The organism is Billgrantia bachuensis (genome assembly GCF_011742165.1).
Classification (GTDB): domain Bacteria; phylum Pseudomonadota; class Gammaproteobacteria; order Pseudomonadales; family Halomonadaceae; genus Halomonas; species Halomonas bachuensis.
In genome coordinates this window covers 1-55,393 of sequence record NZ_JAAQTO010000056.1, presented here as the reverse complement: position 1 = coordinate 55,393, position 55,393 = coordinate 1, and the positions used below count along the sequence as shown (strand labels likewise).

The window sequence follows — 55,393 nt, the reverse complement described above, 5'->3', positions numbered from 1 at the left end:
TGCCTGCAAGAGGTGCTGCATACCAGGTACAGGCCAGTAGCTCAATTGGCAGAGCAGCGGTCTCCAAAACCGCAGGTTGGGGGTTCGATTCCCTCCTGGCCTGCCAACCTTCCCCAGGTTGGCATTCTTCATACGAACACACTCGATTGCCGCACCCTGAGGAGTCTCGTTTTCATGAAACACAACGCCGAGGTGCAGGAGTCGCGCCACGACGGGCTCAAGTGGGCGGTTGTCGTCTTGCTGCTGGTGCTGGCAGTGGTGGGCAATACCTACTATGCCGACCAGGCCCTTCTCTATCGTGTGCTTGGCGTCGTAGTGCTCTGTGCAGCAGCTGGAGCCCTGGCGCTGACAACCGGCAAGGGGCGGGATCTCGCCGAGCTGGCCAAGAGCGCCAAGAAAGAGATTCAGCGTGTGGTATGGCCGACCCGACCCGAGACCGTTCAGACGACCGCCATCGTGCTGGTTGCCGTATTGGTCGTAGGGCTGATGCTGTGGCTGATCGACACCCTACTTAGCTGGGCGATGTCCGGCGTCATCGGTTAGGAGTTTTCATGTCCAAGCGTTGGTACGTCGTGCACGCCTATTCCGGCTTCGAGAAGCATGTCATGCGTTCTCTCAAGGAGCGTGTGAAGATGTACGGCATGGAGGATAGCTTCGGCGAGATCCTGGTGCCGACCGAAGAGGTCGTCGAGGTGCGTGACGGCAAGCGTCGCAAGAGCGAGCGCAAGTTCTATCCCGGCTACGTGTTGGTCGAGATGGAGATGGACGACGCTACCTGGCATCTGGTCAACGAGACGCCGCGAGTCATGGGTTTCATCGGCGGCACCAAGGAGAAACCGGCGCCGATTACTCAGAAGGAGGCCGATGCCATCCTGCGTCGAGTGCAGGACGGCAGCGACAAGCCGCGGCCCAAGACCATGTTCGAGCCGGGCCAGTCGGTGCGCGTCGTCGATGGTCCCTTCGCCGACTTCAATGGCGTGGTCGAAGAGGTCAACTACGACAAGAGTCGCCTGCAGGTCAGTGTGTTGATCTTCGGCAGGGCGACGCCGGTCGAGCTGGAATTCTCTCAGGTCGAGAAAGAGTGACGTTTCTCGATCGATGATTTGCTGTGCGGCCACTTCTGGTGGCCGTTTAACCCGGGGAGCCGCAAGGCGCTATTACCCAACTGGAGTGCATCATGGCCAAGAAAGTACAGGCTTACATCAAGCTGCAGGTTGCAGCCGGTAAGGCCAATCCGAGTCCCCCCGTGGGCCCCGCGCTGGGTCAGCACGGCGTCAATATCATGGAGTTCTGCAAGGCGTTCAACGCTGCGACCCAGGACATCGAGCCGGGTCTGCCGACTCCCGTGGTGATCACCGTCTATTCAGACCGTAGCTTCACCTTCATCACCAAGACGCCGCCCGCGGCCGTCCTGCTGAAGAAGGCCGCTGGCATCAAGTCCGGCTCCGGTGAGCCGAACAAGAAGAAGGTCGGTACCGTGACTCGCGAGCAGCTCGAGGAGATCGCCAAGACCAAGGAGCCGGATCTGACGGCTGCCGATCTCGACGCCGCGGTGCGTACCATTGCCGGTAGCGCCCGTAGCATGGGCCTCAACGTGGAGGGTCTCTGACATGGCCAAGCTGTCTAAACGTGCCCAGATGATTCGCGAGAAGGTCGACGCCTCCAAGGCTTACAGCCTGGAAGAAGCCGTGGCCCTGCTCGCCGAGCTCTCCACCGTCAAGTTCAAGGAGTCGCTGGACGTCGCCATCAACCTGGGCGTCGATCCGCGTAAATCCGATCAGGTGGTGCGTGGTGCCACAGTGATGCCCAACGGAACCGGCAAGGACGTGCGCGTCGCCGTGTTCACCCAGGGTGCCAACGCCGACGCAGCCAAGGAAGCCGGTGCCGACATCGTCGGCATGGACGACCTGGCCGAGCAGGTCAAGAAAGGCCAGCTCGACTTCGACGTGGTCATCGCCTCGCCGGATGCCATGCGCGTCGTCGGCCAGTTGGGCCAGATCCTCGGCCCGCGCGGCCTGATGCCGAATCCCAAGGTCGGCACCGTGACCCCGGACGTGGCCACGGCGGTCAAGAACGCCAAAGCCGGTCAGGTGCGTTTCCGTACCGACAAGAACGGCATCATCCATACCACTCTGGGCAAGGTCGATTTCGATGCCGACGCCATCCGGGGCAACCTGGAAGCGCTGGTCGCCGACCTCAAGCGTCTCAAGCCGAGCACGTCCAAGGGTATCTACTTCAAGAAGGTCACCCTGTCCACTACCATGGGCCCGGGCGTGACCCTCGATCACTCTGCCTTCGCCTAAGGCGGGCGCGGAGCGAAGCGTAGCAAGAACTTTGCGGTCCCCGAGGGTCCTGTCTGCAGGGCGCGAGGGGCGCCGTCAAAGACCGCAGGTGCCGCCCTCTTTCGAGTGGGCGGCTTAATCTCCCCTAGGGGTGCCTGCGCAGATGGTGTGGCCGCCAGAACGCTGGTGAGCACCATCACCCAGGACTTCCGTCGTCCTTTGTGTCGGCGGAAGAGATGGTAACCTCCGGAGCCTGCTGTAAGCGGCTCCGGCACGAAGGAGTGATCACTGTGCCACTAGCACTCGAAGGCAAGAAGGCGATCGTTGCCGAGGTCAGTGAAGCTGCCAAGAGCGCACTCTCCGTCGTAGTTGCCGATTCTCGTGGCGTCACGGTCGAAAAGATGACCGGTCTGCGTAAGCAGGCGCGCGAGAATGGCGTCCAGCTGCGTGTTGTCCGCAACACCCTGGCACGCCGCGCCCTCTCCGGCACTCAGTGGGAGTGTCTGAACGAGAGCTTCGTTGGTCCGACTCTGCTGGCGTTTTCCACCGATCATCCGGGCGCTGCTGCCCGCCTGTTCAAGGATTTTGCCAAGCAGGACCAGAATTTCGAAGTCAAGGCGCTGGCCTACGAAGGCGAGCTGATTCCGGCAAGCGACATCGACCGTCTGGCAACCCTGCCGACTTATGACGAAGCCATCGCCAAGCTGATGTCCGTCATGAAGGAGGCATCCGCCGGCAAGCTGGTTCGTACCCTGGCCGCCCTGCGCGACCAGAAGCAGGAAGAGGCCGCCTGATAGGCGAACTCATTGCTGCAGCCTGAATCGAACACTGAACAGAGCGCTCGGTGCGCCGAGGCTCCCGCAAAGTTAGGAATACCGAAATGGCACTGACCAAAGAAGATATCATCAACGCCGTCGCCGACATGTCCGTCATGGAAGTCGTCGAGCTGATCGAAGCGATGGAAGAGAAGTTCGGCGTTTCTGCCGCTGCTGCCGTCGTAGCTGGCCCGGCGGGTGGCGGTGACGCCGCTGCTGCCGAAGAGCAGACCGAGTTCGACCTGGTGCTGACCAGCGCCGGCGAAAAGAAGGTCAACGTGATCAAGGCCGTTCGCGAGCTCACCGGCCTGGGCCTGAAGGAAGCCAAGGGTGCCGTCGACGGCGCTCCGGCTACCATCAAGGAAGCCATGCCCAAGGAAGAGGCCGAAGCGGCCAAGAAGAAGCTGGAAGAAGCCGGCGCAACCGTGGAACTCAAGTAAGCTCTTGGTTTCCATGGCTTCACGCGCTGCGTAAGCTTCCATGGCTGGTGGCGGGCCTTCCCGCTGCCGGCCTTTTTCTGTTGCACTAGCGCCGTGCTGACGCAGCGTCGCTAGCAGAATCCCGACGGCGAGCTACCCCTTGTGGAGCTTGCCGTCAGCGCCTGACGGGGAAGCCCGTCGGGCGGCGCCGACCACGCATCGGTCACCCATGGTGAACAAGCTGGGGAATACAGATGGCTTACTCATACACTGAGAAAAAACGCATCCGCAAGGATTTCGGCAAACTGCCCCAAGTGATGGATGTGCCCTACCTGCTGGCGATCCAGCTTGATTCCTACTACGACTTCCTCCAGCAGGACCGCTCGGCCGATGAGCGTCTCGAGGTAGGGCTGCATGCGGCCTTCAAGTCCGTATTCCCGATCGAGAGCTTCTCCGGCAACGCTGCGCTCGAGTATGTCAGCTACCGTTTCGGCACCCCGGCGTTCGACGTCAAGGAGTGCCAGCTGCGTGGCGTCACTTACTCCGCTCCCCTGCGGGTCAAGGTTCGCTTGATCATCTATGATCGCGACTCTTCGAACAAGGCCATCAAGGACATCAAGGAGCAGGAAGTCTATATGGGGGAGATCCCCCTGATGACCGAGAACGGCACCTTCGTGGTCAATGGCACCGAGCGGGTCATTGTCTCTCAGCTGCATCGTTCGCCGGGCGTGTTCTTCGATCACGACAAGGGCAAGAGCCACTCGTCCGGCAAGCTGCTCTATTCCGCTCGCGTGATTCCCTACCGCGGTTCCTGGCTCGACTTCGAGTTCGATCCCAAGGATAACGTCTTCGTGCGCATCGACCGTCGCCGCAAGCTGCCGGCCACGGTGCTGCTGCGCGCGCTGGGCATGAGCGCCGAGGAGATCCTCGGTGAGTTCTTCGATACCAGCACCTTCCACATCGAGAAGAGCGGCTTCTCTGTGGAGCTGGTGCCGTCACGCCTGCGCGGCGAGACCGCCACCTTCGATATCAAGGATGCCGATGGCAACCTGATCGTCGAGGAAGGTCGTCGCATCACCCAGAAGCATATTCGCCAACTGGAGAAGGCCGGCCTCGAACGTCTCGAGGTGCCGATGGATTACCTGTTCGGCAAGACCCTGGCCAAGGATCAGGTCGATCCGAACACCGGTGAGCTGATCTGCCCGTGCAACAGCGTGATCACGCCCGAGTTGCTGGAGAAGATCGGTCAGGCTGGAATCACGCAGCTCGAGACCCTGTACACCAACGACCTCGACTGCGGCCCGTTCGTCTCCGAGACCCTGCGTCTGGATACCACCGGTTCGCAACTCGAGGCGCTGGTCGAGATCTATCGAATGATGCGCCCCGGTGAGCCGCCCACCAAGGAAGCCGCCGAGACGCTGTTCCATAACCTGTTCTTCACCGAGGACCGCTACGACCTTTCCGGCGTCGGTCGCATGAAGTTCAATCGCCGCCTGCGTCGTGAAGGCGACACGGGCTCCGGCGTGCTCGACAATCGCGACATCCTCGATGTGCTCAAGGAGCTGATTTACATCCGTAACGGCTTCGGCGAAGTCGACGATATCGATCACCTGGGCAACCGTCGTATTCGCTGCGTCGGCGAGATGGCCGAGAACCAGTTCCGTGTGGGCCTGGTGCGCGTCGAGCGCGCAGTCAAGGAACGTCTCTCCATGGCCGAGAGCGAAGGCCTGATGCCGCAGGACCTGATCAACGCCAAGCCTGTGGCCGCGGCGGTCAAGGAGTTCTTCGGTTCGAGCCAGCTGTCGCAATTCATGGACCAGAACAACCCGCTCTCCGAGGTTACCCACAAGCGCCGCGTCTCCGCGCTCGGCCCGGGTGGCCTGACGCGCGAGCGGGCTGGCTTCGAGGTGCGCGACGTTCACGCCACGCACTACGGCCGCCTGTGCCCGATCGAGACCCCGGAAGGCCCGAACATCGGCCTGATCAACTCGCTGGCCACCTATAGTCACACCAACAGCTACGGCTTCCTCGAGACACCGTACCGCAAGGTGGTGGATCGTCAGGTGACCGACGAGGTCGTGCACCTCTCCGCCATTGAGGAGGGCGACTACATCATCGCTCAGGCCTCGGCCACCGTGGACGAGTCCAACAAGCTGGTCGACGACCTGGTGCAGGTGCGCCACAAGGGCGAGACCACCTTCATGCGTCCCGAGCAGGTCACGCTGATGGACGTCTCCCCGCGCCAGGTGGTCTCCGTGGCAGCGGCGTTGATCCCATTCCTCGAGCACGATGACGCCAACCGCGCCCTGATGGGCTCGAACATGCAGCGCCAGGCGGTGCCCACCCTGCGTGCCGAGAAGCCGCTGGTCGGCACCGGTATGGAGCGCTTCGTTGCGCGCGACTCCGGCGTGTGTGCCGTAGCGCGTCGTGGCGGCGTGATCGACTCGGTCGATGCCAAGCGCATCGTGGTGCGGATCAACGAGGACGAGATCATCGGCGGTGAGGCCGGCGTCGATATCTACAACCTGACCAAGTACGTTCGCTCCAACCAGAACACCTGCATGAATCAGCGCCCCATCGTGCGCCCGGGGGATGTGGTAGCACGTGGCGATATTCTTGCCGACGGCCCGTCCGTCGACATGGGCGACCTGGCCCTGGGCCAGAACATGCGCATCGCCTTCATGCCTTGGAACGGCTACAACTTCGAGGACTCGATCCTGCTCTCGGAGCGCGTGGTGCAGGAGGATCGCTTCACCACCATCCACATCCAGGAGCTGACCTGCGTCTCGCGCGACACCAAACTGGGGCCGGAGGAGATCACCTCCGACATTCCCAACGTCGGTGAGTCGGCGCTCTCCAAGCTCGACGAGGCCGGTGTGGTCTACATCGGTGCCGAAGTGGGCCCGGGTGACATCCTGGTAGGCAAGGTGACGCCGAAGGGCGAGACCCAGCTGACCCCCGAAGAGAAGCTGCTGCGTGCGATCTTCGGCGAGAAGGCCTCCGACGTGAAGGACACCTCGCTGCGTGCGCCGACCGGGATGAAGGGTACGGTCATCGACGTCCAGGTGTTCACCCGCGACGGCGTGGAGAAGGACTCAAGGGCGCTGGCCATCGAGCAGATGCAGCTCGACGAGGTGCGCAAGGATCTCCAGGAGACCTACCGCATCGCCGAGGATGCCACTTTCGAGCGCCTCAAGCGCACGCTTGGCGGCCAACCGGTCAATGGCGGTCCCAAGCTGAAGAAGGGCGACATGCTCTCCGACAGCTACCTCGAGGAATTGCCGCGCCAGCAGTGGTTCAAGCTGCGTCTGCAGGACGAGTCGCTCAACGAGCTGCTTGCCCAGGCCGACGAGCAGCTCGAGAACCGTCGCAAGGAGATGGAGGAGCGCTTCGAGGACAAGAAGCGCAAGCTGACCCAGGGCGACGACCTGGCGCCGGGCGTGCTCAAGATCGTCAAGGTCTACATGGCGGTCAAGCGTCGCATCCAGCCGGGTGACAAGATGGCCGGCCGCCACGGTAACAAGGGCGTCATCTCGGCGATCATGCCGGTAGAGGATATGCCCTTCGACGACAATGGCGTATCGGTCGATATCGTCTTGAACCCCTTGGGGGTGCCGTCACGCATGAACGTGGGTCAGATTCTCGAGACCCACCTGGGGCTCGCCGCTCAGGGCCTCGGCGTCAAGATCGACGCCCTGCTGCGCGACGCACGTGCCCAGCAGGTGGGCGAGATTCGCGAGTTCCTCGGCAAGATCTACAACACCGAGGGTACCCGCCAGGAGGATCTCGACTCGCTGAGCGACGACGAAGTCATCGCCCTGGCCAAGAACCTGCGCGGCGGCGTGCCGATGGCATCGCCGGTGTTCGATGGCGCCGCCGAGGGTGAGATCAAGCACCTGCTGCGCCTGGCCGACCTGCCGGACTCCGGTCAGATGGCGCTGTATGACGGGCGTACCGGGGACGCCTTCGACCGTCCGGTGACGGTGGGCTACATGTACATGCTCAAGCTCAACCACCTGGTGGACGACAAGATGCACGCCCGATCCACTGGCTCCTACTCGCTCGTTACCCAGCAGCCGCTGGGCGGCAAGGCGCAGTTCGGTGGCCAGCGCTTCGGCGAGATGGAGGTGTGGGCGCTGGAAGCCTACGGCGCGGCCTACACGCTCCAGGAGATGCTCACGGTGAAATCCGACGACGTGGAAGGTCGCACCAAGATGTACAAGAGCATCGTCGACGGCGACCACACCATGCATGCCGGCATGCCGGAATCCTTCAACGTACTGGTGAAGGAAATCCGTTCGCTGGGCATCGATATCGAGTTAGAGAGCTAGGAGCCGACTCCATGAAAGATTTGGTGAAAGTCCTCAAATCGCAGTCACAGTCCGAAGAGTTCGACGCGATCAAGATCTCGCTCGCCTCGCCGGACATGATTCGCTCCTGGTCCTACGGCGAAGTCAAGAAGCCCGAGACCATCAACTACCGCACCTTCAAGCCGGAGCGGGACGGCTTGTTCTGTGCCAAGATCTTCGGTCCGGTCAAGGACTACGAGTGCCTGTGCGGCAAGTACAAGCGCATGAAGCACCGCGGCATCATCTGCGAGAAGTGCGGCGTCGAGGTGACCAAGGCGGCAGTGCGTCGCGAGCGCATGGGCCACATCGAGCTGGCCAGCCCGGTGGCGCACATCTGGTTCCTCAAGTCGCTGCCGTCGCGCATCGGCATGTTCCTCGACATGACCCTGCGCGACATCGAGCGGGTGCTCTACTTCGAGAGCTTCGTGGTCATCGACCCGGGCATGACCACGCTCGAGCGCGGCCAACTGCTCAACGACGAGCAGTACTTCGAGGCCCTCGAGGAGTTCGGTGACGACTTCGATGCTCGCATGGGCGCCGAGGCGATCCAGGCGCTGCTCAAGGATATCGACCTCTCCGAGGAGGTCGATCGCCTGCGCGAGGAGATCCCGCAGACAAACTCCGAGACCAAGATCAAGAAGCTCTCCAAGCGGCTCAAGCTGCTGGAGGCCTTCCTCAACTCCGGCAACGATCCGGCGTGGATGGTCATGGAAGTGCTGCCGGTGCTGCCGCCGGACCTGCGTCCGCTGGTACCGCTGGACGGTGGCCGTTTCGCCACCTCCGACCTCAACGACCTGTACCGTCGGGTGATCAACCGCAACAACCGCCTGAAGCGTCTGCTCGACCTCAATGCGCCGGACATCATCGTGCGCAACGAGAAGCGCATGCTGCAGGAGGCGGTCGATGCGCTGCTCGACAACGGCCGTCGCGGTCGCGCCATCACCGGCTCCAACAAGCGCCCGCTGAAGTCGCTGGCCGACATGATCAAGGGCAAGCAGGGACGTTTCCGTCAGAACCTGCTGGGCAAGCGCGTCGACTACTCCGGTCGTTCGGTCATTACCGTCGGTCCGACCCTGCGCCTGCACCAGTGCGGCCTGCCCAAGAAGATGGCGCTCGAGCTGTTCAAGCCGTTCATCTATTCCAAGCTGCAGTCGCTGGGCCACGCGTCCACGATCAAGGCCGCCAAGAAGATGGTCGAGCGTGAGCTGCCCGAGGTGTGGGATATTCTCGCCGACGTCATCCGCGAGCATCCGGTACTGCTCAACCGCGCGCCGACTCTGCACCGTTTGGGCATCCAGGCGTTCGAGCCGCTGCTGATCGAGGGCAAGGCGATCCAGCTGCACCCGCTTGTGTGTGCCGCGTACAATGCCGACTTCGACGGTGACCAGATGGCGGTTCACGTGCCGCTGACTCTGGAAGCCCAGCTCGAGGCGCGCGCGCTGATGATGGCCACCAACAACGTGCTGTCGCCGGCCAACGGTGATCCGATCATCGTGCCGTCCCAGGACGTGGTGCTGGGTCTTTATTACATGACCCGCGAAAAGGTAAATGCCAAGGGCGAAGGCATGGTGTTCTCCGGCCTCAATGAGGTCGAGCGCGCCTTCGGCACCCAGAGTGTGTCGCTGCATGCGCGTGTCAAGGTGCGCCTCACCGAGACGCTGGTCGATGAGGAAACCGGCGAGAAGACTACCGCCCGTACTCTCTACGACACCACTGCGGGTCGTGCCATGCTGTTCCGCATCCTGCCCGACGGTGTGCCCTTCGAGCTGGTCGACCAGCCGATGAAGAAGAAGGCGATCTCGAAGCTGCTCAATGAGGTGTATCGCCGTGCCGGCCTCAAGCCGACGGTGATCTTTGCCGATCAGCTGATGTATACCGGCTTCCGCATGGCGACCTGGTCGGGTGCCTCCATCGGTGTCAACGACTTCGTCATCCCGGAGGCCAAGACGGAAATCGTCGAGGCCGCCGAGGCCGAGGTCAAGGAGATCGAGGATCAGTTCTCCTCCGGTCTCGTTACCGCCGGCGAGAAGTACAACAAGGTCATCGACATCTGGTCCAAGGCCAACGACAAGGTGGCCAAGGCGATGATGACGGGTATCTCCAAGGAGACCGTGGTCGACCGCAACGGCAACGAGGTCGAGCAGGACTCGTTCAATAGCGTGTTCATCATGGCCGACTCCGGTGCTCGCGGTAGCGCCGCGCAGATCCGCCAGCTGGCGGGCATGCGCGGTCTGATGGCCAAGCCGGACGGCTCGATCATCGAGACGCCGATCGTGGCCAACTTCCGCGAGGGCCTGAACGTACTGCAGTACTTCATCTCGACCCACGGTGCGCGTAAGGGTCTGGCGGATACCGCGCTGAAGACCGCCAACTCCGGTTACCTGACCCGCCGCCTGGTCGACGTGGCCCAGGATATGGTCATCACCGAGCCCGACTGCGGGACCGAGCAGGGCCTGACCCTGCACCCGGTGATCGAGGGTGGCGACATCATCGTTTCGCTGGCCCAGCGCGTGCTGGGTCGCGTGGTAGCCCAGGACGTCATCGACCCCAGCAACGACGAGGTGCTGATCGAGAAGGGCACCCTGCTCGACGAAGCCTGGTGCGAGCGACTCGACACCATGGGCGTCGACGAAATCGTGGTGCGCAGCGCCATCGCCTGTGAGTCGACCCACGGCGTCTGCTCCTCGTGCTACGGGCGCGACCTGGCCCGAGGCCATCAGGTCAACATCGGCGAGGCGGTGGGTGTCATTGCCGCCCAGTCGATCGGTGAGCCGGGTACCCAGCTGACCATGCGGACCTTCCACATCGGCGGCGCGGCCTCGCGCGCCTCGGCAGTGGACAGCGTCCAGGTCAAGCATGGCGGCAAGGTGCGCCTGCACAACATGAAGTTCGTCGAGCGCGCCGACGGCAAGCTGGTAGTGGTTTCCCGCTCCAGTGCGCTGGCGGTGGCAGACGATCATGGCCGCGAGCGCGAGTACTACAAGCTGCCCTACGGTGCCGAGCTGTCCGTCAAGGACGGTGAGGCGGTCGAGGCCGGCCAGGCCGTGGCCAAGTGGGATCCGCACACCCACCCGATCATTGCCGAGCTGGAAGGCAAGGTGCAGTACGTCGACATGGTCGATGGGGTCACCATCCACCGCAGCGTGGACGAGATGACCGGCCTCTCCTCGATCGAGGTGATCGAGTCGGCAGCGCGCCCGCAAGCCGGTCGCGACAGCCGCCCGATGATTCTGCTCACCGACGAGAGCGGCGAGCCGATCAGCGTGACTGGCTCCAATACCCCGGTTCAGTATCTGCTGCCGGGCAAGGCAATCGTCTCGGTCGACAATGGTGCCCGGATCGGTATCGGCGAAATCGTCGCGCGTATTCCGGTCGAAGCGTCCGGCAACAAAGACATCACCGGCGGTCTGCCGCGAGTGGCCGACCTGTTCGAAGCACGCAAGCCCAAGGAGCCGGCAATCCTCGCCGAGGTCAGCGGTACAATCAGCTTCGGTAAGGAGACCAAGGGCAAGCGCCGCCTGACGATCACGCCCGACGATGGTGGCGACCCGTTCGAGGCGCTGATTCCGAAATGGCGTCAGATCGCCGTGTTCGAAGGCGAGACGGTGGAGAAGGGCGAGGTAATCTCCGACGGCCCGAGCAACCCGCACGACATCCTGCGGCTGCTGGGTGTAGCGGAGCTGGCCAAGTACATTACCGCCGAGATCCAGGAGGTCTACCGCCTGCAGGGCGTGGGCATCAACGACAAGCACATCGAAGTGATCGTGCGTCAGATGCTGCGCAAGGTGGAGATCACCGACTCCGGAGACTCCGAGTTCATTCCGGGTGACCAGGTCGAGCTGGCCAAGGTGCTCGAGGAGAATGCCCGCCTGGAGCAGGCCGAGAAATTCCCGGCCAGGTACCAGCGCGTGCTGCTGGGTATCACCAAGGCCAGCCTGGCCACCGAGTCGTTCATCTCCGCTGCCTCCTTCCAGGAGACCACGCGAGTGCTGACCGAAGCGGCGGTTACCGGCAAGCGCGATTACCTGCGCGGCCTGAAGGAGAACGTGGTGGTCGGTCGCCTGATCCCGGCGGGGACGGGGCTGGCCCACCACCAGGAGCGTCGCCGCAAGCGGGATGATACCGAGCGTCTGCTCCATCCGTCGGCCTTCGATGTCGAGCAGGAGCTGGGTGCCCAGCTTACCGCGCTCGATTCGGATGACGACGAGCTGTAAACGGAATGGGCGTCAAGCGCGCGGATACCCCCAAGCGCTTGACGCTTCACCCCGTTAGACCTTAGAATTCGCAGCCTTTAATAGTGGGGTGGGTGCGCCCGCGCCACTGAAAAGGCAAGGCAACCATTGGAGTCAGCTACACAACATGGCAACGATCAATCAGCTCGTGCGCAAGCCGCGCAAGCGCCCCGCCGCCAAGAGCGACGTGCCGGCGCTGCAGGCCTGCCCACAGAAGCGCGGTGTGTGTACCCGCGTCTACACCACCACCCCGAAGAAGCCGAACTCGGCCCTGCGTAAGGTCTGCCGCGTGCGCCTGACCAACGGGTTCGAAGTGTCGTCCTACATCGGCGGTGAAGGCCACAACCTTCAGGAACACTCTGTCGTGCTGATCCGCGGCGGCCGTGTCAAGGATTTGCCGGGTGTGCGTTATCACACCGTACGCGGCGCCCTCGACACCTCCGGCGTGCAGAATCGTAAGCAGGGCCGTTCCAAGTACGGCACCAAGCGTCCGAAGTCCTGATCGACATCGATACGTACTGGAAAACCATTTCGGTCTGATAAGAGTAAGGCCGGGCGCCGCAGGTAGCGGGAGTTCCGGGTTTGCCTGAAAGACCCTTCGCTAGAGGGCTTGTCATGCCTAGAAGAAGAGTAGTAGCCAAGCGCGAGATCCTGCCGGATCCCAAGTTCGGAAGTGAGCGTCTGGCCAAGTTCATGAACCACCTGATGGTCAGCGGCAAGAAGTCCACAGCTGAGCGTATCGTTTATGGTGCGCTGGACACGGTTGCCGAGCGTAGCAAGGAAGAGCCGCTGGATATCTTCGATCGCGCGCTGGAAGCCATTCAGCCGATGGTCGAGGTCAAGTCCCGCCGCGTCGGCGGTGCGACCTATCAGGTGCCGGTAGAGGTTCGCCCCTCGCGCCGCCAGGCGCTGGCCATGCGCTGGCTAGTGGATGCGGCACGCAAGCGCGGTGAGAAGACCATGGTGCAGCGTCTCGCAGGCGAGATGCTCGATGCCGCCGAAGGCAAGGGTTCTGCGGTCAAGAAGCGTGAAGACGTGCATCGCATGGCTGAGGCCAACAAGGCATTCTCGCACTACCGCTTCTAAGTGCAGTGCTTCTAAACGCATCGCCAACCAACGGGGAGTTCCACCGTGGCTCGCAAGACTCCACTCAAACGCTATCGTAATATCGGTATCGTCGCCCACGTCGATGCCGGCAAGACCACCACGACCGAGCGTGTCCTGTTCTACACCGGTCTCTCCCACAAGGTGGGCGAGGTCCATGACGGCGCGGCAACCATGGACTGGATGGAGCAGGAGCAGGAGCGTGGCATCACCATCACCTCCGCGGCGACTACCTGCTTCTGGCAGGGCATGAACAAGCAGTTCGATGAGCACCGCATCAACATCATCGATACCCCCGGGCACGTCGACTTCACCATCGAGGTGGAGCGCTCGCTGCGCGTGCTCGATGGTGCCGTGGTGGTGCTGTGCGGCTCGTCCGGCGTGCAGCCGCAGACCGAGACCGTATGGCGTCAGGCCAACAAGTACGAAGTGCCGCGCATGGTGTTCGTCAACAAGATGGACCGCACCGGTGCCGACTTCTTCATGGTCGTCGATCAGCTCAAGAAGCGTCTGAATGCCAATGCCGTGCCGATCCAGATCAACTGGGGCACCGAGGAGGATTTCAAGGGCGTCATCGACCTGATCCAGATGAAGGCTATCCTGTGGGACGAGGAAAGCCTGGGCATGAACTACGAGCTGGTCGATATCCCGGCCGAGCTCCAGGAGACCGCCGAGGAGTACCGCGAGCAGATGGTCGAAGCCGCTGCCGAGGCCTCCGAAGAGCTGATGGACAAATACCTCGAAGAGGGTGAGCTGTCCATCGAGGAGATCAAGGCCGGTCTGCGTCGCCGCACGCTGGACAATGAAATCGTGCTGGTCACCTGCGGCTCGGCGTTCAAGAACAAGGGTGTCCAGGCGGTGCTCGACGGCGTCATCGAGTACATGCCGTCACCCACCGAGGTCAAGGCCATCGAGGGTGAGCTGGACGACCGGGACGGCACCGTTGCGACCCGCGAGGCGGACGACAGCGCTCCCTTCGCTGCACTGGCCTTCAAGATTGCTACCGATCCCTTCGTCGGTACGCTGACCTTCATTCGCGTCTATTCCGGGGTGCTGAAGTCTGGCGACAGCGTCTACAACTCGGTCAAGCAGAAGAAGGAGCGAGTGGGTCGTATCGTGCAGATGCACGCCAACTCGCGCGAAGAGATCAAGGAAGTTCTGGCTGGCGACATCGCCGCCTGTATCGGCCTGAAGGACGTCACTACCGGTGACACCCTGTGCGATCTGGAGAACAAGATCGTGCTCGAGCGCATGGAGTTCCCGGATCCGGTAATCTCCGTGGCGGTAGAGCCGAAATCCAAGGTCGATCAGGAGAAGATGGGCGTGGCGCTGGGCAAGCTGGCCCAGGAAGATCCGTCGTTCCAGGTCAGGACCGACGAAGAAACCGGTCAGACTATCATCTCCGGCATGGGCGAGCTGCACCTGGACATCATCGTCGACCGCATGCGTCGCGAGTTCAAGGTCGAAGCCAACATCGGCAAGCCGCAGGTGGCCTACCGCGAAACCATTCGTGGCAAGGTCGAGCAGGAAGGCAAGTTCGTGCGTCAGTCCGGCGGTCGTGGCCAGTACGGCCATGTCTGGCTGCGTATCGAGCCGCTCACCGAGGCGGACAAGGGCGAAGACGAAGACATGCACTTCAAGTTCGCTTCCGAGATCGTCGGCGGTGTGGTACCCAAGGAGTACGTGGGTGCCGTCGAGAAAGGGGCCTATGAGCAGCTGCAGAACGGCGTCATCGCGGGTTACCCGATGATCGACGTCAAGGTCACGCTGTACGATGGTTCCTACCATGACGTGGACTCGAACGAGAACGCGTTCAAGGTTGCCTCTTCCATGGCAGTCAAGGAAGGGGCCCGCAAGGCCAAGGCCGTGCTGCTGGAGCCGGTGATGAGGGTCGAAGTCGTGACGCCCGAGGATTTCATGGGTGACGTCATGGGTGACCTCAACCGTCGCCGTGGTCTGGTGCAGGGCATGGATGACTCTTCCTCCGGCAAGGTCATCCGCGCGATGGTGCCTCTGGGTGAAATGTTCGGTTATGCGACCGATCTGCGCTCCCAGACCCAGGGTCGTGCGAGCTACACCATGGAGTTCGCAGCGTACGAAGAGGCGCCCTCCAGCATCGTTGAAGCCGTCATCAACCAGAAAGGCTAACCGCTAGCAAACGTAAAGAGGTTATCGAAGTGGCTAAGGAAAAATTTGAACGTTCCAAACCGCACGTCAACGTCGGCACCATCGGTCACGTCGACCACGGCAAGACCACTCTGACTGCGGCCCTGACTCGCGTTTCTGCTGAGGTCTTCGGCGGTGAATGGCGTCAGTTCGACTCCATCGACAACGCTCCGGAAGAGCGTGAGCGTGGTATCACCATCGCCACCTCTCACGTCGAGTATCAGTCCGAGGAGCGTCACTACGCGCACGTCGACTGCCCGGGGCACGCCGACTACGTCAAGAACATGATCACTGGTGCGGCCCAGATGGACGGCGCCATCCTGGTCTGTTCCGCTGCAGACGGCCCCATGCCGCAGACTCGTGAGCACATCCTGCTGTCGCGTCAGGTTGGCGTACCGTACATCGTCGTGTTCCTGAACAAGGCCGACATGGTCGATGACGAGGAGCTGCTCGAGCTGGTCGAGATGGAAGTTCGCGAGCTTCTGAACGAGTACGACTTCCCGGGCGACGACACGCCGATCATCACCGGTTCTGCCCTGATGGCGCTGAACGGTGAGGACGAGAACGGCATGGGTACCACTGCCGTTGCCAACCTGATCAAGGCCCTGGACGACTATATCCCGGAGCCGGAGCGCGCCATCGATCAGCCGTTCCTGATGCCGATCGAGGACGTCTTCTCCATCTCCGGTCGTGGCACCGTGGTCACCGGTCGTATCGAGCGCGGCATCGTCAAGGCTGGCGAGGAAGTCGAGATCGTCGGTATCAAGGACACCACCAAGACTACCGTTACCGGTGTCGAGATGTTCCGCAAGCTGCTCGACGAAGGTCGTGCCGGTGAGAACGTCGGTGCCCTGCTGCGTGGTACCAAGCGTGACGAAGTCGAGCGTGGACAGGTTCTGGCCAAGCCGGGCACCATCAATCCGCACACCGTCTTCGAAGCCGAAGTCTACGTGCTGTCCAAGGAAGAGGGTGGTCGTCACACGCCGTTCTTCAAGGGCTACCGTCCGCAGTTCTACTTCCGCACCACCGACGTGACCGGTACCTGCGAGCTGCCGGAAGGCGTCGAGATGGTCATGCCGGGCGACAACGTCAAGATGGTCGTCACCCTGATCGCTCCGATCGCCATGGACGAAGGTCTGCGCTTCGCCATTCGTGAAGGCGGCCGCACCGTCGGCGCCGGCGTCGTGGCCAAGATCGTTCAGTAAGTCCCTGGGCTTCTGATTGATCGAAGGGGGCTCCGTGAGGAGCCCCCTTTCTGCGCACCTTGGCGGAGTGTTTGACTCTCGCCCTCGGCGTGCATATAATGCGCATCCTTTGAATGCGTGGGTAGGCGGCAAATGCCGTCGACATCCATTGGAGTTTAGGGCAAATGCAGAACCAGAAGATTCGCATTCGGTTGAAGGCATTCGACCATCGCCTGATCGATCAGTCTGCCGCGGAGATTGTTGATACCGCCAAGCGGACTGGTGCTCAGGTGCGCGGTCCGATCCCGCTGCCGACCAATCGTGAGCGCTACACCGTACTGATTTCGCCGCACGTCAACAAAGATGCGCGCGACCAGTACGAGATCCGCACTCACAAGCGTGTGCTCGATATCGTCGAGCCGACTGAAAAGACCGTCGATGCCCTCATGAAGCTCGACCTCGCCGCCGGCGTGGACGTGCAGATCAAGCTCGACTAACCACACTAGACACCCGCGGCCCAGCGCTCTTTCGAACGAGTTGGAGCAGCAGCCGCCACGCCGTGATGGCGTCATACAACGTGCTAGTGGAATGCTCTGGAAAGGGCAGCCATAGCGGGTGATAGCCCCGTACACTAAAGGAGACTGAGAATGACTATCGGTTTAGTCGGTAGAAAGGCCGGTATGACCCGTGTCTTTACCGAAGATGGCGCCTCCGTGCCCGTAACCGTGATCGAGGTTGAGCCGAACCGCGTCACCAGCGTCAAGACCGTCGAATCCGACGGCTACGCGGCGGTTCAGGTCACAACCGGCTCCCGCAAGGCCAAGCATCTCACCAAGGCGCAAGCAGGTCAGTACGCCAAGGCAGGTGTCGAGGCCGGTCGTTCGCTGATGGAGTTCCGTGTCGCCGCAGGCGATGAGGCTCCGGAAGTGGGCGGCGAACTCACCGTATCCCTCTTCGAAGCTGGTCAGAAGGTCGACGTGACCGGCACCTCCAAGGGCAAGGGCTTCCAAGGCGCCGTCAAGCGCTGGAACTTCCGTACCCAGGATGCCACCCACGGCAACTCCCTGTCGCATCGCGCGCCGGGTTCCATCGGCATGTGTCAGACCCCGGGTCGTGTCTTCAAGGGCAAGAAGATGGCCGGTCAGATGGGTAATGTCCGCTGCACCGTCCAGAGCCTCGAAGTCGTGCGGGTCGATGCCGAGCGTAACCTGCTGCTGATCAAGGGTGCCGTGCCCGGTGCTACCGGCAGCGACGTCATCGTTCGTAGCGCCGTCAAAGCTGGCTGAAGGGGATAGAACCGATGAATCTGAATCTTGCTGCAGGCGCGGGTACTGTCGAAGTCGCCGACGCCACCTTTGGCAAAGAATTCAACGAGGCGCTGGTTCACCAGGTCGTCACTGCCTATCTGGCCGGTGGTCGTCAGGGTACTCGCGCTCAGAAGAACCGTTCCGATGTGCGTGGTGGCGGCAAGAAGCCGTGGCGCCAGAAGGGTACCGGTCGCGCTCGCGCCGGCACCATCCGTTCGCCGCTGTGGCGTAGCGGGGGCGTGACCTTCGCGGCGCGTCCGCAGGACCACTCGCAGAAGGTCAACCGCAAGATGTATCGCGCAGCAATGCGCTCCATCCTGTCCGAGCTGGTGCGTCAGGAACGTCTGGTTGCCATCGACGAGTTCACCGTCGATGCGCCCAAGACCAAGCAACTGGTCGCCAAGCTGGGTGAGCTGGGTCTGGAGAAGGCACTGATCGTCACCGAGGAAGTCGACGAGAAGCTGTATCTGGCCGCTCGCAACATTCCCAACGTGGATGTGGTGGATGTGGCTGCCGCCGATCCGGTGAGCCTGATCGCCTTCGACAAGGTGCTGGTCACCGTCTCTGCTCTGCGTAAATTCGAGGAGAAGCTGGCATGAACCAGGAGCGCGTATTCAAGGTTCTGCTCGGTCCGCACGTGACCGAGAAGGCCGCTTTCGCCGCCGAGCGCAACCAGTATGTGTTCAAGGTGGCCAGCGACGCGACCAAGCCGGAAATCAAGCAAGCCGTTCAGGTGTTGTTTGGCAAGAAGGTCGATCGCGTCCAGGTGCTGAACATGAAGGGCAAGACCAAGCGTACTGCGCAGGGTCTGGGCCGCCGCCAGGGCTACCGCAAGGCATACGTGACCCTGGCTGCTGGTGAAACGCTCGAAGACTTCACTGGCGCCGAATAAGGGCAGGAGTACGGATCATGGCAATCGTCAAGACAAAACCCACATCCGCCGGTCGTCGCCACGTCGTCAAGGTCGTCAGCGAAGGCCTGCACAAGGGCAAGCCCTACGCCCCGCTGCTCGAGAAGCAGTCGCGTAGCGGCGGTCGTAACAACAACGGTCGTATCACCACCCGCCATGTGGGCGGTGGTCACCGTCAGCACTACCGGTTGATCGACTTCAAGCGCACCAAGGATGGCGTTCCCGCCATCGTCGAGCGTCTCGAATACGATCCCAATCGTAGCGCTCACATTGCGCTGCTCAAGTACCTGGACGGCGAGCGTCGCTACATCATCGCGCCCAAGGGCGTGAGTGCGGGCGACAAGCTCGAGTCCGGCGTGAATGCGGCGATCAAGAAGGGCAACACCCTTCCGCTGCGTAACATCCCGCTGGGTTCCACCGTTCACTGCATCGAGCTCAAGCCCGGCAAGGGTGCGCAGATCGCTCGCAGTGCCGGTACCAGCGCTCAGCTGGTCGCTCGTGAAGGAAGCTATGCCAGTCTGCGTCTGCGCTCCGGTGAGATGCGCAAGGTGCTGGCCGACTGCCGTGCGACCCTGGGTGAAGTGGGCAATTCCGAGCACAGCCTGCGTCAACTTGGCAAGGCCGGTGCGAAGCGCTGGAGAGGCGTGCGCCCGACCGTTCGCGGTGTGGCCATGAACCCGGTCGACCACCCGCACGGCGGCGGTGAAGGCCGCACCAGCGGCGGTCGCCATCCGGTGTCGCCGTGGGGTGTGCCCACCAAGGGCCACAAGACCCGTAAGAACAAGCGCACCGACGCGCTGATCGTTCGTCGCCGCAAGGCCAAGTAACAGACATTAAGGGGTAACGGCTGTGCCACGTTCACTGAAGAAAGGTCCTTTTATTGACCTTCATCTGCTGAAGAAGGTTGAGGCTGCAGTGGAGAAGAACGACCGCAAACCGATCAAGACCTGGTCGCGTCGTTCCATGATCCTGCCGAACATGGTTGGGCTCACCATTGCTGTCCATAACGGTCGCCAACACGTCCCGGTGCACGTCTCCGAGGAAATGGTTGGCCACAAGCTGGGCGAATTCGCTGCCACCCGCACTTATCGCGGTCATGCGGCGGACAAGAAAGCCAAACGGTAAGCCAGAGAGGATTGAGAGATGGAAGTCACAGCTAAGCTGCGTGGCGCTCGTTTATCCGCCCAGAAGGCCCGTTTGGTGGCTGACCAGGTGCGCGGTAAACCGGTCGCCGAGGCGCTCGACCTGCTGACCTTCTCACCGAAGAAGGCTGCCAAGCTGGTCAAGAAGGTGCTGCAGTCCGCCATCGCGAATGCGGAAGAAAACAACGGCATGGATATCGACGAGCTGCGTGTCTCGACCATCTGCGTCGATGAGGGCATGACGCTCAAGCGCATCCGTCCGCGCGCCAAGGGTCGTGCGGACCGCATCCTGAAGCGCACCTGCCACATCACCGTCAAGGTAGCCGAGAAGTAGGAGTCGACCAGATGGGTCAGAAAGTACATCCGACAGGTATTCGGCTGGGTATCGTCAAGGACCACTCCTCGGTGTGGTATGCCGAGCGCGGTGCTTATGCCGACAAGCTGAACAACGATCTCGAGGTGCGTCGCTTCCTCGAAGAGCGTCTGAAGAATGCGTCCGTGAGCCGCATCCATATCGAGCGTCCGGCCAACAACGCCCGCATTACCATTCACACTGCCCGTCCGGGCATCGTGATTGGCAAGAAGGGCGAGGACGTCGACAAGCTGCGTCGCGACGTTACCGCGATGATGGGCGTGCCCGTGCACGTCAACATCGAGGAAGTCCGCAAGCCGGAACTCGACGCCAAGCTCGTCGCGCAGAACATCGCCGGTCAGCTCGAGCGCCGCGTCATGTTCCGCCGTGCCATGAAGCGTTCCGTGCAGAACGCCATGCGCCTGGGGGCAGGTGGTATCAAGGTGATGCTGTCAGGTCGCCTCGGTGGCGCCGAAATCGCACGTACCGAATGGTACCGCGAAGGCCGCGTGCCGCTTCACACCCTGCGTGCGGACATCGACTACGCCACCTACGAAGCGAAAACCACCTACGGCATCATCGGTGTCAAGGTTTGGGTCTTCAAGGGTGAAATCCTCGGGGGCATCGAAGAGGTCCGCGCCAAGGCCAAGCAACAGCCGCAGGCCGCGCCCTCCAAGAAGAAAGGTTCCAGGTAAGGGGAGAGCGAGTCGATGTTACAGCCCAAGCGCATGAAATTCCGCAAGATGATGAAAGGCCGCAATCGTGGCCTGGCGCATCGCGGAAGCAAGATAAGCTTCGGGGAATACGGCCTCAAGGCAACCGGTCGCGGCCGCATCACGGCGCGTCAGATCGAAGCCGGCCGTCGTGCGATCACCCGTCACGTCAAGCGTGGCGGCAAGATCTGGATCCGCGTGTTCCCCGACAAGCCGATTTCCAAGAAGCCGCTCGAAGTCCGTATGGGTAAGGGCAAGGGCTCCGTCGAGTACTGGGTTGCACAGATCCAGCCGGGCCGGGTCCTGTATGAAATCGAAGGTGTGTCGGAAGAGCTGGCCCGTGAGGCCTTCACTCTCGCCGCCCAGAAGATGCCCATATCCACCACCTTTGTGAAACGGACGGTGATGTGATGAAAGCCCAGGAAATTCGTGAAAAGTCAGTCGAGCAGCTCCAGGAGCAGCTCTTCGAACTCCTCCGCGAGCAGTTCAACCTGCGCATGCAGAAGGCCACCGGCCAGCTCAGCCAGACTCATCTGCTCAAGCAGGTTCGTCGGGACATCGCCCGGGTGAAGACTGTGCTCAACGAGAAGGCAGGTGACTGAGATGGCCGAAGAGAAGAAAGCCCGTACGCTCACCGGCAAGGTGGTGAGCGACAAGATGGAAAAGTCCATCGTCGTCATGATCGAGCGCCGCGAGCGGCACCCGATCTATGGCAAGTACGTCAAGCGCTCCACCAAGCTGCACGCCCATGACGAGGCGAACCAGGCCAAGGCCGGCGACACGGTTTCCATTCAGGAATGCCGTCCGCTGTCCAAGAAGAAGGCCTGGACGCTGGTCGAGGTGATCGAGCAGGCCAAGGGCTGAGCTCGGCGAGAGCAGTCAGATTAGGTTTGGAGAAAACCGATGATTCAGACTCAGACAATGCTGGATGTCGCCGACAACAGCGGAGCGCGCCGGGTGCAGTGCATCAAGGTGCTTGGCGGCTCACACCGCCGCTACGCGCGGGTCGGTGACATCATCAAGGTCACGGTGAAGGAAGCCATTCCGCGTGGCAAGGTCAAGAAAGGCCAGGTTCTCAAGGCGGTGGTGGTTCGCACCCGCAGCGGTGTCCGTCGTTCCGACGGCTCGCTGATCCGCTTCGATGGAAATGCGGCAGTTCTGTTGAACAACACCAACGAGCAGCCGATCGGCACCCGTATCTTCGGGCCGGTGACTCGTGAACTTCGCACCGAGAAGTTCATGAAGATCATTTCCCTGGCGCCTGAAGTGCTGTAAGGAGCGAAGCGGACATGCAAAAGATCAAACGTGACGATGAAGTGATCGTCATCGCCGGCAAGGATAAGGGCAAGCGTGGCACCATCAAGCGCGTCCTCAAGGACGAACGCTTCGTCGTGTCCGGTGTGAACATGATCAAGCGTCACACCAAGCCCAATCCTATGGCGGGCAATCAGGGCGGTATCGTCGAGCGCGAGGCTCCGATTCACGCGTCCAACGTGGCGATCTTCAACTCGGAGACCGGTAAGGCGGATCGCGTCGGCTTCCAGGTTAAGGAAGACGGTACCAAGGTACGTATCTACAAGTCGACGCAGACGCAGATCGACGCCTAACGCGAGTCGGGTAGCAAAATGGCGAACTTGAAAGAACGTTATCAGAACGAGGTGGTGGCTCAGCTCAAAGAGCAGTTCAGCTACGCCAACGTGATGCAGGTGCCGCGGATCACCAAGGTGACCCTCAACATGGGCATCGGTGACGCGACCAGCGACAAGAAGCAGATCGAGAATGCCATCGGTGACCTGGAGAAGCTCTCCGGTCAGAAACCGCTGGTGACCAATGCGCGCAAGTCCATCGCGGGCTTCAAGGTGCGCGAAGGTTGGCCGATCGGCATCAAGGTGACCCTGCGCGCCGAGCGCATGTGGGAATTCCTCGATCGTCTGGTCAACATCGCGATTCCCCGTGTGCGTGACTTCCGTGGTCTCAACCCGAAGTCCTTCGACGGTCGCGGCAACTACTCCATGGGTGTGCGTGAGCAGATCATCTTCCCCGAGATCGAATATGATAAGATCGATCGGATTCGTGGGCTGGATGTCACCATCACCACTACTGCCAACACCGACGAGGAAGGTCGTGCGCTGCTCAGCGCGCTGAACTTCCCGTTCAAGAAATAAGGGTGGGATCATGGCAAAGAAGAGCATGATTGAACGCGAGCTCAAGCGCACCAAGCTGGTCGAGAAGTATGCGGCCCGCCGCGCCGAGCTCAAGGCGATCATCCAGAACGTGAATACTTCCGACGAAGAGCGCTTCGAGGCGACGCTGAAACTGCAGCAGTTGCCGCGCGACTCCAGCCCGGTGCGTCAGCGTAATCGCTGCCGGATCACCGGTCGTCCGCACGGCTACTACAACAAGTTCGGCCTCGGCCGCAACAAGCTGCGTGAAGCCGCTATGCGTGGTGAGGTCCCTGGGCTGAAGAAGTCCAGCTGGTAAGCCGCCACGGAAACATCAGGAGCGCAATGTAAATGAGCATGCAAGACACTCTGGCGGATATGTTCACTCGTATCCGCAATGCGCAGATGGCCACCAAGGAGACGGTCACCATGCCGTCCTCCAAGCTCAAGGTCGCGGTGGCCCGCGTATTGAAGGAAGAGGGCTATATCAACGACTTCGCGGTCGCTGAAGGTACCAAGCCCGAACTGACCGTGACCCTCAAGTACTTCGAGGGCAGGCCGGTCATCGAGCACCTGCAGCGGGTATCCAAGCCGTCTCTGCGCCAGTACAAGGGCAAGGATGCACTGCCCAAGGTGGCGGATGGCATGGGTGTGGCGATCGTCACCACCTCCCAGGGCGTGATGACCGACCGTGCCGCCCGTCAGGCGGGTGTCGGTGGCGAAGTCATCTGCACCGTATTCTAGGAGTCTGGAATGTCCCGCGTAGCCAAATATCCGGTTAAAGTGCCCGCCGGCGTCGACGTCAAGCTCGACGGCGACCAGCTGACCGTCAAGGGCGGCCAGGGCACGCTGTCCATGACCGTTCATCCGGACGTGGCCATCGGTCAGGAAGAAGGTCAGCTGACCTTCAATCCGAGCGAGAGCGCCAAGTCCTGGGCCATGGTCGGCACTACTCGTGCTCTGGTCCAGAACCTGGTCACCGGCGTCTCCGAGGGCTTCACCAAAACCCTCGAAATCGTTGGCGTCGGCTATCGTGCCCAGGCAAGTGGCCAGACGCTGAATCTGTCACTGGGCTTCTCCCACCCGGTCGAGTATTCCCTGCCTGAGGGTGTCTCTGCGGAAACGCCGAAGAACACCGTCATCGTGCTGAAGAGCGCGGACAAGCAGAAGCTGGGCCAGGTCGCCGCCGAGGTTCGTGCCTTCCGTCCGCCAGAGCCCTACAAGGGCAAGGGTGTACGGTACGCCGACGAGCAGGTGCGTCGTAAAGAAGCCAAGAAGAAGTAAGGCAGGGTTATGAACGCGAAGAAAGAATCTCGTCTCCGTCGTGCCCGCCGCGCTCGTGCCAAGATGCGCGAGCTGGGCGTGTATCGCCTGTGCGTCAACCGTACCCCGCGCCACATCTACGCGCAGATCATCTCGCCGGATGGTGGCAAGGTGCTGGCCAGCGCTTCGACGCTGGACAAGGACCTGCGTGAGGGCGGTACCGGCAATGCAGACGCCGCCGCCAAGGTCGGTGCGCTGATTGCCGAACGCGCCAAGCAGGCTGGCATCACCCAGGTGGCCTTCGATCGTGCCGGTTACAAGTACCACGGTCGCGTCAAGGCCCTGGCCGACGCCGCACGTGAAGGCGGCCTGGAATTCTAAAGGGTTTTACGATGGCGAAGAACGAACAGAACACCGGCGATCTGCAGGAAAAGCTCGTGCAGGTCAACCGCGTCGCCAAGGTGGTCAAGGGTGGCCGAATCTTCGGTTTCACCGCTCTGACCGTCGTGGGCGACGGTAATGGTCGTGTCGGCTTCGGCCGCGGCAAGGCGCGTGAAGTGCCGGTCGCGATCCAGAAAGCCATGGACCAGGCGCGTCGCAACATGGTCAAGGTGAGCCTCAAGGGCCATACCCTGCAGTACCCGGTCAAGGCCCGTCACGGCGCCTCCAAGGTGTACATGCAGCCGGCCTCCGAAGGTACCGGGATCATTGCCGGCGGCGCCATGCGCTCCGTGCTCGAGCTGGCTGGCGTCCATGACGTGCTGGCCAAATGCTACGGCTCCACCAATCCGGTCAACGTGGTGCGCGCGACCGTCAAGGGTCTCGCTTCCATGCAGTCGCCGGACGACATCGCCGCCAAGCGCGGTTTGTCTGTCGAAGCGATCACGGGGTAAATACCATGGCAGCCACACTCAAGGTTACCCAGACCCGTAGCACCATCGGCACGTTGCCCAAGCACAAGGCCACCATGAAAGGCCTCGGGCTGCGCCGCATCGGTCATACGGTTGAACTGGAAGACACCCCTGCCGTGCGCGGCATGATCCACAAGGTCAACTACCTTGTGCGGGTAGAGGGAGAGTAATCCATGAAACTCAATAGCCTGAGCCCGGCACCGGGCTCCAAGCACGCCGAGAAGCGCGTCGGTCGTGGCATCGGCTCCGGTCTGGGCAAGACCGGCGGTCGTGGCCACAAGGGCCAGAAGTCGCGTAGCGGCGGCAGCGTGAAGCCCGGTTTCGAGGGCGGTCAGATGCCGCTGCAGCGGCGTCTGCCCAAGTTCGGCTTCACCTCCATGAAGTCGCTGGTCTCCGAAGAGGTGCGCCTGAGCGAACTGGCCAAGGTCGCGGGTGACGAAGTCACTCTCGAGACCCTGAAGCAGGCCAACGTGCTCAAGGATGCCACTCTGCATGCGAAGATCATTCTTTCCGGCGACGTCAACAAGGCGGTCACGGTTCGCGGCATCAAGGTCACCAAGGGTGCCCGCGCTGCGATCGAAGCCGCTGGTGGCAAGGTAGAGGACTAAATGGCCAAGTCAGGAAACATGCCGGCGATGGGCAGCGGTCTGAGTGAACTGTGGGCGCGTCTGCGCTTCGTGCTCCTCGCCATCGTGGTGTACCGTATCGGTGCCCATATTCCCGTTCCCGGTATCAATCCTGACCAGCTTGCTGCCTTGTTCAGGGAGCAGCAGGGCACCATCCTGGGACTGTTCAACATGTTCTCGGGTGGTGCACTGGAGCGCATGAGTATCTTCGCCCTGGGCATCATGCCCTACATCTCGGCGTCGATCATCATGCAGCTGCTGACCGCGGTCTCGCCCCACCTCGAGCAGTTGAAGAAGGAGGGCGAGGCCGGCCGCCGCAAGATCAGCCAGTACACCCGCTACGGCACGGTGGTGCTGGCCCTGGTGCAGGCCACCGGCATGTCGGTGGGCCTGGCCAGCCAGGGTATCGCCTACACAGCTGATTTCAGCTTCTATTTCACCGCCGTCGTCACTTTCGTGTCGGGTGCGGTGTTCCTGATGTGGCTGGGTGAGCAGATCACCGAAAAGGGTATCGGCAACGGTATCTCGCTGCTGATCTTCGCCGGTATCGTCGCTGGCTTGCCGGGTGCGGTGGGGCAGGCGTTCGAGCTGGCCCGCAACGAAGGCGCGTGGAACGTGTTGCCGCTGCTGGCCCTTTCCGTGTTGGGTGTGGCGACCGTGGCTTTCGTGGTGTTCATCGAGCGCGGCCAGCGCCGCATCACGGTGAATTACCCGCGACGCCAAGTCGGCAACAAGATGTATGCCGGGCAGAGCAGCTACCTGCCGCTGAAGGTGAATATGGCGGGTGTGATTCCGCCGATTTTCGCCTCCAGCATCCTGCTGTTCCCCGCCTCCATCGGCCAGTGGGTCGGCGCCGGCGACGGCATGGAGTGGCTGCAGCGGGCATCCCAGGCTCTCGGGCCGGGGCAGCCGCTGTACATCTTGCTTTTCGCGGCGGCGGTGGTATTCTTCTGCTTCTTTTACACAGCGCTGGTCTTCAACCCCAAGGATGTCGCTGACAACCTCAAGAAGTCAGGGGCGTTTCTTCCGGGTATTCGTCCTGGTGAGCAGACCGCTCGCTATGTCGACAAGGTCATGACCCGTCTGACCCTGTTCGGTGCCCTGTACATCACTGCGGTTTCCCTGATGCCCCAGTTCCTGATCGTGGCGTGGAACGTGCCGTTCTTTTTCGGCGGAACCTCGTTGCTGATCGTGGTAGTGGTCATCATGGACTTCATGGCCCAGGTGCAATCGCACCTCATGTCGCACCAGTACGAGTCGGTGATGAAGAAGTCCAACCTGAAAGGCTATGGCAGCGGCGGCATCATGCGCTGAGCTGCGCCGCCGGTGATTTGGCGCGTCGCGTGCCGATTTTGGAGAAGGAACGATGAAAGTTCGAGCTTCCGTCAAGAAGATGTGCCGCAACTGCAAGATCATTCGGCGCAATGGCGCGGTCCGCGTCATCTGCATCGAGCCGCGGCACAAGCAGCGCCAGGGTTGATTCTGGCGCTTGTAGAAAGCGGTGCTGGCATACCCCTTGCCCCAAAGTGGGTAAAGGGGTATGCTGTTGCGCCTTTTGTAGTGACTAATCGAGCAAGCCGCTCAAATTTCGGAGAAAGCTGATGGCCCGTATTGCAGGCGTCAATATCCCGGACAACAAGCATGCGGCGATCTCGCTGACCTATATCTTCGGGATTGGCCGCACGCGTGCACAGGAAATCTGTGCCGCTACCGGCATCGCGCCGACCACCAAGATCCAGGAGCTCTCCTCTGAAGAGGTCGATGCCCTGCGTAGTGAAGTCGGCAAGTACACCGTGGAAGGCGACCTTCGTCGTGATGTGACGCTCAACATCAAGCGTCTCATGGACCTGGGTTGCTATCGTGGTCTGCGTCATCGTCGTAGTCTTCCGCTGCGTGGTCAGCGGACCAAGACTAACGCGCGTACCCGTAAGGGCCCGCGTAAGCCGATCCGCAAGTAACACGCACGTTCTGGCGTAAAGACAGGAATAGACATCAACATGGCTAACCCGCGTAGCAACCGTAAAAAGGTTAAAAAGCAGGTAGTGGACGCCGTTGCGCACATCCACGCCTCTTTTAACAACACGATCGTGACGATCACAGACCGCCAGGGCAATGCTCTCTCTTGGGCAACTGCCGGTGGTTCGGGTTTTCGTGGTTCTCGCAAGAGCACCCCGTTCGCTGCTCAAGTGGCAAGCGAACGTGCAGCGACTGCTGCAGCCGAGTATGGTGTGAAAAACGTCGACGTGCTGGTCAAGGGCCCCGGTCCTGGCCGTGAATCCGCCGTGCGTGCGCTGAGCGCTGCCGGCTTCCGCGTGCAGAGCATCACTGACGCGACGCCCATCCCCCACAATGGCTGCCGTCCGCCGAAGAAACGCCGCGTTTAAGGAGACAGATTCATGGCTCGTTATATTGGACCGAAGTGCAAACTGTCTCGTCGTGAAGGCACCGACCTCTTTCTGAAGAGCGGTGTGACTCCCTTCGAGAAGAAGTGCAAATCCGAGCAGATTCCGGGTGTGCACGGCCAGCGCCGTCAGCGTCTTTCCGACTACGGCTTGCAGCTTCGCGAGAAGCAGAAAGTACGTCGCATCTACGGCGTACTCGAGAAGCAGTTCCGCAGCTACTACAAGGAGGCCGCCCGTCGCTCCGGCGCCACCGGCGAAGTCCTGCTGCAGCTGCTTGAATCCCGACTGGACAACGTCGTCTACCGCATGGGCTTCGGTTCCACCCGTTCCGAGGCGCGCCAGCTGGTGAGCCACAAGGCGATCATGGTCAATGGCCGTAGCGTCAACGTGGCTTCTTACCAGGTCAAGCCCGGCGACGTGGTTTCCGTTCGCGAGAAGGCGAAGAACCAGGCGCGCATCCAGAGTGCGCTCTCCATCGCTGCCAACCGTGGTGAAGTCGCCTGGATCGAGGTGGACGCGAAGAAGATGGAAGGCACCTTCAAGGCTATCCCGGAACGCGGCGACCTGTCGGCCGACATCAACGAAAACCTGATCGTCGAGCTGTACTCGAAGTAAGCGTCGCTGATCGCGTCGTGCCGGCCCTTGCGGGCCGGCTACGAGTACCGAGTAACCGTTAGGCAGCCTCAAAGGTGTAGTTATGCAGCGTTCAGTGACAGAGTTTCTCCGTCCGCGCGATATCAAGGTCGAAGAGATCAGCGCGCATCACGCGAAGATCGTGCTCGAGCCGTTCGAGCGTGGCTTTGGCCATACCCTGGGCAATGCGCTGCGTCGCATTCTGCTCTCTTCCATGCCCGGCTGTGCCGTGGTGGAAGTCGAGATCTCGGGTGTCGAGCATGAGTACAGCGCGATCGAGGGTGTTCAGGAAGACGTCATCGAGATTCTTCTGAACCTCAAGGACGTGGCCATCCGCATGCACAGTCGCGACGAGGCGGTGCTCTCGCTGAACAAGCAGGGCCCGGCCGTGGTGACCGCGGGCGACATCGTCCTCGATCACGACGTCGAGATCGTCAATCCGGATCACGTCATTGCTCACGTCAACGAGGGTTCCGAGCTCAAGATGCAGCTCAAGATCGCTCGCGGCCGTGGCTATGAGCCGGCGGATGCCCGTGTGGGCGCCGACGACGAATCGCGTGCCATCGGTCGCCTGCAGTTGGATGCCACTTTCAGCCCCGTGCGGCGCGTTTCCTACGCCGTCGATGCTGCGCGTGTCGAGCAGCGTACCGATCTCGACAAGCTGATCATCGACCTGGAAACCGACGGCACCCTGGATCCGGAAGAGGCGATCCGTCGCAGCGCCACCATCCTGCAGGAGCAGTTGGCTGCGTTCGTCGACCTGGAAGCCGACAAGGAACAGGAAGTCGTGGAGGAAGAGGATCACGTCGATCCCATCCTGCTGCGCCCCGTAGACGATCTCGAGTTGACCGTCCGCAGTGCCAACTGTCTGAAGGCCGAGAATATCTACTACATCGGCGATCTGATTCAGCGCACCGAAGTCGAGCTGCTGAAGACGCCGAACCTCGGCAAGAAGTCTTTGAACGAAATCAAGGACGTGTTGGCTGCTCGTGGTCTTTCCCTTGGCATGCGGCTGGAGAACTGGCCGCCGGCGAGCCTGAAGGACGACAAGGCCTCCGCGTGAGCGTCGACTCGAGTCCCAGTTTGGTAAGGAATCACAACCATGCGTCATCGTAAGAGTGGTCGTCACCTGAATCGTACCAGCTCGCATCGCCAGGCCATGTTCAAGAACATGAGCGTGTCGCTGATCGAGCACGAAGTGATCAAGACAACCCTGCCCAAGGCCAAGGAGCTGCGTCGCGTCATCGAGCCGCTGATCACCCTGGCCAAGCAGGACAGCGTTGCCAACCGTCGTCTGGCCTTCAGCCGCACCCGCTCGAAGGAAGCGGTCGGCAAGCTCTTCAACGAGCTGGGTCCGCGTTACGTCGAGCGTCCGGGCGGTTACGTCCGTATTCTCAAGTGCGGTTTCCGCACCGGCGACAACGCCCCCATGGCCTTCGTCGAACTCGTCGACCGCCCGGTCGTCGAGGAGGCCGAGGAAGCCGCCGCCGAGGAGTGATCCTTTGCGGCGGCTTGGCCCGGCAGTGCTGTAGCAACACGAAAAACCCGGCTTCGCGAGAAGCCGGGTTTTTTGCTCTCGCCACTTACTTGGAGGTCGCTGGCTCGGCCTTCTGGCTCTTGGCCCGCTCCAGCAGCGGCTTTAGGAAGCGTCCGGTGTGGGAGACCTCCATCTCGGCCACCTGCTCCGGGGTGCCCTCGGCGATGATGCGTCCGCCGCCGGAGCCGCCCTCGGGGCCAAGGTCGACGATCCAGTCGGCGGTCTTGATCACGTCGAGGTTGTGCTCGATGACCACGATGGTATTGCCATGGTCGCGCAGGCGGTGAAGCACGACGAGCAACTGGCGGATGTCCTCGAAGTGCAACCCGGTGGTGGGCTCGTCGAGGATGTAGAGTGTCTTGCCGGTATCGCGCTTGGCCAGCTCGCGGGCCAGCTTGACGCGCTGCGCCTCGCCGCCGGAAAGGGTGGTGGCGCTCTGGCCCAGGCGGATATAGGAGAGCCCCACGTCGAGCAGGGTCTGCAGGCGGCGGGCGATGGCGGGTACCGGGCTGAAGAACTCCAGCGCCTCCTCCACGGTCATTTCCAGTACCTCGTCGATGCTCTTTCCCTTGTAGGCGATCTCCAGTGTCTCGCGGTTGTAGCGCTTGCCCTTGCATACGTCGCAGGGAACATAGATATCGGGCAGGAAGTGCATCTCGACCTTGATCATGCCCTCGCCCTGGCACGCCTCGCAGCGCCCGCCCTTGACGTTGAACGAGAAGCGCCCCGGCTTGTAGCCGCGTGAGCGCGCCTCCTGGGTGCCGGCGAAGAGTTCACGAATCGGCGTGAAGATACCGGTGTAGGTGGCCGGGTTGGAGCGTGGCGTACGCCCGATAGGGCTTTGGTCGATATCGATCACCTTGTCGAGCTGATCGAGGCCTTCGATGCGTTCGAAAGGTGCGGAAGTCAGGGTGGTGGCGTGGTTGAGCTCACGCGCGGCGATCGGCATCAGCGTCGAGTTGATCAGCGTCGACTTGCCCGAGCCGGAGACGCCGGTGACGCAGATGAACAGCCCCAGCGGCAGGGTCAGGGTGACGTCGTGCAGGTTGTTGCCGCGTGCGCCGGTGAGTACCAGCCGCTTCTCGGGGTTGCCGGGGATTCGCCACTTGGGCACCTCGATACGCCGCTTGCCGGAAAGGTACTGTCCGGTGAGCGAGTCGTGGCTGGCCATGATCGCTTCGGGTGTGCCCTGGGCAACAATGCGTCCGCCGTGGACGCCGGCTCCGGGGCCGATGTCGAGTACGTGGTCGGCGGCGCGGATGGCGTCCTCGTCATGCTCCACCACGATCACGGTGTTGCCCAGATCGCGAAGATGAATCAGCGTCTTGAGCAGGCGATCGTTGTCGCGCTGGTGCAGGCCGATCGAGGGTTCGTCGAGGATGTACATGACGCCCACCAGGCCGGCGCCGATCTGGCTCGCCAGGCGGATACGCTGGGCCTCGCCGCCGGAGAGGGTCTCGGCGCTGCGCTCGAGGTTGAGATAATCGAGCCCGACATTGACCAGGAACTCCAGGCGCGCATGGATCTCGTTGATCACCTTCTGGGCGATCTCGCCCTTGCGCCCGGGCAGGGCCAGGCGCTGGAAGTAGTCCCACGCTTCGCCGATCGGTAATTGCACGATCTGCGGCAGGGTGTGCTCGTCGACGAAGACGTGGCGCGACTCCTTGCGCAGGCGAGTGCCGTGGCAGGAAGGACAGGCGCGGTCGGCGATGTAGCGTGCCAGCTCTTCACGCACCATGCTCGATTCGGTTTCACGATAGCGCCGCTGCAGGTTGGGCAGCACACCTTCGAAGGGGTGCTCGCGGGTTACCCGACGGCCGCGGTCGTTAACGTAGCTGAAGGCGATCTCGTCGTCACCGCTGCCATGGAGAATGACTTCCTTCTCGTGACGAGCGAGCTCCTGCCATGGTGTCTCGAGGGTGAAACGATAATGGTCGGCGACCGCCTGCAATTGGCTGAAATAATAGACGCTGCGGCGATCCCAGCCCTTGATCACGCCCTCGGCCAACGACAGTTCCGGATGGCTGATCAGCTTGTCGGGATCAAACACCTGCTGTACGCCCAGACCGTCGCAGGTGGGGCAGGCACCGGCGGGGTTGTTGAACGAGAACATGCGCGGCTCGAGCTCGGCGATGGCGTAGCCGCAGACCGGGCAGGCGAAGCGTGCCGAGAAGGGGATGTCCTCGGCCTCGCCGTCCATGAAATGAACCACGGCAATACCGTCGGCCAGGTTGAGGGCGGTCTCGAACGATTCCGCCAGGCGCTGCTGAAGCCCCTCGCGCACCTTGATGCGGTCTACCACCACGCTGATGTCGTGCTTTTTGTTCTTGTCCAGCGGGGCGATGTCGTCGAGCTCCAGCGCCTGGCCATCGACCATCACGCGCACGAAGCCCTGGGCGCGCAGCTCGGCGAGGAGTTGCAGATGCTCGCCCTTGCGGCCCTTGACCACCGGTGCCAGCAGCATCAGCTTGCTGTCCTCGGGCAGGGCGAGCACTTGGTCGACCATTTGCGAAATGGTACTGGCCTCGAGATCCTCGCCGTGCTCGGGGCAGCGCGGCGTGCCGGCCCGGGCGAACAGCAGGCGCAGGTAGTCGTAGATCTCGGTGATGGTTCCCACGGTGGAGCGCGGGTTGTGCGAGGTGGACTTCTGCTCGATGGAGATGGCCGGCGACAGCCCTTCGATGTGATCGACGTCGGGCTTTTCCATCATCGACAGGAACTGGCGCGCATAGGTGGAAAGCGATTCCACGTAGCGGCGCTGGCCTTCGGCATAGAGGGTGTCGAAAGCCAACGATGATTTGCCCGATCCGGACAGACCGGTAACCACGATCAGGCTGTCGCGGGGCAGCTCGACATCGATCTGCTTTAGGTTGTGGGTGCGCGCACCCCTGACCACGATCCTGTCCATTCACACCTCATGGCGCTCGGCAAAACCTCGATTATACGCCCGTGGCCGAGCGCACGCCAAAGCGCCGCTGGCTGGGGCGTTTCCTGTGGGGGCCGGAATCGTTAGAATGGTCGGCTCATCGAGAGGGCTGCAGCCCTCCCTACTCCATGGAAGCGTCTCATTCCCTATGCGTAAGGTCACTGGTCTGCTGTTAGCCTCCGAACGGCGTGCCATCACTGGCTTGGCCGGCCTGTATGCCACGCGCATGCTGGGCCTGTTCATGGTGCTGCCGGTGCTGGCGCTGTACGCCGACGAACTGGAGGGCGCCACGCCGCTGCTGGTGGGCCTGGCTCTGGGCGTGTACGGCCTGACCCAGGCGGTCCTGCAGATCCCTTTCGGCCTGCTCTCCGATCGCCTCGGGCGCAAGCCGGTGATCGCCGGTGGCCTGCTGCTGTTTCTGCTCGGCAGCGTTGTGGCAGCGTCCGCCGATAGTATCGGCGGCGTGATCCTGGGCCGTTGCCTGCAGGGCAGCGGCGCCGTAGCCGCGGCGATCATGGCGCTGCTCGCCGACCAGACTCGCGAGCAGGTGCGTACCGCCGCCATGGCGACTATCGGTCTGTCGATCGGCGTGGCGTTCGCCGTGGCCATGGTGATCGGTCCTTGGCTGGCGGCAACGCTCGGCCTCGCTTCGGTGTTCTGGTTCACCACCTTGCTGGCCGGGCTGGGGCTGGTGGTGCTGTGGAAGCTGGTGCCGCCGGCGCCGCGGAGATTGCGTCATCGCGACGTGGGCATCGATCGCCAACAGTTGATGGCAATCATCACCCGTGCCGACCTGGCGGCTCGACCTGTCGATTTTCGCGCTGCACCTGATGCTGATGGCGATCTTCGTTGCCGTGCCGTTCCGCCTGGTCGAGGCGGGCATCGAAGCGGAGCGGCATGGTCTGACCTATCTAGGCATTATGGCGCTGGCCTTCATCGGCATGGTGCCGCTGGTAATCGTTGCCGAAAAGCGTCAGCGCATGAAGGGCATGAGCCTCGCGGCGGTCGGCACCATCACCATCAGCCTGGCTGGTCTGGCCGGATTCGGTGGCGGCTGGGCGCTGTTCGTCTGGCTGCTGCTGTTCTTCACGGCCTTCAACCTGCTCGAGGCGGTGCTGCCCTCGATGCTCAGCAAGTTGGCGCCGGCCGGGGCCAAGGGTACGGCGATGGGGATCTACTCCACCAGCCAGTTCCTGGGTGCTTTCCTCGGCGGCGTACTGGGGGGCTTTCTGGCACAGCAGTGGGGGCTGCCGGCGGTGTTTGTCGGCAGCGCCGTGCTGGCCGGCATCTGGTGGCTGCTGATGCTGGGCATGCCGACGCCGCCGCATCTGTCGAGCGAGGTGGTGGCGCTGGACGACGAGCATCGCGAAGATACGCTCGACACGTTGATGGCGAGCTTCGCCGAAGTGGCCGGAGTCGAAGACGTACTGGTCGTGCCGGAGGAGCGAGTGGCGTATCTTAAGGTGGATCGGCGGCGCCTCGACGAGGATGCCTTGGCGCGCCTGATCCGCTCGAGCCGCCATCGCGGCGGCTAGCCGATTTGTCAGGCGCCGGCCTCAGGGCCGGTTCATTACAATGCACACGTACACTACAGAGGGAGTCCAGCATGGCCCGTGGCGTCAACAAGGTCATTCTCATCGGCAACCTAGGACAGGATCCCGAGGTTCGCTTCATGCCGTCCGGTAGCCCCGTCGCCAACTTGCGCGTCGCCACTACCGATACCTGGACCGATAAGCAAAGCGGCCAGCGCCAGGAGCGGACCGAGTGGCACTCGGTGGTGTTGTTCAACCGTCTGGCCGAGATCGCTCAGCAGTACCTGAAGAAAGGTGCGCGGGTCTACCTGGAGGGGCGCCTGCAGACGCGCAAGTGGCAGGGCCAAGACGGCCAGGATCGCTACACCACCGAAATCGTGGTCAACGACATGCAGATGCTCGATACTCGCAGCGGCGACTTCGGCGGGCAGCCCGGGGCGGGCATGCCGCAGCAGGGTGGCTATGGCGCCTCTCAGGGGGCGCCTGCGCCACAGCAGGGTGGTTATGGCGCTCCAGCGCAAGGTGGCGGCGGCTTTGGCAACGCGCCCCAGCAGGGTGGCTTTGGTGGCGGCCAGCCACAGCAGCGCCCGGCGCCGGGTGGCCAGCCCCAGCAGGGTGGTCAGAAGCAGAACAATTACGGCGCGCCCGATCCGGGCAGCTTCGACGATTTCGACGACGAAATCCCGTTCTGACGCCACCCGATCGAGGCTGCCGGAGGCTATTGAGTGAAGCTGTTGGTACTGGATGCCGGCCATTGCCTCAATCTGGCGTTGGCCAGGCTGGTGCACCGTCGCAGTGATACCGAGCTCGTCATCGAGCCCGGCCTGAAGATCGATGCCAGCCTGCTGCGTGAGCTGGCGCCCGCGGCGGTGGTCATTCCGCCGTTATCGGCGCCGATGGAGATCGAGCCTGCGGCCGTGGTCGCGCATGGTGAGGGCGTCGATGCCTGCCTGGCGGCGTGCCGCGAGACAGATACGCCACTGGTGTGGTGCGTCTCCGATCAGCTCTACCAGGATGGTTTCGAGACGCCCATCGACGAACACGTGATACCGGCGCCACGTGACGAGAGCCTCAGGCGGTTGATCGCCATCGGGGATCGCATCCGGGGTAGCCATCCTCGGCATCTCATCGTGCGCCTGGGGCCGTTGTTCGCGCTGGAGGGCGGACACGCCTGGCTCAGCGGCGTGATCGACAGCCTGGTAACCGGTGAGGAAGTTCGCGCCGCACAGGACGTGATCTTCTGCCCCACATCGGCCGACGCTGTCGCCATGGCGCTGGTCGGCATGCTGCACCAGCTCTCGTGCGGTTCTGGCGCCTGGGGTGCCTATCACCTGGCGGGTACGGAGCCGGTCAGTGCCTATACCTTCACCACCATGGTACGCACCCAGCTCTCGACGCGCCTGGAGGGGCTGGGCGAACAGGTGGAGCTGGGCGAGGTGAAGGCACTCAAGCATCATCATGACCAGCCGCTACGTAGAGTGCTCAATTGCCGGCGCGTGCTGGAGGCCTTCGGCGTGCACCAGAAGCCGTGGCGACTGGAGGTGGGACGTCTACTGGATGAGTGGTGTCAGGCTCGCCGCGCCATCCCCAGTGACGAAGAAGAGGGCGGCTCTTCTCCATGAATGTGTTGCGCAGCCTGCTGTTCTACGTCGGTTACTTTCTCGCCATCTTCGTCTTTGGCGCGCTGCTGTTGCCGGTGGCCCCGCTGCTGGCGCTACCGGCACGCTACCGCCTGCTCAATCGCTACAACCATTTCATCACCGCCTGGTTTCGTTGGACCTGTGGCGTGACTTATCGGGTCAGCGGCAGGGAGCACTTGCCGCCCGGTCCCTGCGTAATCCTGGCCAACCATCAGTGCGAGTGGGAAACCATCTTTCTGCAGATCCTCAAGCCGCCGGTGTGCACGGTGCTCAAGCAAGAACTGCTGCGCATCCCGGTGTTCGGTTGGGGCCTGCGTCTGCTGCATCCCATTGCGCTGGACCGCTCGAAGCCAGCGCGGGCAATGCGGCAGGTACTGAGCCAAGGCGTGGTGCGTCTGCAGGAGGGGCTATCAGTGCTGATCTTTCCTGAGGGCACTCGAGTGGAGCCGGGCCAGCGGCGCCGCTACAACAAGAGCGGGGCCGTCATCGCCTGTCGCGCCGGGGTACCGGTGCTGCCAGTGGCGCACAATGCCGGCGAACGCTGGCCGGGGCGCCACTGGGTGAAGAATCCGGGAGTACTCAACGTGGTGGTGGGGGAGCCCATCGATACCGCAGGCCGTACGCCGGAGGAGGTGCTGGTCGAGGTCGAGGCATGGATCGAGGCGCGGCTGGCCGAGATCTCCGAAGTCCCGCGGCCGGTGGATGCCAAGCCTGAGGTGGGGGCCAGCACGGGCTAGAACTAGTGGCCGGTGGCTGTGTATTGAGTGGGCTTCGCCCGCAATGCAAAAAGGCGCCCGAGGGGCGCCTTTCTGCGTTGCAATGGAGTCGTCTAGTCGCGGTAGCGCTGCAGCACCAGGCAGGCGTTGGTACCGCCGAAGCCGAAGCTGTTGGAGAGGACGCGATCGACGCTGACGCTGTCGCGCATCTGCGTGACGATATCGAAGCCGGCGGCCTGATCGTCGAGATCCTCGACGTTGGCCGAGGCGGCGATGAAGTCGTGTTCCATCATCAGCAGCGAGTAGATCGTCTCCTGTACACCAGTGGCACCCAGCGAGTGACCGGTCAGCGACTTGGTGGAGCTCATCGCCGGCGTGGTGTCGCCGAAGACCTCGCGAATCGCCTTGAGTTCGGCGACGTCGCCTACCGGCGTGGAGGTGCCGTGAGTGTTGATGTAGTCGATCTTGCCGTCGACCGTGGCCATGGCCTGGCGCATGCAGCGGACTGCGCCTTCGCCGGAGGGGGCGACCATGTCGTGACCGTCGGAGGTAGCGCCGTAGCCGACCAGCTCGGCATAGATCTTCGCCCCCCGCGCCTTGGCGTGCTCGAGTTCCTCGAGTACCAGCATGCCGCCGCCGCCGGCGATGACGAAGCCGTCGCGCGCCTTGTCATAGGGGCGTGAGGCCTTGGTCGGGGCGTCGTTGTACTGTGTCGTCAGGGCGCCCATGGCGTCGAACAGGCATGACAGGGTCCAGTGTTCCTCCTCGCCGCCTCCGGCGAAGACGACGTCCTGCTTGCCCATCTGGATCTGCTCCATGGCGCTGCCGATGCAGTGCGCCGAAGTGGCGCAGGCCGATGAGATCGAATAGTTGACGCCCTTGATCTTGAACGGCGTGGCCAGGCATGCGGACACGGTGCTGCCCATGGTGCGAGTGACCCGATAGGGGCCGACGCGACGCAGCCCTTTTTCACGCATGACGTCGGCGGCCTCGACCTGATTGGCGCTGGAGGCGCCCCCAGAGCCGGCGATCAGTCCCGTGCGTTCGTTCGATACCTGCTCGGGGCTGAGGCCCGAGTCCTCAATGGCCTGGGCCATGCTCACGTAGGCATAGGCCGCGGCGTCGCCCATGAAGCGGCTTAGCTTGCGGTCGATCAGGGTATCGAGATCAATATCCACGACCCCAGCGACCTGGCTGCGGAAGCCGCGCTCGGCGTACTCCTCCTTGAAGCGAATGCCCGAGCGCCCGCTCCGGAGCGCTTCGACGACCGTTTGTGCGTCGTTGCCCAAGCAGGACACGATGCCCAGGCCGGTGACTACCACTCGTCGCATGGGAGCCTCCTGTTTCAGAAATTCGCGGTAGAGGTGAACAGGCCGACACGCAGGTCGTTGGCCTGGTAAATGTCGCGGCCATCCACCGATACGGTGCCATCGGCGATGCCGAGGATCAGACGCCGGGTGATGATGCGCTTGACGTTGATATGATACGTGACCTTGTTGGCCCCGGGCAGAATCTGGCCGGTGAACTTCACCTCGCCACAGCCCAGTGCCCGGCCGCGGCCGGGGTGACCGAGCCAGCCCAGGTAGAAGCCCACCAGTTGCCACATGGCGTCGAGCCCCAGGCAGCCGGGCATGACCGGATCGCCGGGGAAATGGCAGTCGAAAAACCACAGGTCGGGTTGGATATCCAGTTCGGCGATCAGCTCGCCCTTGTTGAACTGGCCGCCCTCTTCATGGATGCGCACGATACGGTCGAGCATCAACATGTTGGGCGCCGGCAGTTGAGCGTTGCCGGGGCCGAATAGCTCGCCGCGGCTACATGCCAGCAGTTCTTCGCGTTCGAAAGAGTGTTGCTTGGTCACTGAGTCGTTCCGAGTCGCAGTTGTAGTGGGCCCTTCCGCGTGCGGTGCGGAGGCAGCATGGCACAAATAGCCAGCCCGCCCGGGCGGCCCTGCCTAGTCTACTGGCCGAGGCCCATGATTGCACGCCAGGCATGACGCGGCAGCCGCCAACGATTAAAGTGTCGTCGCAAAGTGTCGATACTCTAGGTAGGGTCGATGCATAGCATGGGCGCAACTTTTCTCTTATCTCCGTTACACCGGGACCTCTCATGCGGCCATCCTTCGCGTTGAACCGCCCCTTGACCTGGGCTGCCATGGTGGCGTTGCCGGCCTGTATCTGGCTGCCCAGCCCCGGCTTGCGAGTGGCCGCTGTCGTCATTGTCGTGGTGGGGCTGGCAGTCGCCTGGCGCGTGATAAAGCGCGACCGTCAGCACGCCGATCTGATGCAGCAGGCGCTGATGCTCTCCGAGGAGGGCGTGCAGATTACCGATGCCGATAATCGTATCCTCGCCGTCAACCCTGCCTTTACCCGCATCACTGGCTTCACCGAGGATGAGGTGCGTGGGCTCAATGCCGCCAACCTGGCCGCGGCGCGTCACGACCCGGCTTTTTTCAAGCGTTTCTGGCAGACCCTGCACAGCAAGGGACGCTGGGAAGGCGAAATCTGGAACCGGCGCAAGCAAGGTGACGAATTTCCCGAGTGGCTGCGCGTCAAGGCAGTGACGAATTCTCGTGGGCAGATCACCCATTACGTCGGCACCTTCACGGATATTTCGGTACACAAGGCGCGTGAGCAGGACTTGCGGCGCATCGGCTTCGAGGATCCGCTCACCGGGTTGCCCAACCGCCGTCGCTTGCATGACTTGATGACCTCTCGCCTGCGCCACCTGCGCGCCGGCGAGAGCCTCGACATGGCGATCATCGATATCGATGGCTTCAAGTCGGTCAACGACAGCCTCGGGGTGGAACAGGGCGACCGGCTGCTGGCCCGTTTCGGCCAGCGCCTGGCCCGGCATGTGGCCGGCGGTGTCGTGGGCCGGCTGGGGGGGGATGAGTTCCTGGTGATACGCACCACGACGTATGATGACCACGATCACTGGATAGCCGGGCTGCGACAGCACCTGGGCGAACCTTTCGAGCTGGCAAACAAGACCTTGCGCCTTGGGCTATCAATCGGTAGTTGCCGGGCCCCCGAGGATGGCAAGGAGTCCGGCGTGCTGTTCCAGCGTCTGGAGTCGGCGCTCTACTCGGCCAAGCGACACGGGCGTAACGTCAGCCAGCGCTTCCGTCCGGCGCTGGACGTGCAGAATACGCCGCACATGGCACTTGTTTACGGCCTGCGCGACGCCTTGGCCAACGGTGACCAGCTCGAGCTGCATTACCAGACCCAGCATCGCATCATGGATGGCGCCGTCGTCGGCATGGAGGCGCTGCTGCGCTGGCGGCATCCTGAGCATGGCATGGTTTCACCGGCCGACTTCATCCCGCTGGCCGAGCGTCATGGGCTGATGGGCCAGCTCGGCAATTGGGTGATCGACGAATCGTTGTCGCAAATGTCGCGTTGGCGAGAGCTGGGCCTGCCTCAGCTGCCCGTGTGGATCAACATCTCGGCGATTCAGATGTTCCAGGGCGAACTCGAGACGGCACTCTCGGCGGGTCTGGCGAGACACGGCATCGAGCCGTCCCAGCTGGGCTTGGAGCTGACCGAGTCGGTGCTACTCGACGAGCGCGCCGGTGATATCGTGCCGCGGCTGGAGGCGCTGCGCGCCAAGGGCCATCGTATCGCCATCGACGATTTCGGCATGGGTTATTCGTCATTGAGCTATCTGAAAAACCTGCCGCTGGACAAGCTCAAGCTCGATCGCGCCTTCATTCGCTCGCTGCCTGACGACCCCGCCGATGCCGCCATTGTCAGTGCCGTGCTGGCCATGGCAAGGGGGCTGGGCCTCGATGTGGTCGCCGAGGGCGTGGAGACCCATGGGCAGCTCGACTTCCTGCAGCAGGCGGGCTGTCGGCTGGTGCAGGGTTATCTTTATGCGCGGCCGGGCCCGGCCGAAGTGATCGAAGCGCAGTGGCAGGCACTGAAGTCGGATGTATCAGGGCTGATCCTGCGAGCCGAGCCGACGGCATAGGCGGCTGGCGCTATTCGTTTCCTGCCCGCCTCTTCCAGTATCGAGCGGCTAGGTGGGGGGCGGCAGTGTCCTGAAGGCGTCCAGTGCACGTATGCGAGCGGCCTTGTGCTCGACAATGGGAGACGGGTAGCCGGTATCGATCCGCTGGGCATCGCTGGGTGCATGACGATTCTGCGCCGGCAGCTCGGCCAGCTCGGGCACGTACTCGGCGATGAAACGGCCCTCCGCATCGAAGCGATGGGACTGAGTGGTGGGATTGAAAACGCGGAAATAGGGTGCGGCGTCGGTGCCGGTGGAAGCGGCCCATTGCCAGCCGCCATTGTTGGCGCAGAATTCTCCATCCACCAGGTGTTGCAGGAAGAACGCCTCGCCACGGCGCCAGTCGATCAGCAGATGCTTGCTCAGGAACATCGCAACGATCATGCGCAGGCGGTTGTGCATCCAGCCGATGCGGACCAGTTGACGCATGCCGGCATCGACGATGGGATAACCGGTACGTCCCTCGCACCAGGCGCGAAAGCCGGTCTCGTCGTCGCGCCAGGCCAGCGCCTCGGTGTGCCGCTGAAAGGCGCGATGACGGCATACCCTCGGAAAGCCTGCCGCCACGTGTCGATAGAACTCCCTCCACACCAGCTCGTTGACCCAACTGACGATTCCCGCATCGCCCTCGGCCAAACTGCCGTCGTTGTCGTTCAGCGCGGCCTGCAGGCACTGGCGATGCGAGATCATGCCGAGCGCCAGGTAGGGTGAGAGTTCACTGGTGCCGACAATGGCAGGAAAGTCGCGCTGCTGCGCATAGCGGTGTGCGCGGAAGCGCAGGAAACGTTCCAGGCGATCGGCGGCAGCCGCTTCTCCGGCGGGCCAGAGTCCGGCATCGGCCGGGGAGGTCGCCAAGGGCGGTGCAGCGAAGGGACGCTCGCTTTCGATCCTGATGGATGCTTGCGGCGACGGAGTGTCGCACAGCGCCAGGCGCTGTGCCGTCAGTTGACGGTGCCAAGCTCGCGCGAAGGGCGTGAAGACACTGTGGTAGTCGCCCTTGCCCGTCAGCAGCTCGCCGGGGGCAAAGGCAACGGCATCATGATGACCGGTCACCATGATGCCGGCCTGGTGGATGGCGGCGGTGACTGCCCGGTCGCGGCGTTGCTCATCGAGGGGGTACTCGTGATTGAAGTGCAGCGCGGTAGCGTCGACCTGGCGGGCGATGTCGAGCAGGGTGGCCGGGGCCTCGTCGAAGTCGTCGATGTCGCGATGCAACAGAGGAATGCCGATGCCGGCCAGGGCCTCACCCAGGGCGGCGACGCCGCGATGCCAGAAGTCCAGCTTGTTAGCGCCATGACCGTGGCGCTGCCAATGGGGAATACTGCGCAGGAACACCGCTATTACCGGGCTTCGGCGTGTGGCGGCTGCCAGTGCCGTGTTGTCATGAATGCGAAGATCGCTGCGAAACCACATCAGGGTGCAGGTCATGGCCAGCTCTCTCGCGATGGTCAGTGGTCGAGAATCAGCGGACGCATGCGGGCCATGGCCAGGGGCAGGTCGTCGCCGAGCAGTTCCACCAGACTGTCGGCCAGGTCACCGCTGCGAATACGCGCGACCGGCCCGCACAGGCCGAGAGGCGCATCGAGTTGCTCGGCCAGGCGAGGCAGCTGGCGACGGATCAGGTCTGCCCGTTCGGCGCGGCCGCTGACGAGAATCAGCGCGGCGGCGTGCAGGCGCTCGATCGCCAGCGGCAGTTCGCCAAAGGGCAGGGCGCTGTCCATCAGTTGGACCTGGTAACCGGCATCGCTCGCCGCGAGTGCCGCCAAGAGCAGCCACAGGGTGCCGGGATCGTCGGGCAGCGGGGCGATCAGCAGTACGGGCCCCCTGGCCAGTTGGTTGGCGTGGTAGAGCCGGATGCCGATGCGGGTGCGCAGGAACGACTCCAGGCAGCGGCGCTGCAAGGCGGCGCCGAGCTGATCGGTCCAGTGTTCCTCGAGTTCGCGTAGCACCGGCTGCCATAGCTCCGCCAAACAGGTGGCCACGGGGTAGAGTGCCAGGCTCTGGGTGAAGAGCGTTTCCATCTGGCTCTGGTCAAGAGCCTCGATGGCCGCCATCAATTGCCGCTGCTGGCTGGGCCAGTCGCCCGAGACAGGCTCGGAAACGGGCGCAGATTGCGGCTGATCGATGAGTTCCTTGACCTGGCTGACCGGCACACCGCGGCTCAGCCACTGCAGAATGCGCTCGACCCGTTCGATGTCCTCGCGGGCGTAGAGGCGATGCCCCTTGGGTGTACGCTTGGGACGGATCAGCCCGTAGCGACGTTCCCAGGCGCGCAGGGTAACCGAGTTGACGCCGGTAATGCGTGACACCTCGCGGATAGGATAGAGCGGTGTGTCGGCCGGGTGGGCCCCCTTCTCGGTCATGCTCGCCTGCCTCTTGTGTTGTCATTGGCCACGCAGCAGCTACTGTGGACGCAGTCCGCTGCCAAGGAATATTGTACACTAAATGAGCGGTGTACAACTGATGGCGGCCATGGTCAAGTCGGCAATGCTTCTCCCGCCTGCTCGGCGACCACGGCGGCCAGAGCATCGATAAAGGCGGGGTGCTCACCAACGGGTGGCAGTAGCGTCAGTTCGATACCGGGGTGGTTCGCCCTCAGCGCCTCGATCTGGGCCGGGACGTCCTTGCGCAGATGCCGCCCGGCGGCGAAGAACAGGGGGAGAATCTCGGCGCGCCGAATGCCGGCCAAAGCGAGTTCAGCCACGCTGCTTTCCAGCGAGGGTTCGCTAAGCTCCATGTAGGCCAGCTTCAGCGATACCTGCATGCGTGCGGCCAAGGCCTCGTGGAAGCGTTCGAAGGGGGCGCGCCATGCAGGGTCGCTGGAGCCATGGGCGAGCAGGATCAAGCTGTAGGACATGACGGTCTCCGGGACGTGCGACGGTAAACGACCGGGCGGGATGTCGAGCTGCACCATGAATTGCCCGATTGCCGCCAGCATAGCAGAGATGTACAACGGTTGTATAACGAGAGGCTGCGGAGCGGCCGAATGCGGAGGGAGTCGGATGCGAGTCTTGATAACCGGTGGTAGTGGCTTCGTGGGTCAACGCTTGTGCCTGCGTTTGAAGGAGGCGGGACATCGCTTGCAGGTGGTTTCTCGCGATCCCGAGACCGCCAGGCGCAAGCTGCCCGAAGCGGCAGAGGTGCGACGCTCGGTGCTCGATTTCGTGGATTCGCCGCCGCATGCCATCGTCAACCTGGCCGGGGAGCCGATTGCCGCCAAGCGCTGGAGCGACGAGCAGAAAAATCGGCTGATCGATTCGCGGGTCAACGTCACCCGCGACCTGGTGATCCTCTGCGAGCAGCTCGATCAGGCCAGCGGCAAGGCGCCGAAGGTCATGGTGTCGGGCTCGGCTATGGGTTATTACGGCGATCAGGGAAGCCGCGAGGTCACTGAACAGACGGCTCCCCACGACGAATTCGCCCATCGACTATGCAAGCGTTGGGAGGATACCGCGCTCGAGGCGACCGACTTCGGTACTCGAGTGGCACTGCTGCGCACCGGCCTGGTGCTGGACTCGGGGGGCGGCAGCCTGGCGAAGATGCTGCCGCCGTTCAAGCTGGGGCTGGGAGGGCGCTTCGGCGACGGCAGCCAGTACATGCCCTGGATTCACCGCGAGGATCTGGTGCGCAGCATCCTGTTCCTGCTCGAGCGCGACGATCTCGATGGGCCGTTCAATGGCAGCGCGCCGCATCCGGTCACCAACGCCGAGTTTACCCGCACCCTGGCCAGGCAGCTCAATCGACCCGCCGTCATGCCGGTGCCTGCGGTCGTGCTGGAGACCGCCTTTGGCGAGATGTCCCGCTTGCTGCTGACCGGTGCCGACATGCGGCCGGCGCGCCTGCTCGAAGCCGGCTTCGAATTTCGTTTCCCGACGCTCGAACAGGCGCTGGCAGATATTCTTTAATTGCCACCGGCTAGTCGCCGACGGTGACAATGACCCGCACCGCATCCAGCCGCAGCCGCGTGCCATCGATGGCGGCATCTAGTTCGCCACGCTCGCGGCGTAGCGCCTCCAGCTCCTCCTCGCGCACCGCCGGGTTGAGTCGTGCCAGCGCCTCCAGGCGGGCCAGTTCGCCATCGAGTTCCCGGCGCATGCGTAGCTGGGCGGCTTCGGCGATGCTCGGCAGCTCGCGCTCGGCCTCCAGCTCGCCTTGGGTGAGCAGTTCGCGCAACTGATCATGACGGCTGCGGATCAGGTCCCGGGCCATGGCCTTCTTGACCTTTTGCAGGTTCTTCGACAGACCGGTGAACGAGACTTTGTCGCTGAGTACGGCCCCGGATTCGTCGAGCAGCACGCGCACCGCGGTGGGCGGCAGGAAGCGGTTGACGTGCAGCCGCCTGGGCGCTGGGCAGTAGGTGCGAAACACCAGCTCCGCCATTAGCCGCCCGGCCGGTATTGCCGGGTGCTTTAGCAGTGCCAGGGCGGTATTGCCCATGGGACCGTCGAGGATGCGCCCCATCATTTCGCGCAGCAGCGGATGCTCCCAGGAGAGCCGCTGCACGTCGTCGCGGGCCAAGGCGCGGGCGCGCGACAGGGTGGCAGTGAAGCCCTCCTCGCCCTTGGCCAGGCCGGGCAGGCCGTCGAGCATCTGTGGGCTGGGCTGCAAGTGCAGCAGGCCGCCGCCGAGCTCCTGACTGTCGACGCCGAAGATGTCCAGCGCCTGGTCGAGGTAGCGCGGTAACGCCGGGTCGTCGTCGAGCTCACGAATCGCTGCCGCTACCGCCTCGGCCCGGGCCGGGCGACAGGCGTTGAGTTCGAGCAGGCGGTTGCGGCCGGCATCGCGCTGGGCCAGGCGGCTTTCGAACAGGGCGCGGGTCTCATTGATGACGTCGTCGATCGCCTCGTCGTCGAGCAGGGCCTCGGCCAAGGCGTCGCCGAAGGCGTCGAACAGTTCGCTGCCGACGCCGTGGGGGGCATCGAAGGCGTCCATGCCTTCACGGAACCAGCGTAGCAGGCGCTCTCCGGGGCTGGCCTCGAACAGCGGCACGTGGATCTCGATGGCGTGGCGCTGGCCGATGCGATCCAGGCGGCCGATGCGCTGCTCGAGCTGGTCGGGATGCTGCGGCAGGTCGAACATCACCAGATGACGGCAGAACTGGAAGTTGCGCCCCTCCGAACCGATTTCCGAGCACACCAGCACCTGGCTGCCTTCTTCCTCGTCGGCAAAGGCCGCTGCCGCTCGGTCACGTTCGACCAGCGTCAATCCCTCGTGAAACACCGGGGCGTGGATACCACCCAGCACCCGCAGCGCCTCGGCCAGGCCTTGGGCGGTCTCGCGTCCGTGAGCGATCACCAGTACCTTGTCATCGGCGAAGCCCTGCTCGCCTTCGTCTGCGAGGCGCTCCAGCAGCCAACTGACTCTAGGGTCGATCTGCCACCAGGGCTCGGCGTTGAGTGGGTCGTCCGACAGCTCACGGTAGGTGGCATCGGGGTAGATCATCACGTCAGGGTGGTCGAGCCCGGTCTCGATCAGTAGCTCGTCGAGATAGTCTTCGTCACGCTCGAGCTTGCGCAGCACCCGACGATAGGCCGAAGGCAGCGGAATCTCCGCCAGGTGCAGACGGCGCTCCGGGAAGCCGCCGACATGGCGGCGGCTGTTGCGGAACATCACCCGGCCGGTGCCATGACGGTCGAGCAACTGCTCGCGAAGCTGGTCGCGGGCGCTGGCTCGCTGCTCCGGACTGCTCTCGGGGCTGGTCAGGAGGTCCAGCAGAGCGAGGCTGTCACGCTCATCGATCACCGCGGCCACACGGTCGCGATCGCCTCTCCCGCCTTCGGACAGGTTTTCCAGCGCGTCGATGGCCTGGGCCACCTCCACGTAGTGCTGCTCCTCCTCACGGAATGCATCGATGTTGTGATAGCGATCCGGGTCGAGCAGGCGCAGGCGGGCGAAGTGGCTCTCGAGGCCCATCTGTTCGGGGGTGGCGGTCAACAGCAGCACGCCCGGCACGGCCTTGGCCAGGCGCTCGACGCAAGCGTAGCCGGACCCGACCTGTTCGGAGCTCCAGTCGAGGTGATGGGCCTCGTCGACGATCAACAGATCCCAGTCGCAGGCAACGGCCTGCTCCTGGCGGTGAGGGTTGGCGAAGAGCCACTCCTGGCTGGCCAGGATCAGTTGGCCGGACTCGAACGGGTTGGCCTCGGCCTGGGCCAGGCTCTGCTGCTCGTCGAGCAGGGTGACATCGAGGGCGAAGCGCCGCAGCAGTTCCACCAGCCATTGGTGCGTCAGGCTCGGCGGCACCAGAATCAGGGCGCGCTCGGCTCGCCCGGTGAGCAGCATGCGGTGCAGGATCAGACCGGCTTCGATGGTCTTGCCCAGGCCCACCTCGTCGGCGAGCAGCACGCGAGGCGCATGGCGTCGGGCCACTTCGTCGGCAATGTAGAGCTGATGCGGAATCAGGTCGATGCGCGGCCCGGCCAGGCCCAGAGCTGGGTTCTGCTCGATGCGATGATGGTGATGCAGGGTGCGAAAGCGCAGGTCGAACCAGTCGTTGCGGTCGACTTGGCCAGTCAGCAGGCGGTCGCGAGCCTGATCGAACTGCATGCTGTCGGCCAGGCGCGCCTCGGGCAACTCGCGTAGCTCGCCCTGATCGTCCTCGCCGATGTAAACGATCAGTCCGTCGACTTCCTTGCTGTCGTCGACGGTCAGGCGCCAGCCCTCGCTCGACTGGATGCGGTCGCCGCTGCCGAAAGCGACCCGGGTGAGGGGGGCCTGACGGATGCTGTAGGTACGGGTTTCCTGGCTGGCGCCGAACAGCACGGTGACGCTACGGTGGTCGCAACTCAAGATGGTGCCCAGGCCCAGATCGGCCTCGCCATCGCTGATCCAGCGCTGGCCGGGTGAAAAGTCGCTCATGATGCCTCGGTCGATGCTGAATACGGTGCGCATGCTGTCGGCGGAGCAGGCTCCGTCAGCAGCAGGGCGGGGGATTCTAACGCAAAGCCCGCCACGGCTTAAGGCTGGTGGAGAAGAGTGAGAAATGGTAGGGCGTAGACACGCGTGAGTGTTTTCTAATGACGGTCTAGCCAGCCGTCCAGCTGCGCCCGCGACAGCTCGCCCACGTGGCGCTCCACCGCGCGCCCCTCTCGATCGAACAGCAGCGTGGTAGGCAATCCCGGCGACTCGACCGTCTTCATCATCTCCTGGCTCGGGTCGAGCAGCGGATAGCGGAAGACAAGCGCCTGCTCGTCGAGGTAGCGCACCACCTGCAGCAGCTCTTCACCCTGATTGATCACTACCACACTGACGCCTTCGCGCTCGTCGGCCTCGGCCAGCAGCGGCATCTCACGCAGGCAGGGCGGACACCAGGTAGCCCATAGATTGACAACCACGAGTTCGCCACGCAGATCCTGCAGGTTTACCGGCTCGCCATCGAGATTCTCCAGGGTGATGTCGGGCAGCTCGCCCAGCGGCATGTCGCCGCCCAGCGGCGCCAGGGTGACCAGCACCAGCCACAGCGCCGAAACGCCAATGATCAGGCCCATGGCGCCGATCATGGATAGCAGCCGGTCGCGCAATGCCCAGCCGGTCCAGATCAACGCCGCTAGCAAGCCCCATAAACCGTGATAGCCAGCCTGCCACAGCTTGAGTATGTCCAGCGGGGCAGCGACGTAAGCGTCGAGATTCATCGCCACATGACCCAGGCGGGCACCGACCAACCAGGCCAGCAGCAGGCCGTTGAACCAGCGCGTGCGATCGGTGGAGGAGAGCCCCAACAGCAGCCAGGCCGCGAGCAGCAACAGCAGAGCGCAGCCAATGGCATACAGTCGCGGGACGGATATCAGTACGGGGCCCAGGGCGAAGGCGTCCATTGGTCAGCTCCGAGAAGGGGGTCGGCGCAAATGGCAAGACCGGGTAGAATCATTAACTTGCAGAAGGTTACTGCGTCAGGCAGAGCAAGCCTACTGCGCACGGACAGCCCTGTCACCCGGTGGGAGCCCTTCATGGCATACAAGTCGTTCGATACCCTGCGCGCCCTGGCCATCGGCAGTCAGGCGCTGGGCTTCATCCTGATCATCACGCTGGAAACGGTGATGGGAGGCGAGGCTGCTCGCCCTTGGCAGGGAGTGACGCTGGTCGCCATGGTCGCGTTTGCGCTAGCGCTGGCGCTGGCGCGACTCTATCGCCGAAACAGGGCGCGCAAGGCCATGGCGCGGCGCCTGGCGGATGACGATGACGAGCACTGAATCCGGCGGTTCGAATCGAGCCCGCAGGCTCCCAGTATTACTTGGTCTGATGGCATTTCTGTTGCTGGGGTGCGCCGGCACGCCGGTTCCGCGTGAGCATGGGGCGCTGCTGTCCGCTGCCGAAAGCGAGGCCACCTGGCTTGGCCAGTGGGTGCAGATGAGCGCTTCCGCGCATCCTGGCAAGAGCGGTTTCGCGCTGCTCTCCAGCGGCCAGGACGCCTTCAGCCTGCGCCTGCTGCTGAGTGAGCAGGCCGACCGACGCCTGGATATCCAGACCTACCTGCTAGGTGACGGGTTGACGACACGGATGCTGCTGCATCGTCTCCTGGCCGCCGCAGATCGGGGGGTCGAGGTGCGCCTGCTGATCGATGACATGGGCGCCGTGGGTCAAGGGCCGGAGTTGGCCGCACTCGACACTCATCCCAATATACAGGTACGCGTTTACAACGCACTGAGCGTCGGCCGCGGTACGTTGGCTGGACGTGTACTGGCCTCGGTGCCGCAGGCCGCCCGCCAGCATCGCCGCATGCACAACAAACTGTGGATCGCCGACGGCGCCCTGGCCATCGTCGGTGGGCGCAATCTTGGCGATGAATACTACAGCGCCAGCGAGCCGCGCAATTTCACCGACCTCGACCTGATGACTCTCGGCCCCGTGGTGGAGCCGCTGACGCGCAGTTTTCATCTCTACTGGAATCATGGACTGGCGCAGCCCATCGGGCGCTACCATCATGCCGATGAAGAGGCCTGGCGAGGACTGCGGTCGTCGCTGGCCGAGTGGTTCGAAGCCAATGCCGATTCCCCCTACTTCGCCGACCTTCGCCAGCGCTATGCCGATGTCGAGCAGGGGCCGCTGGTCGGCAGGCTGCACTGGGGCGAAGGCATCGCCCTTTGGGACCCGCCGGGCAAGCCGGCCTGGCCTGGGCGCCCCCCGCTCGACCGCACCATGGCTGGGGAGCTGCTTGAGCACGCCGGGGAACCGAGCGAGCGGTTGGCGATCGTTTCCGCCTACTTCGTGCCCGGCGCGCATGGCACGCGGTTGCTGAGGCAACTGGCCGAGGCGGGCGTCGAAGTCGAAGTCTTTACCAACTCCCTCGAAGCGACCGATGTGCCGCTGGTCCACGGCGCCTACCAGACGCGCCGGCGCGCACTGCTTGACAGTGGCGTCGCGCTTTACGAAATGCGTGCCGAGAGCGAGTCCGATGAAGATAAAGGCTTCAGCGTGGGCTCGTCGGCCTCCTCACTGCACATCAAGGCGCTCGCCATCGATGACGATCGGGTGTTCGTCGGCTCGCCCAATGCCGATCCTCGCTCGGTGTGGTGGAACACCGAAGTGGGTGTGCTCGCCGCCAGCCCGGGCCTGGCTGCCGAACTTCATGAGCTGACGGAAGTCGGCGAATCGCCGGAGCTGAGTTATCGGGTCGAGCGCTCGGTGTCGGGGCAGCTCTATTGGCAGACCGTACAGCAGGGGGAGCCGGTGCGGTTGGTGCGCGAGCCCGGCAGTATCTGGCGCCGACTGGGCGCCCTGCTGGGAAGGATCGCCTGGCTGGAGCCCCTGCTGTAGGTTTGCGGGACGTGCAGTGCCATTCGGCTGCTGCTCAGGGGTGGGTGTCGGCGATACCCACACGGTTGCGCCCTGCCCGCTTGGCGCGATAAAGCGCGCTATCGGCTCGGGTCAGCATCTCTTCGGGGCTTTCGCCTCGGCGGTATTCGGCGATGCCCAGGCTGATGGTGACGGCCAAACCATGCAGGCGAGTCTCGGCCACCTGCTGACGTAGGCGCTCGGCGAATATCGACGCCCCCTGGGCGGACGTGTCTTGCAGCAGGATGGCAAACTCCTCGCCGCCCCAGCGGGCCAGGAGGTCGGTGCTGCGCAGGGCTTTGCCTACCAGCAAGGCCAGGCGCTTGAGAATAACGTCACCGGTATCGTGGCCATGCTGGTCGTTGACCGACTTGAACAGGTCGATGTCGAAAAGCAGCAGCGAGAAGGTGTTGTCGCTGCGTTCGGCCTGTCGAACCGCCTTGCGCATGGCGGCATCGAAGGCGCGGCGGTTATACGCTCCGGTCAGGTGGTCGCGGGTGGCCTGCTGTTCCAGTTCCTGCTCCAGGCGCTTGCGTTCGGCGATGTTGTGGAACACCGCAATGAAGTGGCGGATGTTGCCGGCCTCGTCATGGACGGCCGTGATCGATTGCCACAGCGGGTAGATCTCACCGTACTTGTTGCGGTTCCAAATCTCGCCCTGCCAATGGCCGGCCTCGAGGACGTCCTGCCACAGCTGGGAGTAGAAGGCCTTGTCATGCCGGCCCGATTGGAACAGACGTGGCGTGTGGCCGATCACCTCTTCGGGCAGGTAGCCGGTGATGTCGGTGAAGGCCTGGTTGACCCTCTCGATGCGCATTTCCGGATCGGTGATCAAGGTGGCCTGGCCGGTCTGGAACACGCTGGCAAGCAGCCGCAGTTCCTCTTCCTGGCGCTTGCGCTCGGTGATGTCCTCTTTCACCGCCACGAAGTGTACGACTTCGCCGGCATCGTTGCGCACCGGCGTGATGGTCTCGGCTTCCCAGTAGAGTTCTCCGCTCTTCTTGCGGTTCTGCAGTTCGCCGCGCCAGACCTGGCCGCTGCGCAGGGTCTGCCACAGGGCGCGATAAACGATTTCGGGGGTAAGGCCCGACTGGATCATCGCCGGGGTCTTGCCGATCAGCTCTTCGCGGGAATAGCCGGTCACCTCGAGGAAGCGTTTATTGACGTATTCGATGCGTCCTTCGGTATCGGTGATCGCGGTCGCAGCCGGGCTCTGTTCCACGGCAATGTGAAGCTGATAGAACTTGGCGCGCAGTGTGTCGAGATCACTGCTGGACCAGTGGGGGCCGGGCATGGCAGCAGCGATCCCGGCGCTGCCATGCGCAGTTGCAAGCTCGCTGTTCTTCACGAGCGCCCTCCGTATGATGGGGACTTGTTCTGGGGCAAGTCTCTTATGGCTTCGGTATGAATCGATTGGCTTGTGTCATGAGCCGAAGGGGACGCCTGGCACCCCCGGCCGCGCAGCATAGCGTCTTTTCGCGGCACGTTCACGCCGAAGTTGGGCATGTCAGGCTAAAGGGGAAGAGGTCTGCTGGGCGTGCTAATACAGGGATTCACTGCCGAACCACTTTTTCAGCGACAGGGCGACTTCCTCTGCCGGCTGCGGTTCGTGCATGTAGAACCCCTGGATTTGGTCGCAAGCCTGCCTACGCAGATATTCCACATGCGCAGCCGACTCGACGCCCTCGGCGACGACCGTCAGGCCCAGGTTCTTGCCGAGGTCGATGATGGCTTCCGTTAGGTTCCTGTCGCCGGCGTTGTCGAGGAGGTCGTGGATGAACGAGCCATCTATCTTGATCGTGTCGAGAGGAAAGGCCTGCAGCTTCGAGAGTGAGGAGTAGCCGGTACCGAAGTCGTCGATCGCGATGCGCACGCCGATCTCCCTCAGTTCTTGCAGAACTCCGACGGCTTTTGGCATGTCCTGCATCATCATGCTTTCGGTTATCTCGACCTCGAGCAGCTCAGGGGCCATACCGGTTGCCTGTAGCGCCCCCTTGATATCTCTGAGCAGGCCATCGTCGAGGAACTGGCGGGCCGAGAGATTGACCGCCATGCCCAACGCCGGGAAGCCGGTCTCCTGCCAGGCGACATTCTGTCGGCATGCCGTGTAGATGACCCAGCGACCGATGGGTACGATTAGGCCATTCTCTTCCGCCAGCGGTATGAACTGCTTGGGCAGTACCAGTCCGAGTTCCGGATGTTGCCAGCGAAGCAGCGCTTCCATGCCAATGACGCGACCGGTCGCCATGTCGAGCTTCGACTGGTAGTAGAGCAGGAACTCCTGACGCTCCAGCGCCTTGCGCAGGCTCGACTCGAGAGCCAGGCGCTCCAAGGAGTCCGACTTCAGTTGCTCGGAGTAGAACTGGGCGTTGTTCTTGCCTTCTTCCTTGGCATGGTACATCGCCACGTCGGCATGCTTCATCAGGGTTTGCTCGTCCTCACCATCGGCGGGATAGCGAGCAATGCCGATGCTGACCGTGATACGAAACTCCTGGCCCACCAGTGTGAAGGGCTGGCTTACCGCGGTCAGGATCTTGTCGGCTACCTGGGCAATCTGGCTCGGGTGAGTGACCTCGGGGAGCAGGATGACGAACTCGTCGCCACCCAGGCGGGCGACCGTATCGCTTTCCCGCACTGCGCTGCCAAGTCGCCGGCTGACCTCCTGAAGTAGTTCATCGCCCGCATCATGCCCCAATGAGTCGTTGATCGCCTTGAACCGGTCCAGATCGAGGAAGAGCAGCGTCAGATGCTTGTCGTAGCGTCGGGCATGCTGCATTCCCTTGGTCAACAGGCGGCTGAAGTAGGCTCGGTTAGGTAGCCCGGTCAGGTTGTCGTGGAAGGCCAGATACTCGGCGCGCCGGGCGTGCTCCAGGCGCTCTTCGAGTACCTTGGCCTGGGCTTTGCGGAGTTTCCAGCTCAGCCGGCCGAGCAGTGCCAACACGGCAAGTGAAACAAAGCTGACCAGCAGCGCGCGCCAGTAGTAGGTATGCCGAAGCGCGGCGGCGACAGCCATCTCGTCGGCCTGAGAAAGGCCGACGACAATAGCTATCGGGAACTCGAACAGTGGCCTGGCCACCAAGTATCGGCGCACACCGTCCCACCCGCTGACGCTTATCCGGGCGGGCTCGCCGAGTGCATCGTTGTCCTCCAGCAGATTTATGTAGTCGACCTGCTCGCCCGTATGGATGTTCTCACCGGTGCGACGAACCAGGAGAATCCCTTCTGACCCCGCGAGGGCCAACACGCCTTGCTCCCCCAACGCATCCGATTCGTAGCCGCTGACGAAATAAGCCGCGTTTACCAGCACGGACACCCAGCCCGACTCGTGCCGTCCCTCTTCGGTCAGTCTTCGACTGAAGGCCAGCCTGCTGTCCTGTTCGGACTCGACCTGACGGTGAAGCTCGACCCTCAGACCCTCCTGCCCCGCAACGGGTGAAGTGTCATATCCGTCTGAGGGCTCATGTGTGCTGGCGATGACGTTGCCCTCGGCATCGCTCAGGCGGACCTCGAACAGCAGGGCAGGGGGCAACATGTCCTGCTGACGCAGCTCTTCCAGAACGTCTTGTGGCGGGCGACCGTCGAGACTGTAACGCACCAGCTTGAGGGTGGTATCGATCTCGCGCAGCGCTCGGACGACCTGTGCCTCGTAGGTCTCGGCCATATCCACCGCCAGCATTGCCGCCTGGCGGTCGGCAGCCGACCGTTCCCGCTCGGCGAGGCTCAACGTGACCAGCCAGATGGCCGTCAGCGTCAGTAGAGCGAGGCCCGAGAAGAGCATCCCGGGCTCGACGAGATGATGCAGCCAGTGTCGCTTGGTGGGGGCTGGGTCCTCATCAGTGCCGCTGTATAGCGTGGGCTCAATCAATGGCTACCACCCGCAGGCGCTCGTCGATATGGGCATCGTTCATATAGCCGATGGCATTGGCCTGTTCGGCAACGAAGTCGGCCATGGCCTGGGGGTCTGCCAGGCTGCGCGGTGGCTGGCCGCGGCCGGTGAATATCAGGCGCGACCAATGCATCTTGATCTGGGTGGGCGTGTGCCCCAGATATTCGCGGTAGAAAGTTGCGTAGATTGGCAAGCTCTCGCTCTGGTCCAGTGGCGTAACCGGCTGGCCATTGGGGAAGCGGCTGGTACGGCCCAGATAGATGTCGACCAGTTCGCTTCGGGTGAGCGTGGCGAGCGGGTTATGTATGGAAACCACCACAACGACCTCGGCCCAGGCCATGCTCGAGGACAGTAAAAAGAGAAGGCTACAGCCGATTCGCTTGAGTCGTGAAGGCATCCCTG

The 55,393-nt window shown here is 63.0% G+C and carries 58 protein-coding genes, 1 tRNA gene and 1 pseudogene; 49 read left to right on the top strand and 11 right to left on the bottom strand.

What is annotated here, in order from left to right; translation table 11 throughout:
• Positions 1 to 30: 30 nt before the first annotated feature.
• The 41 genes from HBJ55_RS19950 (at position 31) to rplQ (ending at position 30,470) form a co-directional block, all read left to right on the top strand.
• Positions 31 to 106, top strand: a tRNA-Trp gene (locus HBJ55_RS19950).
• 68 nt (positions 107 to 174) lie between these two features.
• Entirely contained in the window at positions 175 to 543 is a 369-nt protein-coding gene (gene secE / locus HBJ55_RS19945) for a preprotein translocase subunit SecE (protein ID WP_167119254.1), read from the top strand.
• An 8-nt stretch (positions 544 to 551) separates the two neighbouring features.
• A complete protein-coding gene (nusG, locus tag HBJ55_RS19940) occupies positions 552 to 1,085 on the top strand; it encodes a transcription termination/antitermination protein NusG (protein WP_167119251.1) in 534 nt (177 codons plus the stop codon).
• A gap of 92 nt (positions 1,086 to 1,177) precedes the next feature.
• Positions 1,178 to 1,609, top strand: coding sequence for a 50S ribosomal protein L11 (rplK, locus tag HBJ55_RS19935; protein WP_071943762.1), 432 nt, complete (start codon positions 1,178 to 1,180; stop codon positions 1,607 to 1,609).
• A 1-nt stretch (position 1,610) separates the two neighbouring features.
• Entirely contained in the window at positions 1,611 to 2,303 is a 693-nt protein-coding gene (gene rplA / locus HBJ55_RS19930) for a 50S ribosomal protein L1 (protein WP_167119248.1), read from the top strand.
• Positions 2,304 to 2,572: 269 nt separating this feature from the next.
• Positions 2,573 to 3,076 carry a 50S ribosomal protein L10 gene (rplJ, locus tag HBJ55_RS19925; RefSeq protein ID WP_167119246.1) on the top strand — a complete coding sequence of 168 codons (504 nt, stop codon included), beginning with the start codon at positions 2,573 to 2,575 and terminating at the stop codon, positions 3,074 to 3,076.
• 86 nt (positions 3,077 to 3,162) lie between these two features.
• Entirely contained in the window at positions 3,163 to 3,537 is a 375-nt protein-coding gene (gene rplL / locus HBJ55_RS19920) for a 50S ribosomal protein L7/L12 (protein WP_167119244.1), read from the top strand.
• 233 nt (positions 3,538 to 3,770) lie between these two features.
• Entirely contained in the window at positions 3,771 to 7,847 is a 4,077-nt protein-coding gene (rpoB, locus tag HBJ55_RS19915) for a DNA-directed RNA polymerase subunit beta (protein WP_167119242.1), read from the top strand.
• Between the two features lie 11 nt (positions 7,848 to 7,858).
• Positions 7,859 to 12,079, top strand: a complete 4,221-nt coding sequence (gene rpoC / locus HBJ55_RS19910; RefSeq protein WP_167119241.1) for a DNA-directed RNA polymerase subunit beta' — start codon at positions 7,859 to 7,861, stop codon at positions 12,077 to 12,079.
• 145 nt (positions 12,080 to 12,224) lie between these two features.
• Positions 12,225 to 12,599 carry a 30S ribosomal protein S12 gene (gene rpsL / locus HBJ55_RS19905; protein WP_010626462.1) on the top strand — a complete coding sequence of 125 codons (375 nt, stop codon included), beginning with the start codon at positions 12,225 to 12,227 and terminating at the stop codon, positions 12,597 to 12,599.
• Between the two features lie 113 nt (positions 12,600 to 12,712).
• Complete coding sequence (gene rpsG, locus HBJ55_RS19900; protein ID WP_159554817.1) at positions 12,713 to 13,183, top strand: 30S ribosomal protein S7; 471 nt, start codon at positions 12,713 to 12,715, stop codon at positions 13,181 to 13,183.
• 45 nt (positions 13,184 to 13,228) lie between these two features.
• The gene (fusA, locus tag HBJ55_RS19895) at positions 13,229 to 15,349 is read left to right on the top strand and encodes an elongation factor G (protein ID WP_167119239.1); all 2,121 of its coding nucleotides are present in this window, start codon (positions 13,229 to 13,231) and stop codon (positions 15,347 to 15,349) included.
• Positions 15,350 to 15,378: 29 nt separating this feature from the next.
• Complete coding sequence (tuf, locus tag HBJ55_RS19890; protein ID WP_167119237.1) at positions 15,379 to 16,572, top strand: elongation factor Tu; 1,194 nt, start codon at positions 15,379 to 15,381, stop codon at positions 16,570 to 16,572.
• A 164-nt stretch (positions 16,573 to 16,736) separates the two neighbouring features.
• A complete protein-coding gene (gene rpsJ, locus HBJ55_RS19885) occupies positions 16,737 to 17,048 on the top strand; it encodes a 30S ribosomal protein S10 (RefSeq protein WP_010626466.1) in 312 nt (103 codons plus the stop codon).
• Positions 17,049 to 17,198: 150 nt separating this feature from the next.
• The gene (gene rplC, locus HBJ55_RS19880; protein ID WP_167119234.1) at positions 17,199 to 17,837 is read left to right on the top strand and encodes a 50S ribosomal protein L3; all 639 of its coding nucleotides are present in this window, start codon (positions 17,199 to 17,201) and stop codon (positions 17,835 to 17,837) included.
• A 14-nt stretch (positions 17,838 to 17,851) separates the two neighbouring features.
• On the top strand, positions 17,852 to 18,457 hold the full coding sequence (rplD, locus tag HBJ55_RS19875; RefSeq protein WP_167119231.1) for a 50S ribosomal protein L4: 606 nt from the start codon (positions 17,852 to 17,854) through the stop codon (positions 18,455 to 18,457).
• Complete coding sequence (rplW, locus tag HBJ55_RS19870; RefSeq protein ID WP_104205223.1) at positions 18,454 to 18,750, top strand: 50S ribosomal protein L23; 297 nt, start codon at positions 18,454 to 18,456, stop codon at positions 18,748 to 18,750. The genes rplD and rplW overlap by 4 nt, the downstream gene beginning before the upstream one ends.
• Positions 18,751 to 18,767: 17 nt before the next feature.
• On the top strand, positions 18,768 to 19,595 hold the full coding sequence (gene rplB, locus HBJ55_RS19865; RefSeq protein ID WP_167119228.1) for a 50S ribosomal protein L2: 828 nt from the start codon (positions 18,768 to 18,770) through the stop codon (positions 19,593 to 19,595).
• A 22-nt stretch (positions 19,596 to 19,617) separates the two neighbouring features.
• Complete coding sequence (rpsS, locus tag HBJ55_RS19860) at positions 19,618 to 19,893, top strand: 30S ribosomal protein S19 (protein ID WP_009098993.1); 276 nt, start codon at positions 19,618 to 19,620, stop codon at positions 19,891 to 19,893.
• Between the two features lie 18 nt (positions 19,894 to 19,911).
• Entirely contained in the window at positions 19,912 to 20,244 is a 333-nt protein-coding gene (gene rplV, locus HBJ55_RS19855) for a 50S ribosomal protein L22 (RefSeq protein ID WP_097790618.1), read from the top strand.
• A gap of 11 nt (positions 20,245 to 20,255) precedes the next feature.
• On the top strand, positions 20,256 to 20,957 hold the full coding sequence (gene rpsC, locus HBJ55_RS19850) for a 30S ribosomal protein S3 (protein WP_167119225.1): 702 nt from the start codon (positions 20,256 to 20,258) through the stop codon (positions 20,955 to 20,957).
• A 15-nt stretch (positions 20,958 to 20,972) separates the two neighbouring features.
• On the top strand, positions 20,973 to 21,386 hold the full coding sequence (gene rplP / locus HBJ55_RS19845) for a 50S ribosomal protein L16 (protein WP_167119222.1): 414 nt from the start codon (positions 20,973 to 20,975) through the stop codon (positions 21,384 to 21,386).
• Positions 21,386 to 21,577: a 50S ribosomal protein L29 gene (gene rpmC / locus HBJ55_RS19840; protein ID WP_010626474.1), complete on the top strand. Its 192-nt coding sequence runs from the start codon at positions 21,386 to 21,388 to the stop codon at positions 21,575 to 21,577. Before rplP ends, rpmC begins: the two co-directional genes overlap by 1 nt.
• Position 21,578: 1 nt before the next feature.
• Positions 21,579 to 21,839: a 30S ribosomal protein S17 gene (gene rpsQ, locus HBJ55_RS19835; RefSeq protein WP_167119273.1), complete on the top strand. Its 261-nt coding sequence runs from the start codon at positions 21,579 to 21,581 to the stop codon at positions 21,837 to 21,839.
• A gap of 39 nt (positions 21,840 to 21,878) precedes the next feature.
• Positions 21,879 to 22,250, top strand: a complete 372-nt coding sequence (gene rplN / locus HBJ55_RS19830; protein ID WP_010626476.1) for a 50S ribosomal protein L14 — start codon at positions 21,879 to 21,881, stop codon at positions 22,248 to 22,250.
• Between the two features lie 14 nt (positions 22,251 to 22,264).
• On the top strand, positions 22,265 to 22,582 hold the full coding sequence (rplX, locus tag HBJ55_RS19825) for a 50S ribosomal protein L24 (RefSeq protein ID WP_010626477.1): 318 nt from the start codon (positions 22,265 to 22,267) through the stop codon (positions 22,580 to 22,582).
• An 18-nt stretch (positions 22,583 to 22,600) separates the two neighbouring features.
• Positions 22,601 to 23,140 carry a 50S ribosomal protein L5 gene (gene rplE, locus HBJ55_RS19820; protein ID WP_167119219.1) on the top strand — a complete coding sequence of 180 codons (540 nt, stop codon included), beginning with the start codon at positions 22,601 to 22,603 and terminating at the stop codon, positions 23,138 to 23,140.
• 10 nt (positions 23,141 to 23,150) lie between these two features.
• Complete coding sequence (rpsN, locus tag HBJ55_RS19815; RefSeq protein ID WP_167119216.1) at positions 23,151 to 23,456, top strand: 30S ribosomal protein S14; 306 nt, start codon at positions 23,151 to 23,153, stop codon at positions 23,454 to 23,456.
• Between the two features lie 32 nt (positions 23,457 to 23,488).
• Positions 23,489 to 23,881: a 30S ribosomal protein S8 gene (gene rpsH / locus HBJ55_RS19810; protein ID WP_167119214.1), complete on the top strand. Its 393-nt coding sequence runs from the start codon at positions 23,489 to 23,491 to the stop codon at positions 23,879 to 23,881.
• A 9-nt stretch (positions 23,882 to 23,890) separates the two neighbouring features.
• The gene (rplF, locus tag HBJ55_RS19805) at positions 23,891 to 24,421 is read left to right on the top strand and encodes a 50S ribosomal protein L6 (protein WP_167119211.1); all 531 of its coding nucleotides are present in this window, start codon (positions 23,891 to 23,893) and stop codon (positions 24,419 to 24,421) included.
• Between the two features lie 9 nt (positions 24,422 to 24,430).
• Entirely contained in the window at positions 24,431 to 24,781 is a 351-nt protein-coding gene (rplR, locus tag HBJ55_RS19800) for a 50S ribosomal protein L18 (RefSeq protein ID WP_167119207.1), read from the top strand.
• Positions 24,782 to 24,792: 11 nt separating this feature from the next.
• Positions 24,793 to 25,293, top strand: coding sequence for a 30S ribosomal protein S5 (gene rpsE, locus HBJ55_RS19795; protein ID WP_111413348.1), 501 nt, complete (start codon positions 24,793 to 24,795; stop codon positions 25,291 to 25,293).
• Positions 25,294 to 25,298: 5 nt separating this feature from the next.
• On the top strand, positions 25,299 to 25,481 hold the full coding sequence (gene rpmD / locus HBJ55_RS19790) for a 50S ribosomal protein L30 (protein WP_066452141.1): 183 nt from the start codon (positions 25,299 to 25,301) through the stop codon (positions 25,479 to 25,481).
• 3 nt (positions 25,482 to 25,484) lie between these two features.
• The gene (gene rplO, locus HBJ55_RS19785; RefSeq protein ID WP_167119204.1) at positions 25,485 to 25,919 is read left to right on the top strand and encodes a 50S ribosomal protein L15; all 435 of its coding nucleotides are present in this window, start codon (positions 25,485 to 25,487) and stop codon (positions 25,917 to 25,919) included.
• Positions 25,920 to 27,251, top strand: coding sequence for a preprotein translocase subunit SecY (gene secY, locus HBJ55_RS19780; protein ID WP_167119201.1), 1,332 nt, complete (start codon positions 25,920 to 25,922; stop codon positions 27,249 to 27,251).
• Positions 27,252 to 27,303: 52 nt separating this feature from the next.
• Positions 27,304 to 27,417, top strand: a complete 114-nt coding sequence (gene rpmJ, locus HBJ55_RS19775; protein ID WP_009099023.1) for a 50S ribosomal protein L36 — start codon at positions 27,304 to 27,306, stop codon at positions 27,415 to 27,417.
• A gap of 121 nt (positions 27,418 to 27,538) precedes the next feature.
• A complete protein-coding gene (gene rpsM, locus HBJ55_RS19770; protein WP_167119198.1) occupies positions 27,539 to 27,895 on the top strand; it encodes a 30S ribosomal protein S13 in 357 nt (118 codons plus the stop codon).
• Positions 27,896 to 27,934: 39 nt separating this feature from the next.
• Positions 27,935 to 28,321: a 30S ribosomal protein S11 gene (gene rpsK / locus HBJ55_RS19765; RefSeq protein ID WP_010626488.1), complete on the top strand. Its 387-nt coding sequence runs from the start codon at positions 27,935 to 27,937 to the stop codon at positions 28,319 to 28,321.
• Between the two features lie 12 nt (positions 28,322 to 28,333).
• Entirely contained in the window at positions 28,334 to 28,954 is a 621-nt protein-coding gene (gene rpsD / locus HBJ55_RS19760; RefSeq protein ID WP_167119195.1) for a 30S ribosomal protein S4, read from the top strand.
• An 82-nt stretch (positions 28,955 to 29,036) separates the two neighbouring features.
• Complete coding sequence (locus HBJ55_RS19755) at positions 29,037 to 30,035, top strand: DNA-directed RNA polymerase subunit alpha (protein ID WP_167119193.1); 999 nt, start codon at positions 29,037 to 29,039, stop codon at positions 30,033 to 30,035.
• Between the two features lie 39 nt (positions 30,036 to 30,074).
• Positions 30,075 to 30,470, top strand: a complete 396-nt coding sequence (rplQ, locus tag HBJ55_RS19750) for a 50S ribosomal protein L17 (protein WP_167119190.1) — start codon at positions 30,075 to 30,077, stop codon at positions 30,468 to 30,470.
• 85 nt (positions 30,471 to 30,555) lie between these two features.
• Here rplQ and uvrA read toward each other — a convergent pair whose 3' ends face one another.
• Positions 30,556 to 33,417 (bottom strand): excinuclease ABC subunit UvrA, encoded by a 2,862-nt coding sequence (gene uvrA, locus HBJ55_RS19745; protein ID WP_167119187.1) that lies wholly within the window; start codon positions 33,415 to 33,417, stop codon positions 30,556 to 30,558.
• A gap of 166 nt (positions 33,418 to 33,583) precedes the next feature.
• Here uvrA and HBJ55_RS19740 point away from each other — a divergent pair.
• From HBJ55_RS19740 to HBJ55_RS19725, 4 genes and pseudogenes are all read left to right on the top strand, one after another.
• Positions 33,584 to 34,970, top strand: a pseudogene (locus HBJ55_RS19740) (MFS transporter).
• 71 nt (positions 34,971 to 35,041) lie between these two features.
• On the top strand, positions 35,042 to 35,659 hold the full coding sequence (gene ssb, locus HBJ55_RS19735; RefSeq protein ID WP_167119184.1) for a single-stranded DNA-binding protein: 618 nt from the start codon (positions 35,042 to 35,044) through the stop codon (positions 35,657 to 35,659).
• A 33-nt stretch (positions 35,660 to 35,692) separates the two neighbouring features.
• Positions 35,693 to 36,589 (top strand): sugar nucleotide-binding protein, encoded by an 897-nt coding sequence (locus tag HBJ55_RS19730; RefSeq protein ID WP_167119181.1) that lies wholly within the window; start codon positions 35,693 to 35,695, stop codon positions 36,587 to 36,589.
• On the top strand, positions 36,586 to 37,344 hold the full coding sequence (locus HBJ55_RS19725) for a lysophospholipid acyltransferase family protein (RefSeq protein WP_167119178.1): 759 nt from the start codon (positions 36,586 to 36,588) through the stop codon (positions 37,342 to 37,344). The genes HBJ55_RS19730 and HBJ55_RS19725 overlap by 4 nt, the downstream gene beginning before the upstream one ends.
• A gap of 92 nt (positions 37,345 to 37,436) precedes the next feature.
• Here HBJ55_RS19725 and fabB read toward each other — a convergent pair whose 3' ends face one another.
• The gene (gene fabB, locus HBJ55_RS19720) at positions 37,437 to 38,654 is read right to left on the bottom strand and encodes a beta-ketoacyl-ACP synthase I (protein WP_167119175.1); all 1,218 of its coding nucleotides are present in this window, start codon (positions 38,652 to 38,654) and stop codon (positions 37,437 to 37,439) included.
• 14 nt (positions 38,655 to 38,668) lie between these two features.
• On the bottom strand, positions 38,669 to 39,184 hold the full coding sequence (gene fabA / locus HBJ55_RS19715; RefSeq protein ID WP_167119172.1) for a 3-hydroxyacyl-[acyl-carrier-protein] dehydratase FabA: 516 nt from the start codon (positions 39,182 to 39,184) through the stop codon (positions 38,669 to 38,671).
• 248 nt (positions 39,185 to 39,432) lie between these two features.
• Between fabA and HBJ55_RS19710 the strand changes: the two genes are divergently transcribed.
• On the top strand, positions 39,433 to 41,295 hold the full coding sequence (locus tag HBJ55_RS19710; protein ID WP_167119169.1) for a putative bifunctional diguanylate cyclase/phosphodiesterase: 1,863 nt from the start codon (positions 39,433 to 39,435) through the stop codon (positions 41,293 to 41,295).
• Between the two features lie 48 nt (positions 41,296 to 41,343).
• Here HBJ55_RS19710 and phrB read toward each other — a convergent pair whose 3' ends face one another.
• The 3 genes from phrB to HBJ55_RS19695 form a co-directional block, all read right to left on the bottom strand.
• Positions 41,344 to 42,762, bottom strand: coding sequence for a deoxyribodipyrimidine photo-lyase (phrB, locus tag HBJ55_RS19705; protein ID WP_167119166.1), 1,419 nt, complete (start codon positions 42,760 to 42,762; stop codon positions 41,344 to 41,346).
• Positions 42,763 to 42,782: 20 nt separating this feature from the next.
• The gene (locus HBJ55_RS19700) at positions 42,783 to 43,697 is read right to left on the bottom strand and encodes a MerR family transcriptional regulator (RefSeq protein WP_167119163.1); all 915 of its coding nucleotides are present in this window, start codon (positions 43,695 to 43,697) and stop codon (positions 42,783 to 42,785) included.
• Positions 43,698 to 43,810: 113 nt separating this feature from the next.
• Positions 43,811 to 44,248: a sirohydrochlorin chelatase gene (locus HBJ55_RS19695; protein WP_167119160.1), complete on the bottom strand. Its 438-nt coding sequence runs from the start codon at positions 44,246 to 44,248 to the stop codon at positions 43,811 to 43,813.
• A gap of 88 nt (positions 44,249 to 44,336) precedes the next feature.
• Here HBJ55_RS19695 and HBJ55_RS19690 point away from each other — a divergent pair, with 88 nt between their 5' ends.
• Entirely contained in the window at positions 44,337 to 45,239 is a 903-nt protein-coding gene (locus HBJ55_RS19690) for a TIGR01777 family oxidoreductase (RefSeq protein WP_167119157.1), read from the top strand.
• Positions 45,240 to 45,249: 10 nt separating this feature from the next.
• On the opposite strand, the gene rapA is transcribed toward HBJ55_RS19690, so the two are convergent.
• Positions 45,250 to 48,192, bottom strand: a complete 2,943-nt coding sequence (gene rapA / locus HBJ55_RS19685) for an RNA polymerase-associated protein RapA (protein ID WP_167119154.1) — start codon at positions 48,190 to 48,192, stop codon at positions 45,250 to 45,252.
• A gap of 155 nt (positions 48,193 to 48,347) precedes the next feature.
• Entirely contained in the window at positions 48,348 to 49,148 is an 801-nt protein-coding gene (locus HBJ55_RS19680; protein WP_167119151.1) for a TlpA disulfide reductase family protein, read from the bottom strand.
• Between the two features lie 132 nt (positions 49,149 to 49,280).
• Here HBJ55_RS19680 and HBJ55_RS19675 point away from each other — a divergent pair, with 132 nt between their 5' ends.
• Together HBJ55_RS19675 and HBJ55_RS19670 are read left to right on the top strand one after the other, a co-directional pair.
• Complete coding sequence (locus tag HBJ55_RS19675; RefSeq protein ID WP_167119148.1) at positions 49,281 to 49,523, top strand: hypothetical protein; 243 nt, start codon at positions 49,281 to 49,283, stop codon at positions 49,521 to 49,523.
• 49 nt (positions 49,524 to 49,572) lie between these two features.
• On the top strand, positions 49,573 to 51,087 hold the full coding sequence (locus HBJ55_RS19670; RefSeq protein WP_240936210.1) for a phospholipase D family protein: 1,515 nt from the start codon (positions 49,573 to 49,575) through the stop codon (positions 51,085 to 51,087).
• Between the two features lie 34 nt (positions 51,088 to 51,121).
• Here the strand turns inward: HBJ55_RS19670 and HBJ55_RS19665 are convergent, their stop codons facing one another.
• From HBJ55_RS19665 to HBJ55_RS19655, 3 genes are all read right to left on the bottom strand, one after another.
• Complete coding sequence (locus HBJ55_RS19665) at positions 51,122 to 52,453, bottom strand: sensor domain-containing diguanylate cyclase (RefSeq protein ID WP_338072056.1); 1,332 nt, start codon at positions 52,451 to 52,453, stop codon at positions 51,122 to 51,124.
• 192 nt (positions 52,454 to 52,645) lie between these two features.
• Complete coding sequence (locus HBJ55_RS22320; RefSeq protein ID WP_206022778.1) at positions 52,646 to 54,970, bottom strand: putative bifunctional diguanylate cyclase/phosphodiesterase; 2,325 nt, start codon at positions 54,968 to 54,970, stop codon at positions 52,646 to 52,648.
• On the bottom strand, positions 54,963 to 55,393 hold a 431-nt coding region (locus HBJ55_RS19655), incomplete at its 5' end, for a type 2 periplasmic-binding domain-containing protein (RefSeq protein ID WP_206022777.1). The genes HBJ55_RS19655 and HBJ55_RS22320, both read right to left, overlap by 8 nt.

Excerpts from the sequence above, each read along its gene's own strand:
- secE (WP_167119254.1), top strand. The coding sequence starts at position 175 with ATGAAACACAACGCCGAGGTGCAGGAGTCGCGCCACGACGGGCTCAAG.
- nusG (WP_167119251.1), top strand. The coding sequence starts at position 552 with ATGTCCAAGCGTTGGTACGTCGTGCACGCCTATTCCGGCTTCGAGAAG.
- rplK (WP_071943762.1), top strand. The coding sequence starts at position 1,178 with ATGGCCAAGAAAGTACAGGCTTACATCAAGCTGCAGGTTGCAGCCGGT.
- rplA (WP_167119248.1), top strand. The coding sequence starts at position 1,611 with ATGGCCAAGCTGTCTAAACGTGCCCAGATGATTCGCGAGAAGGTCGAC.
- rplL (WP_167119244.1), top strand. The coding sequence starts at position 3,163 with ATGGCACTGACCAAAGAAGATATCATCAACGCCGTCGCCGACATGTCC.
- rpoB (WP_167119242.1), top strand. The coding sequence starts at position 3,771 with ATGGCTTACTCATACACTGAGAAAAAACGCATCCGCAAGGATTTCGGC.
- rpoC (WP_167119241.1), top strand. The coding sequence starts at position 7,859 with ATGAAAGATTTGGTGAAAGTCCTCAAATCGCAGTCACAGTCCGAAGAG.
- rpsL (WP_010626462.1), top strand. The coding sequence starts at position 12,225 with ATGGCAACGATCAATCAGCTCGTGCGCAAGCCGCGCAAGCGCCCCGCC.
- rpsG (WP_159554817.1), top strand. The coding sequence starts at position 12,713 with ATGCCTAGAAGAAGAGTAGTAGCCAAGCGCGAGATCCTGCCGGATCCC.
- rpsJ (WP_010626466.1), top strand. The coding sequence starts at position 16,737 with ATGCAGAACCAGAAGATTCGCATTCGGTTGAAGGCATTCGACCATCGC.
- rplC (WP_167119234.1), top strand. The coding sequence starts at position 17,199 with ATGACTATCGGTTTAGTCGGTAGAAAGGCCGGTATGACCCGTGTCTTT.
- rplD (WP_167119231.1), top strand. The coding sequence starts at position 17,852 with ATGAATCTGAATCTTGCTGCAGGCGCGGGTACTGTCGAAGTCGCCGAC.
- rplW (WP_104205223.1), top strand. The coding sequence starts at position 18,454 with ATGAACCAGGAGCGCGTATTCAAGGTTCTGCTCGGTCCGCACGTGACC.
- rplB (WP_167119228.1), top strand. The coding sequence starts at position 18,768 with ATGGCAATCGTCAAGACAAAACCCACATCCGCCGGTCGTCGCCACGTC.
- rplV (WP_097790618.1), top strand. The coding sequence starts at position 19,912 with ATGGAAGTCACAGCTAAGCTGCGTGGCGCTCGTTTATCCGCCCAGAAG.
- rpsC (WP_167119225.1), top strand. The coding sequence starts at position 20,256 with ATGGGTCAGAAAGTACATCCGACAGGTATTCGGCTGGGTATCGTCAAG.
- rplP (WP_167119222.1), top strand. The coding sequence starts at position 20,973 with ATGTTACAGCCCAAGCGCATGAAATTCCGCAAGATGATGAAAGGCCGC.
- rpmC (WP_010626474.1), top strand. The coding sequence starts at position 21,386 with ATGAAAGCCCAGGAAATTCGTGAAAAGTCAGTCGAGCAGCTCCAGGAG.
- rpsQ (WP_167119273.1), top strand. The coding sequence starts at position 21,579 with ATGGCCGAAGAGAAGAAAGCCCGTACGCTCACCGGCAAGGTGGTGAGC.
- rplN (WP_010626476.1), top strand. The coding sequence starts at position 21,879 with ATGATTCAGACTCAGACAATGCTGGATGTCGCCGACAACAGCGGAGCG.
- rplX (WP_010626477.1), top strand. The coding sequence starts at position 22,265 with ATGCAAAAGATCAAACGTGACGATGAAGTGATCGTCATCGCCGGCAAG.
- rplE (WP_167119219.1), top strand. The coding sequence starts at position 22,601 with ATGGCGAACTTGAAAGAACGTTATCAGAACGAGGTGGTGGCTCAGCTC.
- rpsN (WP_167119216.1), top strand. The coding sequence starts at position 23,151 with ATGGCAAAGAAGAGCATGATTGAACGCGAGCTCAAGCGCACCAAGCTG.
- rpsH (WP_167119214.1), top strand. The coding sequence starts at position 23,489 with ATGAGCATGCAAGACACTCTGGCGGATATGTTCACTCGTATCCGCAAT.
- rplF (WP_167119211.1), top strand. The coding sequence starts at position 23,891 with ATGTCCCGCGTAGCCAAATATCCGGTTAAAGTGCCCGCCGGCGTCGAC.
- rplR (WP_167119207.1), top strand. The coding sequence starts at position 24,431 with ATGAACGCGAAGAAAGAATCTCGTCTCCGTCGTGCCCGCCGCGCTCGT.
- rpsE (WP_111413348.1), top strand. The coding sequence starts at position 24,793 with ATGGCGAAGAACGAACAGAACACCGGCGATCTGCAGGAAAAGCTCGTG.
- rpmD (WP_066452141.1), top strand. The coding sequence starts at position 25,299 with ATGGCAGCCACACTCAAGGTTACCCAGACCCGTAGCACCATCGGCACG.
- rplO (WP_167119204.1), top strand. The coding sequence starts at position 25,485 with ATGAAACTCAATAGCCTGAGCCCGGCACCGGGCTCCAAGCACGCCGAG.
- secY (WP_167119201.1), top strand. The coding sequence starts at position 25,920 with ATGGCCAAGTCAGGAAACATGCCGGCGATGGGCAGCGGTCTGAGTGAA.
- rpmJ (WP_009099023.1), top strand. The coding sequence starts at position 27,304 with ATGAAAGTTCGAGCTTCCGTCAAGAAGATGTGCCGCAACTGCAAGATC.
- rpsM (WP_167119198.1), top strand. The coding sequence starts at position 27,539 with ATGGCCCGTATTGCAGGCGTCAATATCCCGGACAACAAGCATGCGGCG.
- rpsK (WP_010626488.1), top strand. The coding sequence starts at position 27,935 with ATGGCTAACCCGCGTAGCAACCGTAAAAAGGTTAAAAAGCAGGTAGTG.
- rpsD (WP_167119195.1), top strand. The coding sequence starts at position 28,334 with ATGGCTCGTTATATTGGACCGAAGTGCAAACTGTCTCGTCGTGAAGGC.
- HBJ55_RS19755 (WP_167119193.1), top strand. The coding sequence starts at position 29,037 with ATGCAGCGTTCAGTGACAGAGTTTCTCCGTCCGCGCGATATCAAGGTC.
- rplQ (WP_167119190.1), top strand. The coding sequence starts at position 30,075 with ATGCGTCATCGTAAGAGTGGTCGTCACCTGAATCGTACCAGCTCGCAT.
- uvrA (WP_167119187.1), bottom strand. The coding sequence starts at position 33,417 with ATGGACAGGATCGTGGTCAGGGGTGCGCGCACCCACAACCTAAAGCAG.
- ssb (WP_167119184.1), top strand. The coding sequence starts at position 35,042 with ATGGCCCGTGGCGTCAACAAGGTCATTCTCATCGGCAACCTAGGACAG.
- HBJ55_RS19725 (WP_167119178.1), top strand. The coding sequence starts at position 36,586 with ATGAATGTGTTGCGCAGCCTGCTGTTCTACGTCGGTTACTTTCTCGCC.
- fabB (WP_167119175.1), bottom strand. The coding sequence starts at position 38,654 with ATGCGACGAGTGGTAGTCACCGGCCTGGGCATCGTGTCCTGCTTGGGC.
- HBJ55_RS19710 (WP_167119169.1), top strand. The coding sequence starts at position 39,433 with ATGCGGCCATCCTTCGCGTTGAACCGCCCCTTGACCTGGGCTGCCATG.
- phrB (WP_167119166.1), bottom strand. The coding sequence starts at position 42,762 with ATGACCTGCACCCTGATGTGGTTTCGCAGCGATCTTCGCATTCATGAC.
- HBJ55_RS19700 (WP_167119163.1), bottom strand. The coding sequence starts at position 43,697 with ATGACCGAGAAGGGGGCCCACCCGGCCGACACACCGCTCTATCCTATC.
- HBJ55_RS19695 (WP_167119160.1), bottom strand. The coding sequence starts at position 44,248 with ATGGTGCAGCTCGACATCCCGCCCGGTCGTTTACCGTCGCACGTCCCG.
- HBJ55_RS19690 (WP_167119157.1), top strand. The coding sequence starts at position 44,337 with ATGCGAGTCTTGATAACCGGTGGTAGTGGCTTCGTGGGTCAACGCTTG.
- rapA (WP_167119154.1), bottom strand. The coding sequence starts at position 48,192 with ATGAGCGACTTTTCACCCGGCCAGCGCTGGATCAGCGATGGCGAGGCC.
- HBJ55_RS19680 (WP_167119151.1), bottom strand. The coding sequence starts at position 49,148 with ATGGACGCCTTCGCCCTGGGCCCCGTACTGATATCCGTCCCGCGACTG.
- HBJ55_RS19675 (WP_167119148.1), top strand. The coding sequence starts at position 49,281 with ATGGCATACAAGTCGTTCGATACCCTGCGCGCCCTGGCCATCGGCAGT.
- HBJ55_RS19670 (WP_240936210.1), top strand. The coding sequence starts at position 49,573 with ATGGCATTTCTGTTGCTGGGGTGCGCCGGCACGCCGGTTCCGCGTGAG.